This is a genomic window from Arthrobacter sp. NPDC090010, from assembly GCF_044748305.1.
GTDB lineage: Bacteria > Actinomycetota > Actinomycetes > Actinomycetales > Micrococcaceae > Arthrobacter_E.
Map to the genome: position 1 here is coordinate 1 of NZ_JBIVFT010000006.1, position 56,177 is coordinate 56,177.

The window sequence follows — 56,177 nt, forward strand, 5'->3', positions numbered from 1 at the left end:
TGCACTCGAGAGGGTGTGGGAGAGTAGGACACCGCCGGACACAACCACCAGTGATGGCCCCGAGCAACGACGCCCGGGGCCACCACCATTTAAAACAACACAACAAACACACGGCATGGCACCATCAACACCATGACCACCACATCACCCAACGAGTTCATCACCGCACACGCACGCATCCTCGACAGGCACCGGCACGCGGCTCTGACGGACCCGTCACATCGGAACGGGCAGGCCGTCATCCAGGGTCTGGAAGCTTATGGAAACCCGGACGGCGGATACGGCTGGGGTCTGGAACCAGACCTTCGCTCGGGGGAAAGCCAGGTGGTCGGCGCGCTGCACGCGTTCGAGACACTTGCCGATGCCTGGCCTGCGGTGTCGCCCGCCTTGCCTGGCCTGCTCCACTGGCTTGAGGTGAACACTCTGCCGGACGGTGGTCTGCCGTTCGCACTGCCCGTGGGTGATGGAACCGCCTGCGCCCCGTTCTGGGTATCGGCAGACCCGGCGCAGTCGTCCTTGCAACTCACCGCTGCTGTTGCGGCGCAGGCTCATAGGCTCGCCAGGCACGATCAGCGGCTGTCAGGACATCCCTGGCTGGCGATGGCGACGGAATACTGTCTGGAACGGATCGAGAGCCTTCCCGAACGGCCCTTCGCCTACGTGCTCTCCTTCTCCTTGCAGCTCCTGGATCGCCTTGCCGACCACGATGCTCGTGCGGCTGCGCTTTTACAACGATTGGGCGGGCAGATCCCCGCGGACGGCCGGATCGCCGTCGAGGGTGGAGCCGTCGGCGAGTGTCTTCACCTCCTGGATTACGCTCCGGAACCGGGACGTCCCATCCGCAGACTGTTCAGCCCGGAGGCCGTGGCCGAGGACCTGGCCAGACTGCGCGCCGCACAGCGGGAGGACGGTGGTTGGGTCGGGGACTTCCAGAGTTACTCGGAAGCGGCGGTGCTTGAGTGGCGCGGCTACCTGAGCGTCAAAGCTGCCGCGGTGTTGCGCGCCAACGCGGAATGACCGCAGCGCCGGAACTCAGCGGCGCAGGACGTCAGCCGCGCCGGGTCTCTGCCAGAGCCACCAGACCGAAGGCGCCCAGAGCCGTGCCCGTCACGCGGTCGATGACTTTGCGGAAACGCGGACCATCCAGCCAACGACGGAAGTAATGAGCGGCTGTGATGATCAGGGTGAACCAGAGGGCGGCCTCAAGATTGCTGATCAGGGCGAGCATGATGCCCATGCCCAGGGGCGCGATCCCCGGTACCAGGAACTGCGGGATGACGGCCAGGCAGAACATGCCGTACTTGGGGTTGAGGATGTTGGACAGGAAACCCTTGCCCCAGGTCTTGCCGAAATGCTCCGGAGCGACGACGGCGTCACCTCCCGGCGTGGTCACGGTGCCAGGGGCGCTCCGGAAGGAGGCCCTCCAGAAGCTGTACGCCAGCCACAGCATGTAGCCGGCCCCGATGATGCGCAGGATGTCGTACGCGACCGTGGAGACGGCGAGCAACGCGGAGACCCCGGTGGCCGCGGCGATGCCCCAGACGAACGCAGCCGAGATCATGCCGAGCGCGGCCATGTAGGCGTGCCGCCGGCTTTGTCCCAGCGCATAGCGCAGCACCAGCGCGGTGTCGGTGCCCGGCAGAATGGTGATCAGGACGGAGAGGGCGGCGAAACCCAGCAGGGACTGTTCAAGGCTCACCGACCCAGTTTAAGACAGCGCGGCGCCGATTCGACCCGTTGCAGCCCGCGCGGGACAATGGAAGCATGCCAGCAAGCACCAGGAACCAGGCCCCCTCACGCCCAGGAAAGTCCCCTCGCGGGGCCGGGCGGAACGGACGGCCCCAACCCACCGCGGTTCCGGTGCTCGGCCTCGGGCCCGCCTGGCAGTTCGCCGCCATCGCGGTGGCCGTGGTGGTCCTGGTGCTCGGACTGCTTTTCACCGGTGCGGCAGGGGTGCGCGAACTCTCAGATCCCGGCGCCCTGGTGCGCTGGGGGCTTCCACTGGCCAAGACGGTCCACAATCTCAGCCTCTCCGTGACCGTCGCCGCGCTGGCCTTCGCCGTCGTCGTCCTCCCCAAGGGAGTCAGGGCGCCACGCCGCCTCGATAAGGACGAAGAGATACCGGAACACCCGGCCTTCACCCGGACCATGCTGCTGGCAGGCGTGGCGGGAAGTGTCTGGACGGTGTCCGCGATCGCCGTGCTGGTGCTCACCTACGCCAACGTCTCAGGACAGCAGCTGAGCGGGGACGCCGACTACACCAAGGCCCTGGTGTTCTTCATGACCGACTTCCCGTTGGGCCGCGGCTGGCTCTTCGTGGTGATCGTGGCGGCCTTGGTGGCCACGGCCAGCTTCGGCCTGCGGAACACGACCGTGCTGGCCTTCACCCTGCTGCTGGCGATCCTCGGCATGGTTCCTCCGGCGCTCAACGGACATGCGGCAAGCTCCAACGACCACGCCGGCGCGGTCAACTCCATTGGACTCCACGTGCTCGGCGCATCGTTCTGGGTGGGCGGCATCGCGGTCCTGGCACTCATCTCCACTCTGCTCGGCAGGGGAACCACGGGTGTGGCGCGCCGCGACGTGACCGCCGCCGTGCTCAAACGCTTCTCCGCGCTGGCGCTCTTCTGTTTCTTCCTGGTCAGTGCCTCCGGCGTCATCAGCGCCTCGATCCGCATCACGAGCTGGCACAACCTCTTCTACTCGCCGTACGGGCAGCTGGTGCTCGTCAAGGCGTTCTGCGCGCTGGTGCTCGGCGCCATCGGTTACATGCACCGGGCGTGGATCATCCCCCGGCTCGGTGATGAAAGCGGCCAGAGCAGCGCCGGCAAATCCGGCCCTGCCGTACCCAACTCCGCTGCACGGACGCTGAGTGCACGCCGCGTCCTCTGGCAGGTGATCGGCGTCGAACTGCTGGTGATGGCCGCGACGAGTGCCGTCGCCGTCGCGCTCTCCTCATCCGCCCCGCCCACTGAGACCAAGTACTCCGAGGACGCCACCCCCGCCTTCATCCTCAGTGGCTACGAACTGCCACCGGAGCTGACCCCGGAACGCTGGTTCAGCGAGTGGCGACTCGACTGGCTCTGGGTGGCGGTGGCCGTCTTCGCCGCCGTCGCGTACACGCTGGGGCTGATCAAGATTCTGCGCCGAGGCGACCGCTGGCCCGTCATGCGCGCCGTGTCCTGGTACATCGGCCTGCTGGCCCTGACCTACATCATCTCCGGCGCTCCAGGGGTCTACGGGCACGTGATGTTCTCCATCCACATGGTGGAGCACATGGCCTTGACCATGGTCGCGCCGATCTTCCTGGTCATCGGCTCTCCCGTGACGCTCGCCCTCCGGGCTCTGAGCGCGCGCACGGACGGCAGCCGCGGACTGCGGGAGTGGCTGCTGGCCTTCGTCCACTCGCGGTTCTCCAAGGTGGTCACACACCCGCTTTTCGCGGCGGCCAACTTCGCCGGATCCATCATCATCTTCTACTACTCGGACCTCTTCGGCTTCGCGATGAAGGACCACGTGGGTCATGAACTGATGAACCTGCATTTCCTGCTGACCGGCTACATCTTCGCGCTCACCATGATCGGCGAGGACCCCTTGCCACGGAGAGCTCCGTTCCCGATGCGTCTGCTCCTGCTGCTCGCCACGATGGCGTTCCACGCCTTCTTCGGCGTCTCGATCATGGGCGGCACCGGTCTGCTGGCGGCGGACTACTTCGGCAACCTTGGACGCGCGTGGGGCCCCAGCGCGCTGGTCGACCAGCAGCACGGCGGTGCGATCGCCTGGGGAATCGGCGAAGTGCCCACCGTCCTGCTCGCGATCGGGGTGGCGGTCATGTGGTCCCGTTCCGACGAACGGGAGACCCGGCGTACGGATCGCGCGGCGGACAGGAATAATGACGCCGAGCTGACCGCTTACAACGACATGTTCTCCCGCCTCGCGGCGCGGGACAATTCATCCACCGCGGCTCCCGAAACCAGGGCCCCGGAATCGAAGGAGAAGGAATGACCACCGAGAACGCGTCCTCCGTGCGCACCGCCACCCGGGTGCGCGCGTCGGAGCTGGTCGGCCGCAACTGGCTGAACACCGGCGGGGAACAGCTCTCCTTGGAGAAGCTGCGCGGCAAGATCGTGCTCCTGGACTTCTGGACCTTCTGCTGCATCAACTGCCTGCACGTGCTGGATGAGCTGCGTCCTCTCGAAGAGCAGTACGGCGACGTGCTCGTCACGGTGGGCGTGCACTCACCCAAGTTCGAGCACGAGGCCGATCCTGTGGCCATCGCGGCCGCCGTGGAGCGCTACGAGATCCACCACCCCGTCCTGGACGATCCGGAACTGGACACCTGGAAGGCGTACACGGCACGAGCCTGGCCGACCCTCGTGGTGGTCGATCCGGAGGGCTACGTCGTGGCGCACCTCTCCGGAGAGGGCCACGCCGACGGGCTCGCCGTTCTGATCCCTGAGCTGATCGCCGAGCACGAGGCCAAGGGCACCTTGCACCGCGGCAGCGGCCCGTACGTGGCTCCCGAAGCGACATCCGGCACCTTGCGTTTCCCGGGCAAGGCCGTGTTCCTGCCGGCCGGCCGCGGTTCCTCCGAGAACGGCTCCTGGCTCGTCTCCGACACCGGCCACCACCGCGTGGTGGAACTCGCCGACGACTTCGACACCGTGCTGGCCGCCTATGGTGACGGGACCAAGGGGTACCACGACGGCGCAGGCGTGGCTGCCCGCTTCAATGAGCCGCAGGGCGTCACCCTCCTCCCGGCCGAGCTGGCTGCGCGCGTCGGGTACGACGTCGTCGTCGCCGACTCCGTGAACCACCGCCTGCGGGGCATCAGCCTCGCCACCGGTGCGGTGAGCACGCTGGCCGGCAGCGGTGTGCAGCGTCTGCTCGAAGCGGGCCCTGCACGTGTCGACGAGGACGGTGCGGCCTACGGTGGCCCGCTCGGCGAGGACCCCCTGCTGGTGGCCTTCAGCTCGCCGTGGGATGTTCTGTGGTCCGAGTCCTTGCAGACCGTCGTGATCGCCATGGCCGGTGTGCATCAGATCTTCGCTTTCTCCCCGGAGACGGGCGAGGTGTCCATCCTGGCCGGGAACGGTCTGGAGGGGCTGCTGGACGGCGCCGCCGATTCGGCGTGGTTCGCACAGTCCTCCGGCCTCTCCGAAGGGCCCGACGGATCCATCTGGGTCGCGGACTCGGAGACCTCGTCGCTGCGCCGTCTGGTGCCCACCGGCGATTCCGCTCGGGTGACCGTGGAGACCGCCATCGGCAAGGGGCTCTTCGACTTCGGATTCCGTGACGGTGCCGCTGCGGAGGCACGCCTGCAGCACCCGCTCGGTGTCGCCGTCCTCCCGGACGGATCGGTGGCCATTGCGGACACCTACAACGGCGCGGTGCGGCGCTACGATCCCGCGTCCGGCACCGTGTCCACGCTGACGCGCGGTCTGGCCGAGCCGAGCGACGTCCTCCTGGACACCCGCGGCTCAGAGCCGCTGCTGGTGGTCGTCGAGGCGAACAAGCACCAGCTCGTGTACGTGCCGATCCCCGCTGAAGCACAGCAGGTGGACGAAGGCGCCTCGCAGACCCAGCGTCCGACGTCGCCCGTGGCGCCGGGTGACTTCGAACTCGCAGTGCGTTTCACCGCGCCCACCGGCCAGAAGCTCGACTACCGCTGGGGTGACCCGACGCAGCTGAAGATCTCCTCCACCCCACCGGAACTGCTGGTCTCCGGCGGCGGCACGGGGGAGGGGCTCACCCGGACCCTGGAGCTCTCCTCGGAGGTCCCGGAAGGCATCCTGCACATCACGGCCCGGGCCGCAGCCTGCGACGGCGCTGAAGGGCCCGACGGAGAGATCCCGGACCACGCCGCCTGCCATCTGTACCAGCAGGACTGGGGAATCCCCGTGGTCCTTCGCAACGACGGCGACACCGGGCTGTTGCTGGACCTGCGCGGCATGGACTGAGCCGCGAGAGTGCAGTTGACGCCCCTATCCAGCCTGGATAGGGGCGTCAACTGTAACTTCGCGGTGGTGGTGGGAGAGGCCTGTGGGCTCAGTAGTCCACGATGGGGGTCACCGTGACCTTGTCCTTGGTGAAACTCAGGGTGACGTTGAAGCTGAAGGGGTGGACCTGGTCCAGCGGCGCGATCAGGCCCGTGAACAGATCCTGCGCCTGGGCCTCCAGCTTCGCCTTGCCGCCGAGTGGTGACACCATCCAGTGCCCGTTGTAGGGCTGGATCTCCACTTTCGGATAGTTCGCGATGCTCCACTTCACCGTGCCCTGCTGCACCCGTTCCAGACCCGCATGGTAGAACGGGCAGTCCGGCTGAAGGCGTTGCTCCTGATTGGCCTTGACCGCGCAAGCGTCCAGGTAGTGATTCACCTGGGTGGAGACCGCGTCCACCAGGGACTTCGTGGCAGCCGTACTCAGATTCACGGTCTGATGGGCTGAGCTGTTCTGGAGCGTGACGTTCTGGGCCGGTGCCGCGAAGTACGGCGAGGTGTAGGAGGCCTCGTAGACACCTGGGAAGAAGGCCTGGAATTCGCCGTGGCCCTGTGGTGTGTTGACCGGGACGCCGTTGATGCTGGCCTGATTGGAGTTGACCACATTGACCGTCATGGACGCCAGAGGGGTCTGGACCAATTGCCAGCGTGTGAAGAAGAGCCACTCGGTCCCGGCCGGCTCCACGAGGAAGTCCGTGTTCCCGGGGACGCCCTTCAGGGTGTAGCTCACCGGGATCGACCGGCGGCCATCGGCTTGACGCACCGGATCCCCGATCGTGACGTCCTTCAGATCGGCCACGGATGCTTTCAGCGCGGCACCGTCCAGGAGGCTCGGATTGCCGGCCGGTACGGGTGAGCGCAGCAATCCGAGAGCCTTGCCGCCGTCGCCGTCGTGCAGCGCGTCAAGGTAGGCGCGGACCGGTTCCTGAGCGCCGTCGGGTCCGGAGTTGACCACGGAGATCGTGACGATGCCTGCGATCACGGCCAGCATGATGCCGGCCAGCCAGCCCGCCGCCACCTTGATGGTGGTCTGTGTCCACGTCACGCTGCGTCTTTCCTCACTTTCCGCGCACTGCGCCTGGGGCCCGACGGAGGCGCTCAGCGACGACGGCGCGATGACGTCCCGAAGATGCTCCGGCTCAGTTCCCGGCCCAGCTGGGTTCCCATGGAACGCACCATGGACTTCATGCCGCCGCCCAGGACCGAGCCCAGGCCTTCCATGATGTCACCCATCGGATTGCTCTGCTGCGGAGCCGGAGGCGCAGGAGCCTGCGGAGCGGGAGCCGGTGGGGCGCTTGGCGCGGGGGCCTGAGGGGCTCCATCGGCAGTGTGGCCGAGGATTTCGGCCTCGATCCGGCGGGCTTCGGCGTCGACCGAGGCCTGGTCCGGACCCGGGGCGGTCCCGGGCGTGGCGTCCGCCGTTCCGGGGGCCGCGGCGCCGCCGCGCTGAAGCTTCTCGAAGGCGGAGTCCCGGTCTGTCGCCTGGGAGTACTTCGCCGCGAGCGGGGAAGCCTGGATGACCTGGTCCAGGGTGGCGGCGTCCGCGGGACCCATGAGGGACTCCGGGGCACGCAGCCGGGTCAGGGCCACGGGCGTCGGCGCGCCCTTCTCGTTCATCACCGTGATGACCGCCTCGCCGATCCCTGCGGAGGTGAGCACCTTGTCCAGTTCGTAGTCGCTCACCGGGAAGGTGGAGACAGTGGCCTTGAGCGCTTTGGCATCGTCCGGGGTGAAGGCGCGCAGAGCATGCTGGACGCGGTTGGCCAGCTGGCCGAGGACGTCGGAGGGGACGTCTTTGGGGGTCTGGGTCACGAAGAAGATGCCGACTCCCTTGGAGCGGATCAGACGCACGGTCTGCGTGATGGCCTGCAGGAACGCCTTGGACGCGCCGTTGAAGAGCAGGTGGGCCTCGTCGAAGAAGAACACCAGCTTCGGCTTGTCCAGATCGCCGGCCTCCGGGAGCGTTTCGAAGAGCTCGGAGAGCAGCCACATGAGGAAGGTGGAGAAGAGCGCCGGCTTGTCCTGGAGCGTGGGGAGCTCCAAAGCGCTGATGATGCCGCGGCCATCCGGGGAGGTTCGCAGCAGCTCGGCCGGATCGAACTCCGGAAGGCCGAAGAACTGTTCCATGCCCTGGGCTTCGAGGGCCACGAGCTCGCGGAGGATGACTCCGGCGGTCGCTTTGGACAGCCCGCCGAGCTGGGCCAGGGCTTCCTTGCCCTCATCCGAGGTGAGGTGCTGGATGACGGCGCGGAGGTCCTTCAGGTCGTCAAGTTCCAGCCCCTGCTGGTCTGCGAAGTGGAAGATGAGCTGGAGACTGGACTCCTGGGTGTCGTTGAGGTCCATGACACGGGAGAGCAGGATGGGGCCGAAGCTGGTGATGGATGCCCGGACCGGGACCCCCTTGCCGTTGCCGCCGAGGGCCAGATACTCCACGGGGAAGGTCTTGGCGGACCAGTCCTGTCCGAGTTCCTTGGTACGGGCCAGCAGCTTATCGCCACCCGCTCCGGGAGTGGCCAAGCCGGAGAGATCGCCCTTGATGTCGGCGAGGAAGACCGGGACACCCGCAGCGGAGAGCTGTTCCGCCATCATGTGCAGGGTGACCGTCTTGCCGGTTCCGGTGGCACCGGCCACCAGCCCGTGACGGTTCATCATGCCCAGTGGCAGACGTACCGGGGCGTCGGTGTGGACCGCATCGTCCACGATCGCCGCGCCCAGCTCGATGACGGATCCGGTGAAGGTGTAGCCGTCACGGATGGTCTGGACTTTTTCCTCAGTGCTCTTGGAGGCCATGGGCACAGCTTAGCGTGAGCATGCAGGAGTCTCCGGGCAGGCTGCCAGGCGCTTCAAACACGGGAGGGCGATCGTGTCAGCCCACTCCCGTAATCTGGTGACATGACTCACACCCCAGAGGAACACAAGGTGACCCTGCACTGGTATCTCAAGGCGCGCAGGGCCGGACTGCTGGCCAAGCTGGAAGGGCTCGGCGAGTATGACCTCCGCCGTCCCATGACCCGGACCGGGACCAATCTGCTCGGCCTGGTGAAGCACGTCGCCACCATGGAGGCCGAGTACTTCGGTCTCGTGTTCGGGCGTCCCTTCGAACACCCGATGCCATGGGCCGCGGAGGACGCCGAGGACAACGCGGACATGTGGGTGCCGGCGGAAGAATCCGTACAGAGCATCCTGGACTTGCACCATGCCGCTGCCGCACACAGCGATGCGACGATCGAGGCGCTGGAACTGGATGCTCCCGGCATGGTGCCGTGGTGGAAGCCGGAGTCGCGTGACGTGACTCTGCATCAGATCCTGGTCCACGTGGACCTGGAGACGGCGCACCACGCCGGGCATGCGGACATCGTCCGGGAGCTGATCGACGGAAGCGTCGGTTACACCGCGGGCCACCCGAATCTGCCACCTTTCGACGACGCCCGGTGGTCCTCTTACTGTGAACAGATCGAACAATCGGCCCGGACCGCCGCAGCGGCTGCGGGGGAGGAGATTCATGACTGAACCGGCACAGTTGCTGGCCGCCTACGACGCACAGCTCAGGCTCGACGCCGAGGCGCAGGGTGCTTTGAACAGCCGCCGCATCCGTTGGGAGAGTGGAGAGGGCGGGCTGGAGATCACGGTGGCGCTCTTTGAGGGACGTGCTGGTTTCATCAGCACCGGGCCGCTGGGCGGCGAAGCGGCAGGCGTCCGTGAGGCTCTCACCCAGCCGGGCCGCTTGGCGGAACTGGTGCAGAGTGCCTTGGCGGCGGCGCGGGAGATCGCCGGAGACGACGGGCTGTCCACGCTGGAATGGAAGACGCGCAGCCATGACGACCTGCCTGGCCTGTCTGCGGCGCTCCTGGCCGAGGGGTTCGACGCCGGCGAGGAGGAATCCGTCATGATCGGCGAGGCCGCAGCGCTCGCCGTCGAGGTGCCCCTCCCGGCCGGTGTGGAACTCCGCCGTGTGACCACCGAGGAGGAGGCACTCGCGCTCTGCCTCGCCGCCGAGGAGGCGTTCACAGGGGACGCCGCCGACGCCCCACGCAGGGCGGCCGACCTCATGGGGAGGCTCGGAAACGGCACGGGTGTGGAAGCCTGGATGGCGCTCGCCGACGGCGCGGTGGTGTCCGGAGGCCGCTTGGAGCCGGTGCCCGGCACCACGTTCGCCGGGATCTGGGGTGGCTTCACGCTGCTGCCGTGGCGCGGTCAGGGCATTTACCGGGCCCTGACCGCCCGGCGTGCGCAGACGGCCCTGGCTCGTGGGATCACCTGGATCAACAGCGATTCCACGGACTACTCGCGGCCCATCCTGGAACGCTACGGCTTCACCCGGGTCACGGGAACCACACCCTATGAACTGACATTCTGAGTGCGCCGACGTCGCATCAGCGCCCCCGGGGCCGGGTCTCAGGACATCACACCGACCCCGGGGGTGCCCTCCACGAGTTCGTAGCACTGCATCACGACGCCTTTCGGCGACGACACCGCCGGTTCCACGAGACGAAGATTGCTCGGTACGGCACCGCCTGCGAACACCTTCTTCCCTTGTCCCAGGAGGATCGGATAGATCCAGAGGTTCAGACGGTCGAAGAGTTTCTCCCCGAGCAAGGTCTGCACGAAATCCAGGCTGCCGATGACGTGGACGTTCTCATGCCGCGCCTTCAGATCCCGGACGGCGGCGGGGACATCGGCACCCAGCCAGGAGGTTCCCGCCCAGTGCGGTTCCGGGTCCTGATGCGAGGCGACGTACTTCGGGATGTGGTTGAAGAGCTCCGCGATGTACCCGTCCTGATGTGGCCAGTAGCCGGCGAAGATGTCGTAGGTCCGGTGGCCCAGGAGGAGGGCGTCCATTCCGTCCATGCCGCCGACGATCCACTGCCCGCTCTCCTCATCCGTGAGCGGCGCCTGCCAGCCGCCGAAAGCGAAGCTGTCCGCCGGGTCCTCCTCCGGACCGCCCGGCGCCTGCGCGACGCCGTCGAGCGTGCTGAAGAGGTCGATGTGAATGAGTCCCATGCCATGCTCCTTCGCGGTGGCCCGTCAGCATTTCCGGCGGGATCACTTCGAGCGTGGCACAGCACGGCGCCCGGGACAATGGCGGGCTAGCCCAGATCCTTGCTGAAGGCGAGATGCCGGAGCTGCTCAGGATCGGCGTCCAGATCGAAGAGCGGCGCGTAGCCTGTGGCCAGGTACAGTCCCTTCGCCTCCGGCTGGCGTGGACCCGTGGTGAGGTAGATGCGTCGATAGCCGCGCTCCTGGGCGCTCCGTTCCAGTTCCAGGAGGACCCTGCGGGCCAGGCCCTTGCGGCGATGCGCCGAATGAGTCCAGATGCGTTTGAACTCCGCGGTGTTCTCGTCGTAGCGGCGGTACGCGCCGCCGGCGATGGTCTCCCCGCCTCGTTGCAGCACCAGGAGCGCCCCGTCCGGTGCCTCGAACTCGCTGGCGGGGTACCGTGCAAGCTCCTCCTGGGCTCCTCCGGCGGAGAAGAAGTCGCCGTATCGCGCGGTGTATTCCACGGCGAGTTCGTCCAGGAGCGGCTTCACCCGAGGGTCATCGAGGGTCAGGTGTACGACGTCGAGGGCCGGGCTCGTGAGGGTCATGGCTGTCCTTCCGTGGTGCGGGCGACGGGGCGGTGCCCTGCCAGGGTCATGGGTTCGCCGGCCCGGGGCGCCGGTCCGGCCGTTGCACGCGCCGCTGCCCGTGACCCCGAAAGGATCCTCAGCAGCTCGCGGGCCAGGGCATCGTTCTCCCGGAACGGTGCGGCGTTGCTGCGGGGCCGGGCGAACGCCGCGGAACCCCAGGCGGAGGTCCACGGCCCGACCGCGAACACGCGGTCCCTGGCCTCGCCGTCGGCGGTGAGAACCCGCTGCCGGGAGTCGACGGCCACCTTCCCCAGTGTGCTTCCGGCCAATTGCCAGAGGGCGGGATTGCGCGAACCGGTCACCGTCGCTTCGGGAAGCCGGGCTTCCACGAACACCCGGGCGTGGACGCTCTCCCCGGCACCGGGGACCGTGCCGGAGAAGAGCCCTGCGGATTCGTCCGTCCGGACGTTCAGGCCCGGACCCAGGAAGCGGAGGAAACCGGCGCGGTGCAGAGCGAGCAGTTCGTGCAGGCGGTGAGGCGGCGGCCCAGAGTCCACGAAGGAGAAGAAACCGTGCCACCACGAGGTGATCTCCCGCTGGGCTCCGGCGTCAAGCCGTTCCACCGGGACCAGCGTCCCGAGCGCGAAGTAGGCCTGGAGGAAGCCGTTGAACAGTGCCGTCTGTTCACTGTGGGCCGTGGCGCTGCGCAGGAAGAGATCGTCCTCCAGATGCCTGAGCACGGCGGACTCCCGTTCTGACAGGCCCCCGGTCAGGCCGGTCAGCGGACGGTCCAGGAGTGCGAAGTCGAGCCGGTATGCAGGATCTGGGATGAAGTCGGCGAGCAGTTGCTCCTGCTCGGGGGTGCCCCAGCGGACGGTGTCCAGCCGGTGCTGGAACGCCTCCCATGGCCCGGACACGCGCTCAGGTGAGGCCGCGAACAACTCGGCGTAGTAGTGCCGGGCAACCTCCTGCGCCACCAGGGGCCAGAGGTCTTCGCGGAAGTCCAGCCGGCGGCCGTCGTCGGCCAGGAGCGCGGCGACGGCGTCCCCCGTGAGGTGGCGGAGTCCATCCAGCGCTGGGCCCCGCAGGGGGACCTGGGGTTTCGCGTGGTACGGGACGCCTCGTCGGGATCCGGCCCAGAGCCGGGGTTCCCGGCCGGACGCCAGATACTCGAGCGAACCGTCGGCGCGCGGCCGGAAACGACCGCCCCGGCCTTCGAAAAGCAGCACGACCAGATCAATGAACGCCAGACCCATGCCGGAGACGAGCACGTCCTCGCCGGGCGAGATCGCCGAATACTCGGCGTCGGCAGTGTAGGCGGGCGGGAAGTACAGGCCGCCTTGACGCTCCGCGAAGCCGCTGAGTTCCCGTTCCCTGGCGTCCGGCCGGGCGTCACTGTGTCCCAACGAGTAGAGCACGACGTCGGCGCTCAGCACCGTCCCGGAGGCCAGATGGACGAGCCGTCCGCCACCGTCGTCGTGGCCGGCCGGGTGGACGGACGTCACGGTGTCGCGGTGCAGCGTCACGCGGGCCCTGGGTGCGAGCCGCAGCACGGCCCGGCGCAGGAACCACCGTGCATAGGCGCCGAAAAGCCGTCGGCTGGGGAAGGACCCCGGACCCAGCGCCGCCGCCTCGTCCCGGAGCGGGACCTCCGCGAGGGCGGGATCGTCGGCCGGATCAGGGTCCAGCCCGCCGGCGGAGAGCAGCCCGGCCCACTCGAAGAGTGAAGGGCCCTCGACCCGTGGCCCGGCGCAGTGCACGGAGGCATCGGTGAAGAGCGTGATGTCCTGCGCCCGGGAGTTCAGGAGCAGACCCGGGTACTGCTCGTGACGCCAGACCCGGCCGGAGCCGGGCTCGTACGGGTCCACGAGATGCACGTCGATCGGGACGCGCAGCAGTTCCGGGGCGTTGGCGGCGAGCCGTTCGAGGACACCGGCCACTCGGGGACCGGCACCTGCCACGACGAGCGAGGCCCTGGTCTGTGTCATGTTCCCTCCTGAATCCGGCGGCTGTGGAACCCGACCCTAGGCGTCCCGGGACCCGCCGATCCAGCCGGTCCGTCACGCCCCGACACCCCGGTTCACGGCCTGTCACACGGCGTCGTCCGGGGCCTCATATGGCCTCGTGTGACCCGCGGCGTCGTGCCGTGAACGGGGGTTTCCGGATGTGAAAGACGGCCTTGAACAAGGTGCGGGATGCTCCCTAGATTTGCAGCCAATCCCCGAAACCAAGCGACCCCGAGGACATCCCATGAGCGTCATCACCAATGGCCCCGTGCTCGACGACGGCACCGAGCACCGCCATACTCTCGGCCCTGCCTTCGTCGCTCCGGCCGGAGACCCCCACAGTGCCGGGCCGGAGGAACCACCCCCGGCCGGTGAGCTCCGGGTCATCCGGGCCAAACACCCCGGCCGGTGGGTGGGGACCGTGCTCGTGGCGCTGCTCCTCGCCTCAGTGGCGTGGTCGCTGGCCACCAACCCTCGCTGGGAATGGGGTGTGGTGGCGCAGTGGTTCACCGCGCAATCCGTCATCACCGGCCTTGGGGAGACACTGAAGCTGACCGTGATCGCCGGGACCGTCGGCTTCCTGCTGGGCTTCGTGCTGGCCCTCATGCGGCTCTCCTCCTCACCACTGCTGGTGGGGGTCGCCTGGACCTTCTCCTGGATCTTCCGCTCCACGCCCCTCCTGGTGCAGCTGTTGCTCTGGTACAACCTGGGGTACCTCTACGAGAAGATCAGCCTCGGCATCCCGTTCACGGACGTGCGGTTCTTCGAGGCGTCGACCACCACGCTCATCAGCCAGTTCGCCGCCGCCGTGCTGGGGCTGAGCCTCAATCAAGCGGCCTACTCGGCGGAGATCATCCGCGGCGGAATCCTCTCAGTGGACTCCGGACAGCTCGAAGCCGCGGCGGCCCTGGGGCTCCCCGGCTGGCGACGCAACACCCGGATCGTGCTGCCGCAGGCCATGCGGGCCATCCTGCCCAACGCTTTCAACGAGATCATCGGCCTCGTCAAGGGAACCTCCGTGGTCTACGTCCTGGCCTACTCGGAGCTCTTCTACACCGTGCAGGTCATCTACAACCGCACGCAGCAGGTCCTGCCGCTGCTCCTGGTGGCCACGCTCTGGTACGTCGTCATCACCTCGGTGCTGAGCGTGGCCCAGTACTACATCGAGCGGTATTTCGCCCGCGGCTCCGTCCGCGCCCTCCCGCCGACACCATGGCAGCGGCTGCGCGCCAACCTCACGCCGGGACGCCGCCCTGCCGCCGTCGTGCCCGCCGAAAGGAACGACTCATGAGTCGCGCAACGTCACCGGCCCGCGCGGGCCGCGTGGACATCGTCAACGCCCACAAGAGCTTCGGCTCCCTCGAAGTCCTCAAGGGCGTCAACCTCACCGTGCGGCCCGGCGAGGTCACCGTGATCGTCGGACCGTCCGGCTCGGGCAAGTCCACGCTGCTGCGCACCATCAACCATCTGGAGGCGCTGAGCTCCGGCTACATCGCCGTCGACGGCGAACCCGTCGGCTACCAGCTCAAGGGCGGCGCCCTGCATGAACGCCGGGAGAAGGACATCCTGGCCACCCGCACCGGGATCGGTTTCGTCTTCCAGAACTTCAACCTCTTCCCGCACCTCACCGTGCTGGAGAACGTGGTGGAGGCCCCGCTCATCGCCCAGCGGCGCAAGCGGCAGGAGGTCACGGCCAAGGCGCTGGAACTTCTGGACCGGGTGGGCCTCGCGGACAAGGCCGCCGCGTATCCGCGGCAGCTTTCCGGAGGCCAGCAACAGCGGGTCGCCATCGCACGAGCCTTGGCCCTGGAGCCACGGATCGTGCTCTTTGACGAACCGACCTCCGCGCTGGACCCGGAACTGGTGGGCGAGGTCCTGGACGTCATCCGGGACCTTGCGAGCACCGGCACCACGCTCGTGGTGGTCACCCATGAAATGGGCTTCGCCCGGGACGTCGCGGACACCGTGGTCTTCATGGATCAGGGCCGGGTGGTCGAATCCGGCCCGCCCGCCCAGCTCTTCGGCAGCCCTCGGGAGGAACGCACCAAGGCCTTCCTCTCCAAAGTCATCGAACCCGCTTTCAACATCTGAGGAACACCATGCTTCACCGCACCCGCACGGCCCGCGCCCTCCCGGCGCTGCTGCTGACCGCCGTCGTCGTCCCGTCCCTTGCCGCCTGCTCCGACCCGGGAGCCAATGCGGCACCGGGTGCGAGCCCGAGCGCCGCCCGCAACGGCATCACGTACAACACCTCCCCGGAGCAGCATCGCATCCGGGACCAGAAGGACCCCGCCGCGGCGGCCAAGGTCCCGGCCGCCATCGCCCAGGACGGCAAGCTGACGGTTGCCACGAGCGCCGGTTCCATCCCGCTCTCCTTCCACGCCACGGACGACAAGACCCCCGTGGGAAGTGAGCTGGACATCGCTCAGCTGGTGGCGGACAAGCTCGGCCTGGAGCTGGACATCAAGGTCACGTCCTGGGAGAGCTGGCCACTGAAGACCCAGTCCGGCGAGGTGGAGACCGTCTTCTCCAATGTGGGCATCAACGCGGACCGGGTGAAGCTCTTCGACTTCTCCGGTTACCGGGCGGCCTTCATGGGCTTCGAGGCGAAGAAGGACTCCACCCTGACGGTCAACGGGGCGGACGACGTGTCCGGCCAGAAGATCTCCGTGGGCTCCGGGACCAACCAGGAGAAGATCCTGCTGGCGTGGAACAAGGAACTGGAAGCGAAGGGCAAGGCACCCGCCCAGCTGGAGTACTACGCCAACGAGGCGGACACCATCCTCGCCCTCTCCTCCGGCCGCACGGATCTGAACCTGGGCCCGTACCCCTCGGCCGTGTACCGTGCGAACACCCGGGACGACCTCAAAGTGGTGGGCAAGGTCAACGCCGGCTGGCCCAGCACCACCCTGGTGGCCGCGGTCTCCAAGCGCGGCAACGGGCTCGCCCCTGCGCTGACGGCGGCGCTCGAATCGGCCATCAAAGACGGCAGCTACGGCAAGGTGCTGGAACGCTGGGGGCTCTCGGAGGAGGCGGTCCCGTCCTCAGAGACCATCACCGCGGAGGACTTCGCCGCCACCGAGGGGGCGAAGAAGTGAAATTCCAGGTCCTGGACATCATCCCGCATCTGAAGAACCCGCTCACGGGCGAGATCGTGTCCACCGCGGACCGGCTCGCCCAGGTGGTGGAGACCGCACGCCGGGCCGAGGAACTCGGCTTCGACTCCTTCTCCGTGGGGGAGCGTCATGCCGGGGAGTTCGTCTCCTCCTCGCCGACCACCGTGCTGGCCGCGATCGCCGCCGTCACCGACCGCATCCGTCTCCAGAGCGGGGTCACGGTGCTCTCCGTGCTGGACCCGGTCCGGGTGGCGGAAGACTACGCCACCATCGACCAGCTCTCCCGCGGCCGTCTGGAACTCGTGATCGGCAAGGGCAACGAGGTGCTGCAGTACCCGCTCTTCGGACTCTCGCTGGACGATCAATGGGACCTGCTGGAGGAGAAGTACGGCCTGCTGCGCCGCCTCTGGCGGGAGGAGGGCGTCACTTGGGAGGGCCGCTTCCGGCCCGCTCTCACCGACCCGACCACGACGACGCCGCGCCCCTACGCGGGTGCCCCGCGCGTCTGGCACGGCTCGGCGACGTCGTTGACCAGTGCAGCGCTCGCCGCCCGGCACGGAGATCCGCTGTTCACCGCGAACGCCATCCAGCCCCGCGAGAACTACAAGGTCCTCATCGACCACTACCGGGAGGAGTACGCCCGCCACGGGCACGATCCGCGCCATGCGTACCTCGGATCCGGCAGCGGCGCGGGAGGCTTGTTCCTGGCCGACACCACGCAGGAGGCCAAGGCCCAGTACGGGCCCGTCTACGAGGCGTTGACCGCGGGCCGGAACGTCCCGGGCAACAATTCCCCCTACCGCGACATCGACCACGCGGTGGCCGAGGGGCCGGCGCTGGTGGGGAGCCCGGGACAGGTGGTGGACAAGATCCTCTCCTATCACGAGCTCTACCGGCACGATCTGCAATCCGTCTCGCTGCCCACCACCTTGCCGTTCGCCCAGCAGCTGGAACTGCTGGAGCGCTTCGCCACCGAGGTGATTCCCGCGGTGCGCGCCGCCGCACCCACCACGCTCTGGGAGGACGGCGACCCCTACGCCGGCCGGCCCGCGTTCACTCATGACAGGAGCCCCTATGTCCTCGCCCACTGAAACCGCATCCGATCTCCAGAACTCCTGGGACACCTGGCACGCCGCACACGAGGAGCAGCGCGCCTCGGAACACGGCTTCCTCGCGGTCACGGGGTTGCACTTCCTGGACGCCGAGGCGCGGCCCGTCGACGGGATTCCCGGCCTCTGGAACGCCGCGGATGACACCGTGACCATCACGCTCTCGGCGCTGGAACGGCTCTCGTGGGATGGCCGGGAACTCAACCCGGACGGCACCGGCAGCACCTCCGTGCTCGGACCGATCGAGGAGCGTGATGCGCTGTATCTGGAGCACGGCCCGGTGCTGATCGAGGTGGTCCGCCGCGGCGGCTTCCTGGTGGTCCGTCCCCGTGACCCCCGGCATGCGCTGCGTACCTCGTACCCCGGAACGCCCGCATTCCCCGCCTCGGAGGACTTCGTGGTCCCCGCCCGGGTGGAGTATTTCGCTGAGTCTCAGTCCGTGACGGTGGGAGCGGTGGTGGAAGGCATCGAGCACGTGTACGAGGCCCCTGCCCGGCTGCGCTTCGAGCTGGGTGGCGTGGAACATGTCCTCACGGCATTCAACGGCCACACGCCTGGCACGCTCAACGTGCTGTTCACTGATCTGACCAGCGGCGACACCACCTACCCGGCCAATCGCTCGCTGACGGTGACTCCGGCGGAGGACGGAACCGCCGTCGTCGACTTCAACCGGGCCGTCAACCTGCCGTGCGCCTACACGGACTTCGCCACCTGCCCGCTGCCGCCCGCCGGAAACCGATTGCCGGTGGCCGTGGAGGCGGGGGAGAAGCTTCCGGTGCAGCGGGAGGCGGCGGCATGAGCGGCTTCCTGATCCTCGAAGCGGGCGACCTTGACGGTTCACTCAAGGAAACGGCCCTCGCAGCGGAGTCGGCAGGCTTCCACGGTTTGTCCTTCACCGCCCATGGCGGCCTGGACGCGGTGCAGCGCGCCGCCTTCCTCGGCCCGTTGACCCATGCCATCGCCCTGCTGCCGCAGGTGGATTCCGTCTACACCGAGCCCTTTCACGTCGCCACCCAGCTGGCCAGTCTCGACTACGTCTCACAGGGCCGGGGCGGCTGGCTGCTCGCCGCGAGCGAGGACGCGCGGGACGCGGCCGCCGTCGGACGTTCCGTGGTGAGCGAGCGCCGTCGCCGGGCTGAAGCCGCCGCGTCCGTGGAAGCCGCCCGGCGTCTCTGGGACTCCTGGGAGGACGACGCCGTCGTGAAGGACATCGCGAGTGGGAGGTACCTGGACGCGGACCGCTTGCACTACGCGGACTTCCGCGCGGACTTCGGGGAAGGCGAGGGGTACTTCGTGAAGGGCCCCTCGATCATCCCGAGGCCGCTGCAGGGCCAGCTTCCCGTGTTCGCGCCGGCGGGGCTCGTCTCACTGGAGGGGCCGTTGTGGCCGGAGGAGATCGATGCGGTGCTGGTCCATGGTTCCTCCGTGGAACACCTGACCACTGAGCTGGGACGACTGCGGGAGGCTTACGGTTTCCGGCAGGACGGCGGGCCCGCCCTGGTGGCGGAACTGGAGGTGGCCCTCGACGCGCGGGGACTCCCGGCGGTCGCGACAGCCAGTGCCGGTGCCCGCTTCACGGGATCCGCTCAGGCGCTCGCCGACGTCGTCGCCGGCCTGCTGGAGCTGGCCGACGGCGTACGTCTGCACCCCTCGTCCTTGCGCACCGGGCTTCCCGAGCTGGCGGCGGTGACGCTGCCGGCGCTGCGCTCTCGGGGTGTCCTCAGACCGCTTCACGCGGGCGGGACGTTTCGGGACGTCCTGGGGCTGGAACGCCCCGTCAACCGTTACGCCACCACGGCAGGAGCACGAGCATGACATACGGCAGCGGCGATTTCCGGCCGAGTGGGCAGATCCAGTTCGGCGTCTTCTTCCAGGGGGTCAACTCCGGAACCATTTGGAAGGTCCCCGAGGCTGGTTCGCAGACGGACTTCGAGTCCTTCCGGCGGGTGGCGCAGACTGCCGAACGCGGCCTGTTCGCGGCCTTCTTCCTCGGGGAGGGGCTGCGACTGAGGGAACATCTGGGCCGGATCCACGAACTGGATGTCGCGGGACGCCCGGACGCCCAGACCATGCTGGCCGCGCTCGCCGGGGTGACGGAGAAGATCGGGCTGGTGGCCACGCAGAACACCACCTACAACGACCCCGCGGATCTGGCCCGCCGCCTGGCGTCCCTGGATCTACTGTCCGGCGGGCGGGCCGCATGGAACATCGTGACGACCGACAACGCCTGGACTGGAGAGAACTTCCGCCGCGGCGGCTATCTGGACCATGCCGACCGTTACACGCACGCCGAGGCCTTCGTGCGTTTGGCGAAGGAGATCTGGGCCTCGGGCCCGGACGGTGCTTCGCCGGCCCGGACGGTGCGTCACGAAGGCCGGCACTACACGGTGGAGGTGGCCCCGTCGTTGCCGCCCAGCGCCCAGCGCAGGCCCGTGCTGTTCCAGGCAGGGGACTCGGCGGAGGGCCGCGACTTCGCGGCCCGTCAGGCGGATGTCATCTTCTCCGCCCACCCCAAGCTGGAGGACGCCCGGACGTTCCGTGCGGACCTGGTGGACCGGACGGTGGCGGCCGGGCGTCACCCGAACGAACTGCTGATCTTCCCGGCCAGCGAGTTCATCCTGGGTGCCACGGAGGAGGAAGCGCGCGAGAAGAAGGCCTGGTTGCGGGAGCAGCAGATCGGCCCGCAGCAGGCGATCGCCTTCCTGGAGCAGTTCTGGGGCCGGAGTCTTGCGGAGTACGACCCGGACGGGCCGCTCCCCGAGGCCGATCCGGTGGTCGAGGAGACGAACGAGACGCGGGGCAGCGGGTTCCACGGTGCCCGCGCCCGGCAGCTGGCGGACCAGTGGCGGGCCGAGGCGAAGGACAAGGGCCTGTCGATCCGGCAATTCGTCACCTCGCAGTCCGCTCGGCGTGATGCGAGCTTCGTGGGGTCCTACGAGTCGGTGGCGGACCACCTGGCCGAGTACGCCCGCGACGGGGTGGTGGACGGCTTCAACATCTCGCCGTGGCTCATCCCGAGCGGTCTGGATGACGTGGTGAACCACCTGGTCCCCGCCCTTCAGGAACGGGGCGTGTACCCCGACGAGTACCGGGGGAGCACCTTGCGTGAGCACCTGGGGCTGAAGGAGCCGTCCCGGGCGTAGCCTGTCCCATAGACGCGCGGGCGCGCGACGATGGGAGCCACACAGGATGACGACCGGCCGGTACCTTGCGGATATGGGAGCGCCCGGACGACGTCGATCCGTGGCCGTGGCGCTCATCGTCCTCTCCCAGTGGCTCGGCACCTCCTTGTGGTTCAGTCCGAGCGGGGCGGCGGAGGATCTGTCCCGCTGGCTCGATCTCGACGCCGGAGGCTTCGGCTGGCTGCTCGCGGCGACCCAGCTCGGTTTCATCGCCGGCACCCTCGCCTCCACTGTGACCGGAGCGGCCGACCGCTTCCCGCCTGAGAGGATCTTCGCGCTGTGCAGTGTGGCCGGAGCCGCGCTGAACTGCTTCTGGACCCTCGGATCGCCGGGTTTCGGGGTCGCCTGGATCGCGCGGTTCGGCGTGGGTGTGGCCCTGGCCGGGATCTATCCGATGGGCATGAAGATGATCGTCCAGCGGGTGGGCGGCGGCTCTGGATCGGCGCTCGGCTGGCTCGTGGCGATGCTGACGCTCGGGACCGCCATGCCTCATATCCTGCGTTCGCTGGGGGCCTCGTTGCCGTGGCAGGCGGTCATCTGGGGTGCATCGATCCTGGCGACGGTCGGAGCGGTGGTGGTGCTGCTCATTCAAGAACGGGTGCCTGGAGCGTCCCGGGTCCTTCCGAAGAACTCCGGTTCCGTGCGTGGCTTGTTCGCTCTGAAGGACTTCCGGGCTTCCTGCGGGGGCTACCTCGGGCACATGTGGGAGCTGTACGCCTTCTGGAGCGTGGTTCCGCTCCTGTGTCTCCGGCTGCTGCCTCAGCATGTGGACCCGGTTTCGGTGGCGACGCTGAGCGCTGTGGTCATCGCTGCGGGCAGTGTCGGCTGTGTGGCCGGCGGGGCGCTCAGCCGGCGGGTGGGCAGCGAAGTCGTCGCGGCGTTCGCCCTGGCAGGTTCCGGGCTGTTGTGCCTGCTGTACCCGCTGATCCCGGCCTCCGCCGTCGTGCTCAAGATCGGCATTCTGGTGCTGTGGGGCGCATTGGTGATCGCGGATTCTCCGCAGTTCTCCGCCATGTCCGCGCGGTACGTCCCCGCTCAGCAAGTGGGGACGGCGCTGACGGCGCAGAACAGTGCGGGATTCCTGCTCACGGTGGTGAGCATCGTGGTGCTGCAAAGCGCCCTGGCGAGCTGGGGCGAGCCGGCCCTCTGGCTGCTGGTGCCCGGGCCCGTGCTGGGGCTCGTGGCGATGAGACGCCTTCTGCGGTCCGGGCCCCGGTGAATCAGGCGGAGAGATCGATGCGGGTTCCGAGCCCGCGTTCCAGGGCCGCGTCGTAGAGAATCCGGCCGATCGCAAGATCCTGCAGGCCCATGCCCACCGAGTTGAAGAGCGTCACCTGCTTTGCGCTTTCCCTGCCCCGTGCGTCGCCGGCCACGACTTGGCCGAGTTCGCCCGCGACGTCGTCGAGCGTGAGCGCACCTTCCTGGATGGCGAGCAGCAGGTCGCCCGATTTGGCGACCGCGGTGTCGAGGCTGTCGACGACGACGCGCGAGCGGCGCATCGCCTCGGAGTCGACCTCTCGGTGATCGGGGCGTGGACGGGCGCCGACGGCGTTCACGTGCTGACCGTCGCGGAACCAGCGTCCGGAGACCACTGGGACGATGGCCGGGGTGAGTGTGCAGACGACGTCGGAGGTGTCGAACACGTCGCGGATCTCCAGCGCACGGATCACCTCGAGGCCGGTGTGCTCGACGGCGCGGCGGAAGGCGTCCAGGGTGGCGTTGGTCCGGGACCAGACCACCACCGTGTCGATGGGGAGGACCGCGCGGAGGGCCTCGACATGGGCGATGGCGAGGGCCCCGGCCCCGACGAGGCCGAGGACGTGGCTTTCCGGGCGGGCAAGGTGCCGGGACGCGACGGCGGACATGGCTGCGGTGCGGGTCCGCGTGGGCACCCGGCCGTCCAGGAGTGCGAGTGTCTCGCCGGTGTTCTGGTCCGCCAGGATGATGGATGAACGCTGGGTGGGGAGGCCAGCTTCGGCGTTCGAGGGGATGTCGCTGAGGAGCTTGGAGGCCACGAGCCCGCGGGGGGCCGAGGCCGCGGCCATGACGAGGTAGCGCGATTCGATGCCGGGTAGGCCCATGGAGAGGGGGCCGGGTTGATTCGCAGACCCCTTCGCTTGGTCTACCAAACTTGCCTCGATGGCTTCGATGGTGGCGTTCATGTCCACCGTGGCCGCGAGGTCTGAGGCGGTCAGAATCAGTGTCATCGGATCTCCCTTGGTGAAGTGTGAGCTAAGACACTATCCCACTTTTGGAATACCAAATGTCAAATTTGATCCAAGGTGACTGTTCTGAACGGCGCCGGGTTGTGGCGATCCGGGTGGCGCGAAATTAATGTCTGACGGCTCTGGAAGGGTGGTGTCATGGAGGCGGAGAGCGGCGTTCGAGAGGGCGCTATTCGGGAGGGCTACGTTCGAGAGGGCCGTGCGGTGCCGGACCCGGAATCACTGCTGGCCGGGTTGGTGTCCTCGCTGGTGGGGATTGAGTCCGCTCTCGCGAGTCTTCAGGCCGTGCGGGAGTACACGCTGGCCATGGCATTCCGCCTTGCCGAGGTGATGACCGCTGAAGAGGATGGCGGTGCTCCGGGGCTGTGGGATTCGAGAGCCGCGGAGTTGGCGCAGCGTTCCGTTGCGGCGGAACTGGCGGTCGCCACGCGAGCGAGTGACCGGACTCTTCAGCGGCAGATGACGACGGCTGCGGAGCTGCTCGACGGGTTCCCGGCTCTGTTTCACGCCATGCTGGAGGGGAGGCTCGGCCGCGCGCAGGCGCGCGTGGTCCAGGAGAACGGCGCCGTCATCGTCGATCCGGCGGCGCGAGCCCGGTACGAGGAGGCCGTCCTGGCCTTGGCTGAGACCCAGACCCCTGGGAGGCTTCGCCGGCTCGCGGCGCGGGAAGCGGAGAAGGCCCAGCGGTTGCCTCTGTCGCAGCGGCACGAGCGCGCCCGTGCGGAGCGGCGGATCTGGCTGAACCCATTGCCCGATGGCATGGCCGAACTCGGCGCCCTCTTGCCCTCCGCGGTCGCTCATGGGGTGTTCGATCGCTTGACGCGCATGGCCGAGCGGTGCCCCGGAACCGGATCGGGGCCGGGAGCGGACGTGGGGTCTGACGCGAGTGACGACGCCGACGGTGGCGAGCCTTGCCCGCGCACGGAATTGCGGTCCCTGAACCAGTCGCGGTCCCGGGATCAACTCCGTGCGGATCTGTTCGCCGATCTGCTTCTCCGCGGCGCTCCGAGTGGTCACGACGCTCCGGAAGGACTCCTCGCCGGGATCGGTGCCCGGGTGGAGGTGACGGTTCCCGTGCTGACGTTGATCGATGCGGATGACTCGGTGACCGAGGGGAGCGCGATGTCCGGAGAGCCTGCCGAGCTGAATGGGCGTCACCCGATCGATCCGGACACTGCGAGGATCCTTGCGGGCCAGGAGGACGGGTGGAACAGGGTGCTCACGGACCCCATCACGGGTGCGGTGCTGGCAGTGGACCGATACCGGCCGGGTGAAGCGCTGCGCAGAATGCTTCGTGCACGTGATTCCCGCTGCCGCTTTCCAGGCTGTGCCGTGCGCGCCGCCCGACTGGACCTCGACCATACGCTCGACGCGGCCTTCGGTGGACCGACCGAGGTCGCAAACCTTGCGGGTCTCTGCCGCCGGCATCATGTGCTCAAGCATCACGGAGGCTGGAAGCTAGGGCAGTCCGGTGGCGGGGTTCTTGAATGGATGAGCCCATTGGGCCTCCGGTACACGGACCATCCGCCGGTCCCGGCGGGTTCGGTTGCGTGTCAGACCGGTCCGCATCCGCCGATCAGGTCGGGGTCTCGGAGTGATCCCGATCCGCCGCCGTTCTGAGACGGACAGTTTGGGGGTGTCTTGCTGGAGGATCTGCCCTGAAGCCCCTCACTCCTCCGCCGGATCCAGTTCCCCGGCCACCTCTTCCAGCGCAGTGCGGACGGCGGTGATGGCGGGGTGGCCCACGCTCGCGAGCCGTGCGGAGGTGAAGACCGTACGCAACGGGGCGCTTGGCAGATTGACCAGCCGCACCGTGGACTTCGCACGCCCCACCCAGATCAGATCCGGGAGCAGTGCCACGGCGTGCCCGGACTCCACGAGACTGATGTGTGCCTGCAGATCGGCCGTCTCGTAGCGGACATCCGGCTCGAAGCCCACGGAACGGCATGCCTGTTCCGCCCAATGCCGGGTGGCCGCGCCCCGGGGCTCCATGACCCAGGGCAACTCCGCCGCGTCCGTGAGCTTCTGCAGAGTGTTCTCCGGGGGCACTGCCAGCCGGATGGCATCCTGCACCAATCGCTTGCGGTCCAAGCCCGGAAGGTGCGGTGCGGCATGATTCGGGTACTGCTCCGCGACCACCAGATCGAAGCCGTGGGCCCAGGTCTCGTGCAGCGCGGTCTCCGGTTCGTACTGCACCATCTCGATGCGCAAGGCCGGATGCCGTTCGGACAATGCCTTCAACGTGGCAGGCAGGAGGGCCAGCATCGCGCTCTGGAACACCGCCATGCGCACCGTGCCCCGGATCTCGTCCTGGCTCGCGGCCACTGCTGCCTCGGCCCGTTCGAAGGCGTCCAGCAGCTCGCCCGTGTGCTCCACCAGGAGCTGCGCCTGCGGTGTCAGCAGGACGCGTCGGCCGGACTTCCGCATCAACTCCACGCCCACCTCCTTCTCCAGGAGCGCGAGCTGCTGCGACACCGACGACGGGCTGTAGGCCAGCGCTTCGGCGACCCCCGCAAGGGTGCCACGGATGCTCAGTTCGCGGAGCAATCTGAGCCTGCGGATCTCCAGCATGAGGGCCTCGATTCAGGGGTGCCGGCGGTGCCAGGAAGGCCCGCGCAGATAGTTCATTAAAGCTGATCAATATCCTACAGAAAACATCACTTTTCCTAATTTTCCTTAAGGCGCATACTGATGTTCAGATCGATCGAGTGACCCGGTTCATGGACGAGCCGGAACACACCGATCACCCCCTCCCCGCCCCCCGGTGACGCACCCCGGGAACGGCGTCATCATTGAAGTGCAAGGAGCGCCATGACCACCCCTGCCCACGTCGAATCACCGGCCGTCAAGCCACAGGACCTGGCCACGGAGGCCATTGCATTGGTGCGCCGCTGGCTCGAAGAGGGCGCGAAGGTTCCCGTCGACGCCTCCGCCGCGCAGCTGGCCGGCGTGCTGAAGGACCCCAACGGCCTGGCGTTCACCGTCGGCTTCGTGGACGGCGTCGTCCGCCCCGAGGATCTGAGCGTCGCGGCCCGCAACCTCAAGGCCTTGGCTCCCAAGGTCCCGGCCTTCCTGCCCTGGTACATGAAGTCCGCCGTCGCGCTCGGTGGTTCCCTCGCCCCCGTACTGCCCGGCGTCGTCATCCCCGTGGCCCGCCGCGTGCTGCGCGAGATGGTCGGTCACCTGATCGTGGACGCCACGGACGCCAAGCTCGGCGCCTCCATTCAGAAGATCAAGAAGGACGGCGTCCACCTCAACGTCAACCTCCTGGGCGAGGCCATCCTCGGCCAGAACGAGGCGTCCCGACGCCTCGAAGGCACCCGGAAGCTGCTGGCCCGTCCCGACGTCGACTACGTCTCCATCAAGGTCTCCTCCACCGTCGCCCCGCACAACCACTGGGCATTCGATGAGGCCGTGGAGCACATCATCGAAAAGCTGGCCCCGCTCTACCGGCTGGCGGCCTCCTCCAGCCCCCGCAAGTTCATCAACCTGGACATGGAGGAGTACAAGGACCTGGAGCTGACCATCGCGGTCTTCACCCAGCTCCTGGACCGCCCCGAGTTCAAGGACCTGGAAGCCGGCATCGTGCTCCAGGCCTATCTCCCGGACGCCCTGAGCGCCATGATCCGCCTCCAGGAATGGTCCGCCGCCCGCACCGCCCAGGGCGGCGCGCCCATCAAGGTGCGCGTGGTCAAGGGCGCCAACCTGCCCATGGAGCAGGTCGACGCCGATCTGCACGGCTGGCCGCTGGCCACCTGGGGCAGCAAGCAGGACTCGGACACCTCGTACAAGGCCGTCCTGGACTACGCCCTGACCCCCGAGCACATCGCCAACGTCCGCATCGGCGTCGCAGGCCACAACCTCTTCGACGTGGCGCTCGCGCATCTGCTGGCCGAGGCCCGGGGCGTGAAGCAGGGCCTTGAGTTCGAAATGCTGCTCGGCATGGCCACCGGCCAGGCCGAGGCCGTGAAGCGCACCGTCGGATCGCTGCTGCTCTACACCCCCGTGGTGCACCCGGGCGAGTTCGATGTGGCCATCGCCTACCTGATCCGCCGCCTGGAAGAAGGCGCGAGCCAGGAGAACTTCATGTCCGCCGTGTTCGAGCTGGACAAGAACGAGGGGCTCTTCGAGCGCGAGAAGAACCGCTTCCTCGCCTCCCTCGACGCCCTGACGGACACCGTCCCCGGCCCCAACCGTGTCCAGGACCGCGGCGCGTTCGACGACGCCGCTCTCACCCGGGAAGAGCTCTCCCGCGCCGCGCTCTCCACCGGTGACGCCGGCTTCGGCGGCCCCACCGCGAGTTTCGAGAACACCCCGGACACGGACCCTGACCTGCCGGCCAACCGCGCCTGGGGCCGCGCCATCCTCGAGCGGGTGCCCGGCACCGCACTCGGCCTCGCCACGGCGGACTCCCACGTGCTGAACACCGCGGAAGAGCTCGACGCCGTGATCGCCACCGCCGTCGCGCGCGGCACCGAATGGGGCGCCCTCACCGGCGCCCAGCGTGCGGACGTCCTGCACCGTGCCGGGGTCCGCCTGGAGGCCCGCCGCGCCGAGCTGCTCGAGGTCATGGCCGCGGAGTGCGGCAAGACCCTGGACCAGGGCGACCCCGAGGTCTCCGAGGCCATCGACTTCGCCCACTACTACGCGGAACTCGCCAAGGAACTCGACCACGTGGACGGCGCCACCTTCGTGCCGTCCAAGCTGACCGTCGTCACCCCGCCGTGGAACTTCCCGGTGGCCATCCCGGCCGGCTCCACCCTCGCCTCCCTCGCCGCCGGCTCCGCCGTCGTCATCAAGCCCGCCAAGCAGGCCCGCCGCTCCGGCGCCGTCATGGTCGAGGCTCTCTGGGAGGCCTTCGACGAGGCCGGGATCGACCGCAGCGTACTGCAGTACGTCCAGCTGGCCGACCGTGAGCTCGGCACGCAGCTGGTGTCCCACCCGGCCGTGGACCGCCTGATCCTGACCGGTGGTTACGAGACCGCCGAGCTGTTCCGCAGTTTCCGCAAGGACCTGCCGATGCTGGCCGAGACCAGTGGCAAGAACGCCATCATCGTCACCCCGTCCGCCGACCTGGACCTCGCCGCCAAGGACGTCGTCCAGTCCGCCTTCGGTCACGCCGGCCAGAAGTGCTCCGCCGCCTCCCTGGTGGTGCTGGTGGGCTCCGTGGCGACCTCCCGCCGCTTCAATCAGCAGCTGGAGGACGCCGCACGCTCCCTCAAGGTCGGCTACCCGGTGGACCCGCAGACCCAGATGGGCCCGGTCATCGAACCGGCTCAGGGTAAGCTCCTGCGCGGCCTGACCACCCTCGGCGAGGGTGAGAAGTGGGTGCTGGAGCCCCGGAAGCTGGACGAGTCCGGCAAGCTGTGGAGCCCGGGCGTCCGCACCGGTGTGAAGCGCGGCAGCGAGTACCACAAGACCGAATACTTCGGCCCGATCCTGGGCGTCATGACCGCTGAGACCCTGGAAGAGGCCGTGGCGATCGTCAACGAGATCGACTACGGCCTGACCTCCGGCCTGCACTCCCTGGACCCGGCCGAGCTGGACTACTGGCTGCAGAACATCCAGGCCGGCAACCTGTACGTGAACCGCGGGATCACCGGTGCGATCGTGCGCCGCCAGCCGTTCGGCGGCTGGAAGAAGTCCGCGGTGGGCGCTGGCACCAAGGCCGGCGGCCCCAACTACCTGGTGGGTCTCGGCTCCTGGAAGGACGCCGAGGTGTCCGCCTCCGGTGCGCCGACCACTGCCGCCCGCGGCCTCCTCACGGCCGCCCGCTCCGCCGGGCTGGCCGCCGAGGATCTCGCCTGGCTGGAAGGCGCCCTGGCGTCCGACGCCCTGGCCTGGGGCTCCGAGTTCGGCGCCGCCCGCGACGCCTCCGGCCTGACCGCCGAGCGCAATGTGTTCCGCTACCACGCCGTCCCGGCGACCATCCGTTTCAGCGGTGAGGCTTCCGGTCACGGCCTTGCCGAGGTGCTGCGTGTCGCGGCCGCTGCGGCCACCGCCTGGGGCGGACGCACCCCGGAGGGCACCGTGGTGAGCACCGCGGAGACGCTGCCCGCCGCCGTCGTGCAGGCGCTGAGCGCTGCCGGTATGCCGGCCATCGTGGAGGACGACGCCGCGTGGGCCGCCCGGGTGGGCCGTCTCGCCGCGAAGAACGGCCCGGAGTCCTCGGCGCGCATCCGACTGATCGGCGCACCGGTCCTGCCGACGGCTGAGGCGGCCGACGGCAAGCCGGACGTGGCGATCTACGCGAACGACGTCGTCGCCGCGGGTCGCGTGGAGCTGCTCACCTTCCTCAAGGAACAGGCCGTCTCGATCACCGCGCACCGCTTCGGCACGCCGAACCACCTCTCGGATGCGCTGATCTAGCAGCACCTCCCCTCACGGCCGCGAGCCGCCAATAGATGCCCTTATCCGTGCAGGATTCGGGCATCTATTGGCGGCTCGCGTCGTCGGGGGAGGGCTACTTCTTCGGCAGGCCCGGCGGGTTCAGTTCGGAATGCGGGATGGCCTCCTCGGACAGGCCCCAGCGGTCCAGGATCTTGCCGTAGGTGCCGTCCTGGATGAGGTCGTTGAGCGCGGTCTGAGCGGCCTTCGCGAAGCCGTTGCCCTTCTGGGTGCCCAGGGCGATGTTCGCCTTGAGCGGCCAGCCGCCGTCGAGCAGTCCCACCAGCTTCGTCTGCCCGGTTTTCGCCGCCTTGTATGCGGACGTCGCGTTCGGGCCGAGAGTGAGGTCCGCGCGCCCGGACTGGAGGGCCAGCGACGAGGCCGAGTCGTCGTCGTAGTACTGGAACTGGACGGGGGCGAGGCCGTTCTTCTTGTTCTCCGCGTCCCAGGCCAGCAGGATCGACTCCTGATTGGTTCCCGAGCCGACGATGATCTTCTTGCCGGCCACATCCGCAGGCTTGCTGATGGAGGTCACCGGACTGTCGCTCTTGGCGTAGAAGCCCAGCTTGTCGCTGCGGTAGCTGGCGAAGTCGAACTTCTCCTTGCGTTCCTCGGTGACGGTCACGTTGGAGACCACCGCCTCGTACTTCCCGGAGGCGACGCCCAGAGGCCAGTTCTCCCAGGTGGTGGGGACGATCTGTGCCTTGAGGCCCAGCTTCTCGGCGACCGCGACGGCGATGTCCACCTCGTTGCCGACCGGCGTCTTGCTGTCACTGGCGTAGACGGCGAGGGGCGCGGCGTATGGGCTGACGGCGACGGTGAGGGTGCCGTCGGCCTTGATGGCCGCAGGGACCAGCGCGGCCGCCGCGGGATCGGCGGTGACGGGGAAGCGGTCCTGTTCTGGGCTGAGGTTGAAAACCTTGCCCGCGACAGTTGCTGAGGGTGACGGTTCCGTGCCGGGGGCGGCGTTCGCGCCGGGGTCCGAGCAGGCGCTGAGCCCTACGGAGACGCTGGCGAGGAGGACGACGGCGGCCGCGGTGGTTGATCGTGCAGAGCTCATGATGACCTTTCGAAAGTAGAGCTGGTGCAGCAACTTTCACGGTGGCCGGGGCGCCCGGTCAAAGCCGTTCGACATGGTGCGAGACGTGTGGAAACACGGGGAATCGCGGCGTCACGGCACGACGCCGGAGAGGTCATCGAAGGACTCAGAGGGTCACGGTCCGCCCGGCGCCGACCGGGCGGAACCGGCCGCCTGGTTCTCCCGGCCCAGGAAGGTGGACAGCTCGCCGATGGTACTCATCAGCGGCGCAGGGAACACCACCGTGGTGTTCTTGTCCACGCCGATCTCCACCAGGCTCTGCAGATTGCGGAGCTGCAGTGCCAGCGGGTGCGCCATCATGGTGTCCGAGGCGTCGCCCAGGGCGGCGGCGGAGATGGCCTCGCCTTCGGCAGCGATGATCTTGGCCCGCTTCTCCCGCTCGGCCTCGGCCTGCCGGGCCATCGCCCGTTTCATCGTCTCGGGAAGCTGGATGTCCTTCAGCTCCACCAGGGTCACTTCGATGCCCCAATCGGTGGTGAGCACGTCCAGGATCTGGCGGATGTCGTCATTGATACGTTCCGTCTCGGACAGGGTCTGATCCAGGGTGTGCCGTCCGACGACCTTCCGGAGCGTCGTCTGGGCGATCTGGTTGATGGCGGCGGCCACGTTCTCGATGGCGACGACCGACTTCACCGAGTCGACGACCCGGTAGTAGGCGACGGCGGAGATGTCGACGCTGACATTGTCCTGGGTGATGATGCCCTGAGACTGGATCGGCATGGTCACGATTCGCAGGCTCACGAGGTGCAGACGGTCGACCACGGGGATGATCAGCCGGAAACCGGGCAGCCGCACCCCCATCACCCGGCCCAGCCGGAAGAGGACGCCCTGCTCGTACTGCTGGACGATGCGGATCGACATCCTGGCGATGATGGCCAGGATCAGGACGATCACGACGGCGGTCACGATGCTTGCAATGATGGGGTCCACGGGGATCCCCTCCTTAGCTTGCGAAGCCGTCAGGAGGCGTTTGCGGCCTGTTCGGCTCCTCCTTCCATTGTCCCTCCGGTGACGGGAAAAGGCGCTGGGGAGCACCTGAGGAGAGCTGCCAGGAATGCCCGGCCGCCCGCCGTCGTTGTCTCTGAATGCGGCGTCAACGCCGCGCACTCCACGAAAGGCAGCCATGTCCCTGAAGCTCTCCATCCTCGACCTCGCGACCATCGGACCCGGGCAGAGCGTGAAGGAGAGTCTGGACGGCAGTGTGGAGCTGGCCCGCCTGGCCGAGCGTGCCGGGTACGAGCGCGTCTGGTATGCCGAGCACCACAACATGGCCAGCATCGCGTCCTCGGCGACGAGCGTGCTGATCGCGCACGTGGCGGCGCACACCGAGAGCATCCGTCTCGGCGCCGGGGGAGTCATGCTCCCGAATCACTCGCCGCTGACCATCGCGGAGCAGTTCGGAACCCTTGAGACGCTCCACCCGGGCCGCATCGACCTCGGATTGGGCCGTGCACCCGGCAGCGACCAGAACACCATGCGCGCCCTGCGCCGCGACCCGATGGCCGCCGACACCTTCCCCCAGGACGTTCAGGAACTTCAGGCCTTCCTCGGCGACAAGACCCTCATCCCCGGTGTCGAGGCGACCCCGGGCAAGGGCACCGAGGTGCCGCTGTACATCCTGGGGTCCTCCCTGTTCGGGGCGAAGCTCGCGGCCGCGCTCGGCCTGCCCTATGCCTTCGCCTCGCACTTCGCCCCGGCGGCCCTGCAGGACGCTGTGCGGATCTACCGGCAGCAGTTCAAGCCCTCAGCGCAGCTGGCCGAACCCTATGTGATCGCGGGCGTGAACGTCGTCGCGGCCGACTCCAATCAGACGGCTCAGGAGCTGCTGCGTGATGCACTCCGCCAGCGGGTCCAGACCTTCTTCGGCAAGGACCACGTGTTCACGGCGGACGAGGCGGACCTGGTGTTGGACTCCCCGCAGGGGCAGCATCTGCGCGAGATGGTCCGCTACTCCGCAGTCGGCGAGCCCGACGCCGTACTGGAGTATCTCGAAGGTTTTGCGAAGCACGCGGATGCCGACGAACTCATCGTGGCGCACCAGGCTCCGGGCACCGAGGCGAAGCTCCGCTCCGCCGAGCTGCTGGGCCAGGTGGCCCTGGTCTAGGGGTCAGACGGTGGTGGCCGCCACTGCCACCAGGATGAACGCGGCCACGATGACCGCTACGCGCAGATAGTGCAGTCGGTCCCAGCGCTGCTGGAGTTCCCGCCAGTCGGCCGGGTGGTTTTCCGCGGTCCAGTGCTTGCCGCGATTGTTGAGGGGGACCAGCAGGGCGATCGAGAGGACCACGCTGGCGGCCATCAGGACCACGGCGATCACCCCCGCCGTCGCCGCCGGACCGCCCCAGGTGAGGATCGCGAGGACGGCGATCAGTACCAGGGACCCGAAATACCAGAATGGCATCACGCGCCCCAGCATGCGGCCGCCGTGGGCTCGCGCTTCGATGCACGCCTCCAGCGGCAGAGCGCGCAGGATCGGGTTGATGACGAAGGCGACGGAGAATTCCACGCCTACCATGAGGCCGACGACGGTCACGGCCAGGACTGCGAACACGGTTTCCATGGACATCTCCAATATCTAGCAGTGCTATATATTCTAGCAATGCTAGAGTAGGTCTCGTCGGCACGGATGGCAAGGGGTTCTCAGGGTGGATTCAAAGATGCGGCAGCAGCGTGGCGAGGAGCGCCGTCGTCGCATTCTCGACGCGGCCAGGGAGCGTGCCGACGCGAACGGATGGACCGCCGTGACCACGCGTCATCTTGCCGACGCGATCGGTTACACCCAGCCGGTGCTCTACGGGCACTTCCCCGGCGGCAAGGCGGAGATCATGCTGACGCTGGCCTTTGAAGGCTTCGTTGAGCTGATGGACCGTTGCCGTCGGGCCCTGGGTGATCGGCTGGGGCGGGACGCCGCAGAGGCGGTGGCGCTCGCATATCTCGAGTTCGGCGCAGAGCATCCGGCCGTCTATGAGGCCATGTTCCAGCAGCCCCTGGACACGCCGTTCGCCAGTGAGGACACGCGCGCGGAACTGCGCGCGGCGTACCAAGTGCTCGCTGATGCGATCGGGGACGACGGCGACGGCGCTGCCACCGAGGCGTTTTGGGGCGCCCTGCACGGGATCAGTCTGCTCGAACGGGCAGGGCGCATGCGTTTGGAGCATCGCGCCGCGCGCATCGCAGAGTTGGCTGCGCGCTTCGCGAACTGACTTCAGTCCGCCTGGAACTCCTTCACCAAGTCCAGGAACGCCCGCGCAGCCGGGCTGGGGTGGAGCCGGTCCCAGGCGAGGTACTCGTGGCGCACTGTCTGCTCACGCAGCGGGACGGCGACAACGCCCGGAAGCGCCGCCGCATAGCGCCCCGGCAGGAGCATGACGGCCAGGCCGTTCGCCACGAGTTCGCACATCAGCTCCATGGACCCCAGCTCGTACGCGACCCTGCGTTCGATGCCGGCCCGAGCGAAGGCGGCGTCACTCTGTTTGCGCCCGGCCGAGGTGTAGGGGAAATCGGCGAACGGTTCCCCGCTCAGTTCTTCCAGGGAGAGCTGCGCCTGCCGGGCCAGTGGATGCCCGGGCGCGAGTACCGCGACCAGGCTGTCCCGGGTCAGTTCCCGGGAGTCGACGCCTTCCACTCGTGTGCCGTCCAGGAGTCCGAGGAAACCGAGGTCGAGTGTCCCGGTGCGGATCTCCTGGATCATCTCCTCGCTATTGGAGACGCGGGCGGCGAGGGTCAGCTCGGGAAAGCGCTCGCGGCACTCCCGGAGCAGTCGCGGGAGTTCGACGGCGGTCAGCGTGGGGATGAACCCGATCCGCAAGGTGCCGCGGACCACGCCCTGTGCGGCGGCAGCCTCGTTCTTCGCCCGCTCGGCGGATTCCAGGCAGGCTCTGGCGTGCGGGAGGAATGCATCGCCGGCTTCCGTGAGCCTCACCTGGCGACTGGAACGGACGAAGAGGGGTGTCCCGAGTTCGCGCTCAAGGGCGGCGATCTGGTGGCTCAGGGCGGACTGGACCACGAAATGCCGTGCCGCGGCGCGGGTGAAACTCCCGGTTTCCGCGATGGCGACGACGTATCGCATCTGTTGCAGTTCCATCCATCTAAAGTACTCATGATTTCGATGAAATCTATGTGTTGGACTCATTGATCCTGCCTGAGTCACAGTGGATGCATGACCACCGAAGTCCTCGAGGCGAGCTCCGCCCCTCAATCACCGGTACCCGCCGACCGCCGTCGTACGCTGCCGTTGGCTCTGGTGACGGTTCTCGCGGCTCTTGCCCCGCTCTCCTGGGGCACCACCTATCTCGTCACCACGGACTTCCTGCCTGCGGGGCATCCGCTGTTCGCCGGGCTGGCCCGGGCTCTGCCCGCCGGACTCGTGGCGTTGGCGCTGGGCAGAGCTCTGCCGCGCGGCATCTGGTGGTTCCGGGCGGCGGTCCTCGGCCTGCTGAACATCGGTTTCTTCTTCCCGCTCCTCTTCATTTCAGCGGGTCATCTGCCGGGCGGGGTGGCCGCCACGCTCGGTGCCGCGCAGCCGTTGGTCGTCGTGTTCCTGGCCGTCGCCGTACTGAAGGAGAAACTCGCATTCTGGCGGCTTGCCTGGGCTGTGGTGGGAGCTGTCGGAGTGGCCTTCGTCGTACTCGGACGTTCGGCGGCGCTCGACGCCGTCGGTGTCGTGGCGGGCTTGGCAGGCACGGCGTCGATGGCGCTCGGCATCGTCCTGACCAAGAAGTGGGGCAAGCCCGACGGCGTCCGGCCGATCGCCGTCGTCGGCTGGCAGCTCACGGCAGGAGGGCTCTTCCTGCTGCCGCTGACGCTGCTGGTGGAGGGGCTCCCGGAAGTCGTCGACGCGCGCGGCCTGGCGGGATATCTGTGGCTCGGCTTGGTGGGCGGCCTGCTGGCCTACGCGCTGTGGTTCTGGGCCATCGGAAAACTGCCCGTGACCAGGGCTTCTCTTCTCGGCTTCCTGTCACCGCTGATGGCGGCCACACTGGGGGTGCTCGTCAAGGGTGAGACGTTCGGTCCTCTGCAATTGCTGGGACTGGTGCTCGCGTTCGGGGCGATGCTCCTGGGACAGCTCAGAGGGCCGCGCCGGGTGGAACGCCGTCCGGGAGTTCGTACACCGCGCTGAAGGCTCCCTGGATAGCGGCGACCATGTCCACCGATTCATCAGCGAGCCATTGCAGTTGAAGACCGTCCATGGTGGCGAGAGCGATCGTTGCGGCCGTCTCGTGACTCAGCCCGTTCCGCGGGTGGACGTCGAATCCTTTGAGGTATTCGACGATCGATGCACGCATGCGGTCATAACGATCGCGGAAGAAGGGGGCGGCCGGATGCCCCGCGGCACGCGCCCGGCTGCCCATGGCGACGAATAGGGCGACGAGCCCAGGATTCTCCGTGTTGTGCCGAATCTGCTGCTCGAGAATACTGAAGTCCTCATGCAGGTCGCCATCGGACATGAAGGAATCGACTGTCGCAGGGCCGCCGTCCTTGTAGAAATCCCGCGAGCGCAGCACCTCGACGAGCAGGTCTTCCTTGGACTCGAAATAGTAGAGGATGCCCCCGGTGGTGGTGCCGCAGCGGCGGGCGATCTCGCGCAGGCTCGCCTGTTCCTCCCCGCCATCGCCGAACACTTCGAGCGCCACCCGGAGTATCTCTTCCCGCTTGGCTGCGCCCTTCCGCGACTTGGCATTCTCCATAGTTCTCGATCATAGGGTCACTGCGGCCGGATCATTCTTGTCAAGCCGGAACCTCTAGCCAAAGTGTGATGCACGTCATAGCATCCTCGTGATTCCTTAACCGGTATAGAAAGCAGGTTCAAGCATGAACGCGGCGGAAAAACCAGGGAAGATGAAACGAAGGACCGGCCGCAGACACCGTTCCGGGGCGGCATTGATCGCCGTGGCGGTCTCGCTCGGGGGCCTGGGGATGGGAGCGGTACCCGCTTTTGCCAAGGCTGCACCGGCCGGAGATCCGGTGGCTCAGAGTCCCACCGCGGTGCCGGCGCTGTACCCGACCCCACAATCGCTCCGCCAAGGCGGTGACCCGGTGCCGTTGTCCGGCAAGGTCACCATCGTCACCGGTCAGAACCCGGACCAGGCGACGGTTGAACTGGTCAAGCGGATCGTCCAGGAGGCCGGCGGCAAGGCCGAGGTTTCGGCGACACCACGCTCCGCGGGCAAGGAGATCTACCTCGGAACGGTCCAGGACAACCCCGCCATCGCCCGGGTGGTGGCCGGCATGGGCGCGCATGATGCGAGCGATCTGCGCGCCGACGGCTATGTCCTGACTTCCGGGCGCTACGACGGCCGCCCGGTCATCGCTCTCAATGGCTTCGACGCCCGAGGCGCCTTCTACGCCGCCCAATCCCTGCGGCAGCTCGTCACGGGCAAGTCCGCGCCCGGCGTCGTCATCCGCGACTGGCCACTCATGTCCATCCGCGGTGCGATCGAAGGCTTCTACGGGATCCCCTGGTCTCAGCAGGCGCGTCTGGACCAATTCGCCTTCTACGGCGAACACAAGCTGAACACCTACATCTACACCCCGAAGGACGACGCCCTCCTGCGCGCGCAATGGCGCACGCTCTACAGTGGCACCGATCTGGAACGGATGGACCAGCTCGTCAAGGGGGCGAACGCCAACCACGTCGACTTCACCTTCGCGCTCTCGCCCGGCAATGACGTCTGCTATTCCTCAGATGCGGACTTCCAGGCCACGGTGGCCAAGTTCGAGCAGCTCAGGACACTCGGGGTGCGGTCCTTCTACGTCGCCCTCGATGACATTCCGCTCTCCTTCCACTGTGCGGCGGACAAGGCCAAGTACCCCGATCAGGGGAACTGGCACTGGCTGGCCGACGCTCAGGCCGACTACCTGAACCGCCTGGAGAACGAGTACATCAAGCCCCACGGGTTGCCTCCATTGCAGACCGTCCCCACGAACTACAACGGTTCCGGCCCGGACCCGTACAAAGGGGAGTTCGGGGCCCGGCTGAATCCCGATATCCGCGTCCAGTGGACCGGTGAGGGAGTCTTCTCCGACACCATCACCGCGGCATCGGTGCAGCGGGCCGGCACCTCCTACGCCACGAAGCACCTGTACATCTGGGACAACTTCCCGGTCAACGACGGGCAGCGTGGACGCCTCTTCCTCAACCCGCTCACGGGCCGCGATCCGGACCTCTACAAGTACATCGACGGCATCACGTCGAACCCGATGATCGAGCCCTATGCCTCGTTGCCGTCCCTCGCGGGCTACGGTGACTACACCTGGAACGGACCCGCCTACGATCCGGCCGCGTCCATGGCCTCCGCGCTCCGTGAACTGGCAGGACCCGACGCCGGGACCCGGGCCGCACTGAACACCTTCGTCGATCTGAACCAGAACTGGCCCTACCGTCCGGGCACGGAGAACGCGCCGGTCCTGAACAAGGACATCCAGGACTTCTGGGCGGCCCGGGACCGTAAGGACCCGGGCGCGGGCAGCGCGCTTCTGGCTCGTCTGAAGACCATCGAACAGCTCCCTCAGACACTGACGCGCATGGCGCAGCCCGGCTTCGCGCGGGATGCCGAACCCTGGGTCGACGCCGCAGCGCTCTGGGCCTCAGCACTCCGGCATCAGCTGGCGATGCTGAAGGCGCTCGACGCCGGCGATGGGGCCACCGCCACCAAGGAGTACTTCGCGGCGTCCTCGGCCATCGAGCAGGCGAAGAAACCCACCGTCCCGGACCTCGGGGAGAACGGGGCCGTCACCCAGAACGTGATCACACCGTCTGTCGGGGACGGTGCCTTCGAAGCGTTCAGCACCAAGGCCACAGCCCTCTACCGGGACTGGCTCGGCGCTGAAGCGATGGTGGCCCCGGTTTATCCCGGGACCGCGTCCAGCACCATGGGCACCTACTCCGGCAACGTGACCGGCAAGATGACGGACGGCGACCCGCAGAGCTTCTACTGGTCGAATCAGGCGCCCGTCGCGGGCAGCGCTGTGCAGCTCGATCTCGGTGCCGTGAAGCCGGTGGGATCCATCCTCGTGCGGCAGTCGGACAGCGATACCCAGACCGGCGACATGATCTACAACGCCGCACTGGACTATTCGGCCGACGGCGTCACCTGGACCACCGCGGGAACGTTCACGGCCCGGCCGCTGGTTCAGTACACCTTCGATGCGCCGGTGCAGGCCCGGTACGTCCGCTGGCGGGCGACCGCCCCGAACTCCGGAGGGCAGTGGGTGAAGATCCGCGAGTTGCAGGCGGCGGCGCCGTCGTCGGCCACGAGCAATCTGGCCTCGGTCTCGGGCCAGGGCGCGCCAGCGGCGTTCGACGCCGATCCCGGGACCGCTTATCAGGCCGCCTCCTCGCCGGTGACCGGTTCCTTCCTGCAACGGACCTTGGATGCACCGGTGAACGCGCGGCAGGTCGAGGTGGTCGGAGCCGTGTCCGGTACGGTCCAGGTCCTCCGTGACGGTGCATGGGTGGACCTCGGAGCTGTGCGGTCGGGGACGCCGTACACGGCCTTCGCCGTGGATCCATCGTGGGCGGTGTCCGGAGTCCGGATCCTGTTCGCGCCCGCCTCCCAGGCCCCGGGAGTCAACGAACTCGTCCTGCGCTGAGGCAGCCGATCCGCATTGTGAATATCGAAATGAAGGAGCATGAGATGACATCCACCCGTCGGCTCAGAGGTCTGGCGGCGTCCGCCGTCGCCCTCGCCACCATGTTCGGCACGTTCTGCGGTGTACCGGCCAACGCCGCGCCGGCCTCTCCAGGGTCGCAGATCCCCCTTGGAGAGACCGCCGCGGGCGGCTCGACCGGAGCCCGGACATGTTCGGCACCACCGGTATCGCTCGGTTATTACCGGATGTGGCGCGATGTCGCGACCACGAAGGCTGCTGACCGTGCGCCGAACTCCCAGCGCATGGACGACATCCCGGAGGAGGTCGACATCGTCTCGATGTTCGCGACGTCGCCGGCGGACGACCCGGACATGTGGGCCGCTGCGCGGGACAGCTATATCCCGAAGCTGCACGCCCAGGGCACCGATGTCATCTTCACGCTGTTCGTGGACAAGATCGCGGATGCGTCGATACCGCTCACGGAGGCCTCCTACGAGGCCTATGCCGAGCAACTGCTGGACACCTATGTCCGGCCGTACGGTCTGGACGGTCTGGACATCGATCTCGAGCGGAATCTGACCGCGGACGAGCTGACGCGTGCCAGCGGCGTGATCCGGGCGCTGAGCAAGTCTCTGGGCCCGAAGTCCGGCACCGGCAAGTACCTCATCCTCGATACGAATGACGACGGCACTCACCCGCTCGTGCGCCAGGCGGCCCCGTACATCGACTACCTCCTGCTTCAGGCCTATGGCCGCAGTGCGGCATCGCTGGAGTCGAGCTGGAAGACCTTCGCCCCGTACATCTCGTCCTGCCAATTCCTGCCGGGATTCTCCTTCTACGAAGAGCGGGGAGCTCGCTGGGGTGACGTCAACGCCCCCTTCGACACCAGCAGGGCCGCGGCCTATGCGCGGTGGCAGCCTCAGGGCGGAGAGAAAGGCGGAGTCTTCGGCTACGCCGTCGATCGGGACGGCAAGGAGGAGGGCGACGACACCATCACGCGGTCCACGTTCGACTGGATGAAGAAACTTGACGGTCTCATCGCGGATGTCGCGATCGGCTGAGGCCGACTGACGCAATATGTGTCGATTAAGTCAACATGGCGTTGACTTAATCGGTTTAGTTTGCCAGTCTCTGAGGCAAGCCATGGCTGGCGCACCCGTGGGCATCACGGTGACGCCACCGCGGGTCCGGGATCCCCCGCTCCGGACCTGAGCGGGATGACCGTGGCAGCGTCCGTGGTCGGCGGCCTGCTGAGTGACCCTCAGCAGGCCGCCGACCGCTGTGACCCACGACGCCGGCCGGCTGGCCGTTTGAACAGAGATTGCCGAACAGAGATTGCGAGGATGCCCTTGAGAAAGTCAACGACTGAGTTCTCCGAGGCTCTCGCCGCGGCCCTGCGTGAGGCCGGAGTGTCGCTGAGTTCTCTTCAAGGGCGTCTGGCGAAGCGGGGTGAATGGGTGTCGATCGGGGCTCTGAGCCACTGGCGTTCCGGCGTGAGAAAGCCTCAGGGCGCCAAATCCCTGTCGATGGTGTCCGTAATCGAGGAGATCCTGGGCCTGGCTGCAGGGGAGCTGACTTCGCTGATCCCGGATGGCACGAAGCCGGAGCCGTCACGTCACCCGGGGCGGCCGCCGATCCTCAGTGAACATTTCGAGACCGTCTATGCGCGCACGGTCGCGAATGTGGGGGAAGTCGGCCTCCAGGAACAGTCCGCACATCTGGTCGCGGACGTGGATGCTCAGGGGCTGATCGAGCGTCTCCGAGTACGCATGCGGGTTCAAGCGGTCGACGGTCCGGCCACGGAATTCAGCTGGTCCCATCACACGGAGGCGCCGACGGATGTCATGCCGGTCTTCACGGCCCTGCAAGGCTGCCGGTTCATCGCGGCTGAAACGGGGTCCTGGGGTGTCGGATCGATAGGGCGTTTCGCAATCGACCACACGGTGCCCGAGGGGGAGACCACGGTCTTCGAGTTCGAGGTGAGGTTCCCTTCGGGGTATCCCCGGCGGAACCAGTGCGGTCACATCTCCCTGCGGTCCATGCAGGAAGTGCTGCTCTGGGTCAGGTTCCCCGCCGCAGCCCTCCCGTCGTGGATCGAGGAGGTCGTCGTGACCTCGGACGGCATCGAGAAGTACCAGAAGAAGTACCTCGACGGCAGTCAGGTCGAGGCGACGCGAAGCAATGAAGGTCCCGGCCTGCTCATGATCCGCTGGGGATCGGCGCTGAGCGGCTGTGATCCTGACCGTGCCGCCCGCATTTCGCCGTGGGTCCTGAGCTGACGGCCTGTCGTGTGGTTCCGTCCAGGGGGGCTGCGTCGCCCACTTGGGCGCGCGCCGTCGTCGTCGGTGCAGAAGGGAGTCAGTGCAGGAAGGACGCGATGACGATCATGGCCGGTACGGCGATGACCGTTGTGATGAGAACGGTGTCCTTCGCCACGGTCACGCCCTGCTGGTAGCGGCTGGCGGCGACGAAGACGTTCTGCGCCGTGGGCAGTGCCCCGGCGATGGTGGCGGCGAAGAGTGCGTGGCCCTCGAGGCCGAGCAGGAAGTGCGCCGCCAGAAAAGCCAGAACCGGGTGCAGGATCAGCTTGAAGGACGACGCCACCAGAATGTCGACGCGACGGCCGCTGGCCGCGGCGAGCGGGCGGTTGCCGTTCAGGGACATGCCGAAGGACATGAGCATGGCCGGGACGGCCGCGCCGCCGATGAAGTGGATCGGCTGGAGCACGAGATCGGGCAGTTTCAGGTGCAGGGCCGAGAGGATGAGCGCCAGCGCCGAGGCCATGATCACGGGGTTGCGCACGATGATCAGCAGGAATTTCAGCACGGGGTTCTGCCGGGTGCTCCGGGTGCCGAGGGTGGCGTCCAGAAGCATGAGGTTGATCGGGTTGTAGAACGCCAGCTGGAAGATCAGCAGGGGAGCCACATAGCTCGCGTCGCCGAGGACGTACACGGCGATGGGGATGCCCAGATTGGCACTGTTCGCCTGGCTGGCGCTCATGGCGCCGATGATGCTCTCCGGCGTCTCACGTTTGAGCAGCAGCTTGCTGACCAGGTGATAGGCGACGCCGACGGCGGTTCCGCCGATGGCGGCCACCGCGAGCTGGGGCCCGAGGACGTCTTCGAGGCGAGCCTTGGAGAGTGTCTCGAAGAGGAGTGCGGGGCTGGCGACGAAGAAGGCCAGGCGGCTGAGGGTGGGCCCTGCGTTCTCCCCGAGGATCTTGCGACGCCCCACGAACCAGCCCACCCCGATGATGGACCAGACCACGAAGAAACCGGCGAGAACTCCCAACACGGTCTCACCCTACTTCCGCGTCCGCACTGTGGACTATTTTGTCTCATTTATTGGGCGCAAGGGGACTGCCGCCCGCCATGATCCGCCGCATAGGATGAGGTGGAACATCTGATGGGGGTCACATGAATCGTTTGCGGCGCCGCCTGCCAGTCCCTGATGTCTTGCGCGGGGTGGCGATCATCGCCATGCTCGTCGCCCACGCGGCGGGATTCTTCCTCAGCGCGCCCCGGGTGGTGCAGCTCGTGGTGGGCAATGTCAACGACGTCGCCTCGCCCCTGTTCGCGCTCGTCATGGGAATGTCCGCGCAACTGAGCTGGAATGCTTCCTCGGGCACTGGCCGGATGTTCCTGCAGCAGGCGCTGCGTGGGCTCATCCTGATCGGGCTCGGGCTCTGGATGGCGACGTGGGGCACCTGGGTGGCGGTCATACTCGCCTACCTTGGACTGCTTCTGATCATCGGAGTCCCGCTCCTGCGGCTCCGGACCCCGTGGCTGGCCGCCGTCACCTTGTTCGTCGCCCTGGCGAGCGACCCGTTCAATGCCTTCGTGCGGTCGCAGGCGTGGATCGCGACCGCGGATCCTGTGACGCGTTTCCTGGCCGACCTGGTGGCGCTCGGGCCGTCGTACCGGCTGAGCAATCTCTTGCCGTTCTTCCTGCTGGGCGGGCTGCTCATCCGGCACGGTCTGCGTCGCGACCGCGTGCTGTGGACGATGGCGGTGATCGCGCCTCTGGCCTACGCCGTCCGCCCGCTCGCTGAGCGGGTCACGGGCCGCCACTTCGGCGTCTCGGGCAGCTACGTCGATACGCTGCACGACGTCGGGCTGGTCTTCGCGGTGTATGTGGTCGTGGTCCTGCTCGCGACGGTGCGGGAACGAGGGGCCGCCGCGGTGATCCGCCGGATTTTCGCGCCACTGCGGATCTGGGGCCGGCATGCCCTGAGTCTCTATCTGCTCCACGTCGGGCTCATCGCGCTCTGGCTCCTCGTTCATGGCCGGGTCCTCTCCGGACCCGAACCGTTCGGCTGGGCGCTCGTGGTGCTACTGCCGCTGTTGTTGTCCTGGTGCTGGGATCGCTGGGTCGGTACCGGCCCCGTCGAGTGGCTGATGGGCCGGGCCACGCTGCGGCCCAAGCCGTTCCGGGTGAGAGACGAACGACTGGCCGTCGGCAAATAGTTCCCCGCAGGACCCGGAGAGCGCGCTCAGCCGCCGTGGTGCTGCCGGTGCCACCCCACGAGGGCGTTCGCGTGACCGTGGCCCATGCCGAACGTCTCTTTGAGATAGGCCACCTGTTCCATGTGCTTCCGGTCCGCCACAGCATCCAGTTCGGCCATCCAATGGCTGATCGGTTGTCCGTACTTCTTCTCGATCGACGGGAAATACGACGCCGGTCCGGTTACCTTTTCCTCGGGCATACGGCCATCATCCCACCGCGCGTGAATACCTGCCGGCACATCTCGCGACAAGCTGCCGGGTTCGACGAGCGTGCCCGCACTCAGTGCGTGTACACCGCCGTCGGGTGGCAACCGATGGTGTGGACGGTGACGGGGGTGTCGAAGACGCTGCTCAGGACCTCTGCGGTCATGGTCTCCTCGACGGTGCCCTCGTGCACCAGGACGCCGTTGCGCAGAGCCAGGATGCGGTCCGAGTAGGCGGCCGCGAAGTTCACATCGTGGATCACGAGCACCACCGTCTTGCCCAGTTCGTCTGCCGCCCGGCGCAACTGCTTCATCATGAGCACGGCGTGCTTCATGTCGAGGTTGTTCAGCGGCTCGTCGAGCAGGATGTAGTCCGTGTCCTGCGCCAGCACCATGGCCACGAAAGCCCGTTGCCGCTGTCCGCCGGAGAGCTGGTCCAGGAAGCGCCCCTGGAGTTCCGTCAGGTTCAGGAACGTCAGCGCCGCATCCACCGCTTCGACGCATGCAGCGGTCAGCCGGCCTCGCGAATGCGGGAACCGGCCGAGAGCCACGAGATCCCGGACGGTCAGCCGCGCCGCCAGATGGTTCTCCTGGCGCAGAATCGCCACGGTCCGGGCCAGCTCGGAGCTCTTGACGCCCTTTCCATCCGCCCGGCGCACCTCCAGCCCACCCACCGACACCGTCCCCGAGTCGGCCTCGGCGAGCCGGCCCAGAATGGTCAGCAGGGTCGACTTTCCCGCACCATTGGGTCCGATCAGGCTCGTCACACCACCCTGCGGGATGGTCGCGGAGACCGGTCCGAGGACCCTCGTCTCGCCGTAGTTCTTGGTCACATCAGAAAAAGAGATCACACCCGCCCCTTCCGCAGGAGCAGCACCAGGAACACGATGCCGCCCAGGAATTCGATGATCACGGTCAGGAAACCCGCCGCGTAGAACACGTGCTGCATGATGAACTGCCCCGCCACCAGCGTGAACAGTCCCAGCAGGAAGGCCATCGGCATCACGAAGCGGTGTTCGTGACTGCCTGCCACTTGGTAGGCCAAGGTCGCCACGACGAAGCCGAAGAACGTCATGGGCCCCACCAGGGCCGTGGAGAACGCCACCATGACGGAGACGAGGACCAGCATGAGCGTGAGTTCACGCCGGTGGTCCACGCCCAGCCCCTGGGCCGTATCCCGGCCGAGCAGCAGCACGTCCAGCCGGTAGCGCCGCAGCCACAGGATCGCGCCGACCACCGCGCAGACCCCGAAGGCCACCGGGAGGTGCGAGGCGTTGACGTCGCCCATCCGGCCGAACAATTTGGCGGAGAGCAGATCGTGGTCCGTCGGGTTCAGCATGCGCTGCACGAACACGGCGATCGAATCGAAAGCCAGGCCGAACACCACGCCCACCAGCAGCAGGATGTACAGGCTGCCGTTCTTTCCGGAGAACAGCCAGCGGTACAGGACGGTCGCGAAGACCACCATGAGCGCCGTCTGTGCCAGGACCTTCCCGATGCCTTCCTGCTGGGCCACCGCGGCCCCGCCGAAGACGAACACCATGAGCGTCTGGGACAGCGTATAGAGGGAATCCAAGCCCATGATCGACGGTGTCAGGATGCGGTTTCCCGTGATCGTGTGGAACACCACGGTGCCCACACCCTGCGTGAACGCCGCGATGACCATGGCCGCCAGCATCGACAGCCGCGCATCCAGCGCGAACCAGAACGAACCGCGGATGAACAGGAAGAGGAAGGCGACGACGGCGAGCAGCACCGCGGCGGCCATCAGCGCCAGGCGGGTGCCCGGACGCAGGGGCGTGCGCCGTCGTCGTCCGGCGGCGGCGAGGGGAGCCTCGACCGGTGCGAGTGTCGTGCTCATGCGCGCTCCCGTTCCAGAGCCGGGGCCGCCGCCGAGCGCTGGCTGCGCAGCAGCAGGATGATGAAGACGACGGCGCCGAGCGCCCCGAGGACCACGGAGGCGGGAATCTCCATCGGGGCGACGACGACTCGGCCGATGAGATCGCAGGCGAGCAGGAGCGCGACGCCGGCGGCCACCACCCACGGAAGATTCCGGCGGAGGTCATCGCCGAGGATCATCGAGACCATGTTCGGCACGATCAGGCCGAGGAACGGGATGAAGCCGACCACGACGCTCGTCACCCCGGTGGCCAGCGCCACCATGATGACGCCGAGGAACACGACACGGCGGTAGTTGAGGCCGAGACCCGTGGCCATGTCCTGGCCGAGCCCGGTGACGGTGAACCGGTCCGCCACCAGGAACGCCGCCACGGCGATGCCGGCCACGATCCAGAGTGGTTCGTAGAAGCCCTGCACGATGCCGCTGAAACCACCCGAACGCCAGGAAGTCAGGGCCTGCATGAGATTGAAGGTCCCGGCCAGGTACGTGGTGGCAGCGCCGACCACGGCCCCGAGCATGATCCCCACCAGGGGGACCACCACGGAGGAACGCAGCCGGATGCGGTCCAGGATGGCCAGGAAGAGCCAGGTCCCCAGGAAGGCGAGGCCCGTGGCGACCGCCATCTTGACCAGGGGAGTGGCCTCCGGGGCGATCAGCAGCACCACGAGCATGCCGAGCCCGGCCCACTGACTGGTGCCTGCGGTGCTCGGCTCGACGAACTTGTTCTGGGTGACCATCTGCATGATCACGCCGGAGATGCTCATGGCGGCCGCGGCGAAGACCAAGGCCAGGGTGCGCGGCACCCGGGACAGCCAGAACATCTCCTGCGCGGCGGGGTCGCTGAAGAGCTTCGGGAGGGAGATGTCATAGCCGCCCACCAGAAGCGAAACGAACAGCAGGATGGCGACGGCGGCCGCCGTCGCCATCCTGAAGAGGCGTGAAGTCACTGCGTTACGCGATTACTTGGCGGCGCCGTTGAACGCCGTGGCGATGCCCTTGAAGACGTCGGTGTACGCCTGGATGCCCTCGGTCAGGTAGAAGTCGGCGGGCAGGTAGACGATCTGGTTCTTGGCGAAGAACGGGGTGTCCTTCCAGACGCTGCCGAGGCCTTCGATGACCGACTTCGCAGGCTTGAAGTCCTTGCCTGCCTCGGTGACGGCGGCATCGCGGTCCATCACGATCATCCACTCGGGCTTGGCAGCGGCGACGGTCTCGGGGGAGAGACCGGAGTTGTTGTGCACGGAGTCGGACTTGAGCTTGCCGTCGTCCTTGGAGAAGACGTCCTTGAGGTTCACACCCTCCATCACGCGGCCGATCCGGCCCGCACCGTTGTCGATCTTGCCACCGGAGGAGTTGGCGAGGAAGACGGTCTGGCCGTTGGTGGCCTTCTTGGAGTCGGCGACGGCGGCGTCGAGATCCGCGACGATCTTCTTCGCCTCCTCCTTCTTGTCCAGGATGTCGCCCAGGGTGAGGGTCTGTTTCTTCAGGCCGTCCAGGTAGGAGGCGCCTTCCTTGTCGGAGGGTGCGATGTCGACCACGGGCGCGATCTTGCTGAGCTTCTCCGTGTGGCTCGAGAAGCGGTAGCCGCCGATGATCAGATCCGGCTGCGCCTCGCTGATGTTCTCGAACTTGGGCTCGCGGTGGCTGCCGGCGTCCTTGATGGCGTCGTTGGAGGCCCAGTCCTGGTAGCCGTCCTTCGGAAGGAGGGTCTTGGGAACGGCGACCGGCTCGACACCCAAGGCCTTGATCGTGGCCATGGAGGTGTTGTCGAGGGCGGCGATGCGGGCCGGTTTGGTCTTGACGTCCATGGACCCGGTGTTCGTCTGGATGGTGATGGTGGCGTTGCCGGCGTCGGCGGCCTTGGTGTCGCCGGCGTTGCCGCAGGCGGAAAGTCCGATAAGTGCTGCGACCAGGGCCGTTCCCGTGGCGAGGGTCTTGAAGCGTGACAAAGCTGTCCTCCAACGATGCGAATGATTAGGCAACAAAATTGTTCCTTTATTTGCCAAAAACACACGCTATAGGAAGGTAAGGCTTACCTCAACTTAAGTGACGGGGGTCATGGGTGCTGGGAGCGGTCGAATTCGCTACTTCCAGCCGGGGGTTCCCGCCGAGTCCGCTACCCAGGGCGCAATTCCACGCGAACTCGCTATGTGGTTGCGAATTCGCTCATTGTTTGAGCGGTTTGGCATGGAACTAGCGAGGTCGGTGGGTGGAACCGGTGGGTCAGGCCGTCCCCGTCGAGTAGGCACTAAATCGCAGTCGCGGTGCGGAACACTGTGATTTAGTGCCCAGTCGCGAGGGCGAGCGGAGCGCTTCAGAGTGCGTGCGGGGGGCGGACGGAACCTGCCGTCACGGCCTCGGCCGGGTCGGAGCCCAGCTGGATGATGCGGTTCATGCCGTCGACGTGCACCACGCTCGGCACGAACTCGCGTGCCTCCTCGGTGGTCATCTGGCCGTAGCTCATGAGGATCACGGTGTCGCCCACGTGCACCAGGTGCGCGGCCGCTCCGTTGATACCGATCACTCCGGAGCCGCGCTCGCCGGCGATCGTGTAGGTCTCCAGACGGGAACCGTTCGTCACATCCACGATCGAGACCAATTCGCCGGGCAGGATGTCAGAGGCCTCGAGGAGGTCGAGGTCGACCGTCACCGATCCCACGTAGTGGAGATCGGCGTGTGTCACCGTGGCCCGGTGGATCTTGGACTTGAACATCGTGCGCAACATAGCGCCTCAAGTCTACGCCGGACTCGCGGACGCGGCGCCGGGCGCGGAGTCAGCCCAGCACGCCCCGTAACCATTCGGCGTCGCGGACCAGAGCCTCGGAGGCGTCGTCCGGCACGAACTCGAACATCACATCGACCGGCACCCCGGAACCGCCCAGTATGTCCATCGCCCCGCGCCACAGTCCCTCCCGTGCGGCGAGCGGAAGCCGGGTATCGAACGGCCACCAGGAGAAGCAGTGCGCGCCGCGCAGCCACGGCAGGAGCGCCCGCAGATGCCGCAGCGCGTCGTCGTCGGGCTGATCCACATTCGGCTGCCAGTACACCCCGAGATTCTCCCGCCCCACCTCTTCCAGCAGCGCGTGCGTTCCGTCGAGGGTGTCGGTGAGGGTGTTGCGGTGATACTCCAGGGCGACGACGACGCCGGCCTCCGCCGCCGCATCGGCGGCGTTCCGCAGCTGCCGGACCACTGTGTTGCGGTGGGCGGTATCGGACTCGGCGCTGCCGCGGCTGCCCGCCCAGACCCGCACCCGCGGAGCGCCGAGCGCCACCGCGGTCTCCAGGGTTTCAGTGAAATCCTCGCCTTCAGCCCGGAAATAGGAGCCCAGGGAGAAAACACGCCTCCCCGCCTCGGCCGTGGCCGACCGGACGGAACGCGCCGTCGCCGGGTCCGGGCAGTGCACGTCCGCACCCCATTCGACCCCGTCCAGCCCTGCATGTCCGACGGCGGCCAGCACCGCGGGCACGTCGAGCCGCCGGAAGGTCACGGAGCAGAGGCCCAGGGAGATGTTCATGCGCCCAGCCTAGGGATGCGGAGGGTGACGCCGTGGCAAGCGATCACACGTGCACACGGCGCCGCCCGGTCCCCGAAAGAGGCTCAGCGCAGCGCGAAGATCGTGCGGTGCCAGTCCTTCTCGACCACGCCGCCGAGCTCGAACATGACGTGTTTGACCTGCGTGTACTCCTCGAAGGAGTAGGCGGACATGTCTTTGCCGAAGCCGGACTGCTTGAAGCCGCCGTGCGGCATCTCGGAGATGATCGGGATGTGGTCGTTGACCCAGACACAACCGGCCTTGATCTCTCTCGTCGCGCGCAGAGCCCGGGTCAGGCTGCGCGTCCAGGCGGAGGCGGCGAGCCCGTACACGGTGTCATTGGCGAGGGCGATGGCCTCCTCGTCGGAGTCGAAGGGCAACACCGTCAGCACGGGTCCGAACACCTCGTTCTTCACGATCTCCGAGTCCGGTGCAGCGTCGACCACCACGGTCGGGCGATAGAACGCCCCCTTGGCGAGTGCGCCCTCCGTGGGGGCAAGACCTCCGGCGGTGATGCGAGCATATCCGCGTGCCCGCTCGACCATGCCGGACACGTGATCGCGGTGTTTGAAGGACGACAGCGCACCGATGTCCGCGCTCTCGTCCTCCGGCACGCCCAGCACGATCGCATCGAAGCGGGCGGAGACCTTTGCGACGAACTCCTCGTACAGGCTCCGATGCACGATCGCGCGGGTGGCCGCCGTGCAGTCCTGGCCCGAGTTGATCAGCGCTCCCGCGACCGCGCCGTGCACGGCGGCGTCCACATCGGCGTCGTCGAACACCACGAAAGGCGCCTTGCCGCCCAGCTCCAGGTGCACGCGCTTGGCGTTGACCGCCGCGGCTTCGAGCACCGTGCGCCCCACTCCGGTGGACCCGGTGAAGGAGACCATGTCGACGCCGGGATGCTGCATGAGCGCCGCGCCGACGGTGGGTCCGCGGCCCACCACCACGTTCACGACGCCGTCTGGCAGCCCCGCCTCGCTGAGCGCCTGGGCGAAGAGAATCGAGGTCAGCGGTGTGATCTCGGCAGGCTTGAGCACCACGGTGTTGCCCGCGGCGATGGCGGGGAGGATTTTCCAGGCCGCCATCTGGAGCGGGTAGTTCCACGGCGCGATGGAACCCACGACGCCGATCGCCTCACGGCGGATCGCGGAGCTGTGCTCGCCGGAGTACTCGGCCATGGCCTTGCCCTCCAGATTGCGTGCCGCGCCCGCGAAGAAGTCCACATTGTCGATGGTGCCGGGGACGTCGAACTCCCGGCACAGCCGCAGGGGTTTGCCGGTCTGGGAGCTCTCCGCCTGGGCGAATTCCTCGGCCCGGGACTCCAGGATCCGGGCGAAGCGTTGGAGGATGGCGGACCGGGCCCCGGGGGTGGTGGTGGACCAGCCAGGGAAGGCGGCGCGGGCGGCTGCGACCGCTGCTTCGAGGTCCTCCAGCCCGGCGAGCTCCACGGTGGCCGTGACCTGGCCGGTGGCGGGGTTGATGACGTCGGCGGTCTCGCCGGAGGAGCCGGCGCGGAGTGCGCCGTCGATGAACTGGTGCATGGAAGAGCCTTTCTGGCGTTGAGTGCTCACATGTGGTGGGTCAGGAAGCCCGAAACCCGCCACCACTGAGCACTCAAGAGGCGGAGGGGGCGCTTTCGCGTTCGGCGCTGTCCAGGATGGCCGAGAGCCCGGCCTGGAAGGTGCTCAGTGAATCCAGTCGGGCCAGGCCCGTGTGGTGTTTCTCCAGCAAGGGGTGTCCGCCCAGCCGGGTGAAGACCCTGGGGTTCAGCCAGGGATCGTGGCCGGCCGAGTCCGGCAGCCGCTGGATCTCCAGAGCGATGCCTGCGCCGAGTGCCAGGGTGTAGCCCTCCAGCGCCGCGTAGTAGTGGACCACGCGTTCTTCGGGCAGGCCTGCGTCGGTGAGGCATCCCAGGACGAATTCGATGGCTTGCAGTTCTCCGGGACCGTAGGTGTCCGTGGCGAAGGCCTCGCTGCCGAGGGAGGGGTGTTGCATGAAGACCCTCAGGAGCTCGTCCAGGTACGCTTCGAGCCGGGAGCGCCATCCGTGATGCGCCCCGGCGTCCAGGGTGCGTTTCACGGAGAGTGCGAACAGGCGGTCGAGTGCGGCCCGGATGATCGCGTCCCGGTTGCGGAAGTGGCGGTAGACGGCGGTGGCGTCCACTCCGAGTTCCTCGCCGAGACGGCGGAAGGTGAGGCGTTCGTTGGGTTCCTGGCGTGCGATCCGGAGCACTGCATCGATGATGGTGTCCGCGTCCAGGCGTGCGCGGCGTTCAGACTGCTGCGCGGCCCGCGCCATCTATCCACCCCGCTTCCGTCTGCTTGCTTTCTGGACCCTCACGCTACACGATGCCCAAGGTGGGGCAAAGAGTCTGTCAGGGCGAATGTCATTAACAATGTCAACACCGTTGACTTAACTGTGACCCGCGTCATAGTGTCGTGTCCAATCCAGCCCCACAGACAGATTTGAGGAGCTCATGGCAGCAGCCCAGACCATCCTGGAGAACGGATGGGTCTACACCGGCCACTCGCCCGCGCCGCGGCGGGCGGACATCGCCGTCGACGGCGGTCGCATCCTGGCCGTCGGGGACCCTGGGACACTCTCCGCCCTGGTGGATGAGCAGACCCGGCGGCACGACCTCACAGGGCGGCTCGTGGTCCCCGGTTTCCAGGACGCCCACATGCACCCCGTCTTCGCGGGTGTGGAACTGCTGCAATGTGATCTGACCACCGTGGAGAACGCCGAGGAGGCCGTGGAGGCCGTCCGCCGCTACGCCGAAGAGAACCCGGACGAGCCCTGGATCCTGGGCGCAGGCTGGTCCATGGACCAGTTCCCCGGCGGAACCCCGGTCCGCGCGCTCCTGGACGCGGTGGTCCCGGACCGCCCGGTGTTCCTGCAGAACCGGGACCATCACGGGGCCTGGGCCAACACCAAGGCGTTCGAGTCGGCCGGCATCGACGCCGCCACCCCGGACCCGGACAGTGGACGCTTCGAGCGGGAGCCGGACGGATTCCCCGCGGGCACCGTGCATGAAGGCGCCATGGACCTCTTCAACGGTGTGAAACCGGGAACCTCCCGCGACCTCGCCTACGCCGGTCTGCTCAAGGCCCAGGAGCTGATGCTCTCCCAGGGCATCACCGCCTGGCAGGACGCCTGGGTCGCCGTGCCGGAGGACGGGCAGACGGACACCCTGGAGCTCTACCTCGACGCGGTCCAAGCGGGTGAGCTGAAAGTACGCGTGCGGATCTGCCAGTGGTGGGACCGTACGGCCGGGCGCGCCCAATTGCAGCCCATCCTCGAGCGGCGTGAGCGCGTGGCGCAGGCGGCCACCCCGGAACGGCTCACCGCGAGCACCGTCAAGGTCATGGTGGACGGCGTCGCGGAGAACTTCACCGCCGCCATGCACCACCCGTACCGGGACCACCACGGCCACCACACCGACAACCGGGGGATCGAATTCTTCGACACGGAGGATCTCAAGGGCTTCGTCACGGAGCTGGACGGCCACGGCTTCCAGGTGCATTTCCACGCGCTCGGCGACCGTGCGGTCACGGACGCGCTCGACGCTCTGGAACATGCCCGTTCGGTCAACGGGGTGACCGGTAACCGGCACCATCTCGCACACCTCCAGCTGGTCCGGGCGGAGGACACCCCGCGCTTCGCGGAGCTGGACGCAACCGCCAACCTCCAGGCGCTCTGGGCCTGCCACGAGGAGCAGATGGACGAGCTCACCCTGCCCTTCCTGGAACCGGACGCCGAGGAACGGCACTATCCGTTCGGGGAGCTGGCCCGGCACGGAGCACGCCTGGCGGCGGGCAGCGACTGGCCGGTGTCCACCGCCGACCCCCTGGCCGCCATCCATGTCGCCGTGAACCGGGTGGGGCCGGGCGAACGCCGCGAACCGCTCGGCCCGGACCACCAGAAGCTGAGCCTGAAGCAGATCCTGGACGCCTACACCCAGGGAACCGCCTGGCTGAACCGGCTGGATCATCTCACCGGCACCCTGTCCGAGGGGGCGCTGGCCGATTTCGCGGTGCTGGACCGCAACATCTTCGAACTCCCGGCCGAGCAGCTCCACAGCGCACGGGTGCTTCAGACCTGGATCGACGGCGAACAGGTCTTCGAGCGCGCCGCGGACGACGCCGAGGCGACGGCATGAGGGCCGGCCGCTGGACCGCGCTGGTGGCCACCGCCGTCGTCGGTGCGCTGGCACTCTCCGGCTGCGGACGCATCGGCAACGCAGCGGGGGACGGCGACGGCGGGGCGAAGTTCACCCTGAGTGAGACCTCGCCCGCGCCCAGCAAGGAGATCGACAGCTTCAGCTGGGCCATGTACGCGGAGCCGTTCTCGCTGGACTACGCCTACGCCTTCGACTACCCGGACAACACCATCCTCTCCAACATCTGCGACTCCCTGTTCCGCTGGAACAAGGACCTGACGGTCTCCCCGGGCCTGGCCACCAAGGTGGACAATCCCGACCCCCTGCACTGGGTCTACACCATCCGTCAGGGCGTCAAGTTCCACGATGAGACCGTCATGACCGCCGACGACGTCGTGGCCTCCCTCCGCCGGCACCTGGACGAGAAGGTGGGCTCGTTCTGGGCATCCGCCTTCCAGAACGTGGAGAGCATCGACAAGACCGGCCCGTACCAGGTGACCATCACCATGGCCAAGCCGGACTACACCCTCAACTCGGCCCTCGTCGGCGCACCGGGCGTCGTGGAATCCGCCAAGACCCTCGCGAAGGACGGCAAGGACTACGGCAACTCCGCTGCGGGTGTGAACTGCACTGGCCCATTCAAATTCGACTCCTGGGATGCCGGGGAGAGCGTGAATCTCAGCCGATTCGACGACTACTGGGACCCGAAACTCAAGGCCAAGGCGAAGCACGTCAGCTTCAAGATCCTCAGTGACGCGAGCGCCCGGATCAACGCCCTGCAGACCGGCGAGATCGACGGCGCGTTCATGATCCCGTCCAATGCGGCGGACATCCTGAAGGCCAACACGGACGCCGGCACTCTCTACTTCGGACGGGACACCACCGTCCAGAGCCTCGTTTTCACGGACCTCGCCGGCACGTTCAAGGACGTCCGGGTGCGCAAGGCCCTCATGATGGCCATCAACCGTCCCGCCTTGATCAAGGCCGCGGAGCAGGGCTATGCCAAGCCCACCGACGCCCTGACCACACGCAATGTGTGGGGCGCGGCGAAGCCGTCCACCGTCGACGAGGCCTTCAAGGGACTGGCCCCGCTGGACTACAACCTGGACGAGGCCCGCAAGCTGGTCAAGGAGGCCGGCGCCAGCGGGAAGAAGGTGGTGTTCTCCACCGCCTCGCTGAGTGCGGCCTTCGACATCGAGACCCGGGCCATCGCCTCGGCCGCCAAGGACATCGGCCTGGTGCCGGAGATCAGGACCATGTCCAATGACAAATACACCACGCTGTTCTCCGACCCGGAGGCTCGCAAGGGCACGGATCTGGTGCTGACATCCTGGTACCTCTCCAGCACCGAACCGCTGGAGATGTACAGCGTGCTCCGCACCGGGGACTTCAGCAACTATGGAGGCTGGTCCAGCCCGAAGTACGACGCGCTGGTCAACCAGGCCATCGGCACCAAGGACCCGGACCAGCGGGCCAAGCTGACGGCGCAGGCCGCGAAGATCGCCAGCGACGAGGTCGTCTGGGGTCCGCTCTACGAAACCGTCACCTCTATGTGGCTGGGCAAGCGCATCACCGGCGCCGACCCGTCCATCAACTACATGTACTACCCCTGGGCCGCACAGATCGGAGGCCGCTGACCATGAGCGCACAGGCAACCGCCGTGCAGGAACCGCGGACCACGGCGCCCGCCCGCAAGGCGCGCCCCCGCTACCTGCGCTTCGCACTGGGCAAGGTCTTCTCGCTGCTCGTGACACTCTTCATCGCGTCCCTCGCGGTGTTCTTCTCCCGCTTCCTGGTTCCGGGCGACCCGGCCCGCTTCCTGCTGCGCGGCCGCAGCCCGAAGCCGGAGGCCCTGGCGGAGATCACCCACCAGTTCGGCCTCGACAAGCCGGCCTGGGAGCAGTACCTGAACTGGCTCGGTGGCATCCTGCACGGAGACTGGGGACGTTCCCTCACGTACCGCCAGGACGTCTCGGATGTCCTGCTCAACCGGCTTCCGACCACGCTGCAGCTCGTGGCCCTGGCAGCCGTGTTCATCACCCTGCTCGGTTTGCTGGCGGGCATCATCGCCAGCCTGAACAAGGGCTTCGGAGACCGCTTCATCCTGGTCACGCTCACTGCGGCCGGTGCCGTGCCGCCGTTCGTGGCGGCTATCGCCCTCGTGGCGCTGTTCGCCGTGCAATTGGGCTGGTTCCCGTCCTTCGGCAGCGGCGACGGTTTCCTGGACCGGGTCTGGCATCTGACGCTGCCGGCCCTGGCCCTCGGCATCACCTACATCGCCTTCGTGGCCAGGGTGACCAGATCGTCCATGAACGAGCAATTGGTCCGCGAACACGTCGAGGTCGCCACGAGTCGCGGTCTGACCCGCTCCTCCGTGGTGTTCCGGCACGTACTGCGCAACGCCCTCGGCCCCATCCTCACGGTCAGTGGCGTCATGATCGCCGGCCTCCTGGTCTCCAGCGCCATCATCGAGCAGACCTTCGGGCTCACCGGGATCGGGCAGCTGCTGGTCCAGTCCATCGACCGGCTCGACTTCGGCGTCGTCCAGGCCATCGTCATGGTGGTGGTCACCGCCTTCGTGGTGGTCAACAC

The 56,177-nt window shown here is 67.5% G+C and carries 48 protein-coding genes (1 of these 48 running past the window's edge); 25 read left to right on the plus strand and 23 right to left on the minus strand.

The features are described from left to right. Positions 1 to 132: 132 nt before the first annotated feature. Positions 133 to 1,017, plus strand: a complete 885-nt coding sequence (locus ACIPXZ_RS10220) for a hypothetical protein (protein ID WP_400593360.1) — start codon at positions 133 to 135, stop codon at positions 1,015 to 1,017. A gap of 31 nt (positions 1,018 to 1,048) precedes the next feature. Here the strand turns inward: ACIPXZ_RS10220 and ACIPXZ_RS10225 are convergent, their stop codons facing one another. Continuing rightward, positions 1,049 to 1,699 carry a LysE family translocator gene (locus ACIPXZ_RS10225; protein WP_400593363.1) on the minus strand — a complete coding sequence of 217 codons (651 nt, stop codon included), beginning with the start codon at positions 1,697 to 1,699 and terminating at the stop codon, positions 1,049 to 1,051. Between the two features lie 65 nt (positions 1,700 to 1,764). On the opposite strand from ACIPXZ_RS10225, the gene ACIPXZ_RS10230 reads away from it, so the two are divergent. Continuing rightward, entirely contained in the window at positions 1,765 to 4,005 is a 2,241-nt protein-coding gene (locus tag ACIPXZ_RS10230) for a cytochrome c oxidase assembly protein (protein ID WP_400593366.1), read from the plus strand. Then, a complete protein-coding gene (locus tag ACIPXZ_RS10235; protein ID WP_400593369.1) occupies positions 4,002 to 5,960 on the plus strand; it encodes an NHL domain-containing thioredoxin family protein in 1,959 nt (652 codons plus the stop codon). The genes ACIPXZ_RS10230 and ACIPXZ_RS10235 overlap by 4 nt, the downstream gene beginning before the upstream one ends. 88 nt (positions 5,961 to 6,048) lie before the next feature. Here the strand turns inward: ACIPXZ_RS10235 and ACIPXZ_RS10240 are convergent, their stop codons facing one another. Together ACIPXZ_RS10240 and ACIPXZ_RS10245 are read right to left on the minus strand one after the other, a co-directional pair. Next, complete coding sequence (locus ACIPXZ_RS10240) at positions 6,049 to 7,044, minus strand: hypothetical protein (protein ID WP_400593372.1); 996 nt, start codon at positions 7,042 to 7,044, stop codon at positions 6,049 to 6,051. 53 nt (positions 7,045 to 7,097) lie between these two features. Next, positions 7,098 to 8,789, minus strand: coding sequence for a helicase HerA-like domain-containing protein (locus ACIPXZ_RS10245; protein WP_400593375.1), 1,692 nt, complete (start codon positions 8,787 to 8,789; stop codon positions 7,098 to 7,100). Between the two features lie 102 nt (positions 8,790 to 8,891). Between ACIPXZ_RS10245 and ACIPXZ_RS10250 the strand changes: the two genes are divergently transcribed. Together ACIPXZ_RS10250 and ACIPXZ_RS10255 are read left to right on the plus strand one after the other, a co-directional pair. Next, a complete protein-coding gene (locus ACIPXZ_RS10250; RefSeq protein ID WP_400593378.1) occupies positions 8,892 to 9,509 on the plus strand; it encodes a DinB family protein in 618 nt (205 codons plus the stop codon). After that, positions 9,502 to 10,356: a GNAT family N-acetyltransferase gene (locus tag ACIPXZ_RS10255; protein WP_400593381.1), complete on the plus strand. Its 855-nt coding sequence runs from the start codon at positions 9,502 to 9,504 to the stop codon at positions 10,354 to 10,356. Before ACIPXZ_RS10250 ends, ACIPXZ_RS10255 begins: the two co-directional genes overlap by 8 nt. Before the next feature lie 38 nt (positions 10,357 to 10,394). Here the strand turns inward: ACIPXZ_RS10255 and ACIPXZ_RS10260 are convergent, their stop codons facing one another. The 3 genes from ACIPXZ_RS10260 to ACIPXZ_RS10270 all read right to left on the minus strand — a co-directional run bounded on the left by ACIPXZ_RS10260 (position 10,395) and on the right by ACIPXZ_RS10270 (position 13,554). Beyond that, on the minus strand, positions 10,395 to 11,000 hold the full coding sequence (locus tag ACIPXZ_RS10260; RefSeq protein WP_400593384.1) for a dihydrofolate reductase family protein: 606 nt from the start codon (positions 10,998 to 11,000) through the stop codon (positions 10,395 to 10,397). 86 nt (positions 11,001 to 11,086) lie between these two features. Continuing rightward, positions 11,087 to 11,584: a GNAT family N-acetyltransferase gene (locus ACIPXZ_RS10265; RefSeq protein WP_400593387.1), complete on the minus strand. Its 498-nt coding sequence runs from the start codon at positions 11,582 to 11,584 to the stop codon at positions 11,087 to 11,089. Further along, entirely contained in the window at positions 11,581 to 13,554 is a 1,974-nt protein-coding gene (locus ACIPXZ_RS10270) for an FAD/NAD(P)-binding protein (RefSeq protein WP_400593390.1), read from the minus strand. Before ACIPXZ_RS10270 ends, ACIPXZ_RS10265 begins: the two co-directional genes overlap by 4 nt. 262 nt (positions 13,555 to 13,816) lie before the next feature. Between ACIPXZ_RS10270 and ACIPXZ_RS10275 the strand changes: the two genes are divergently transcribed. The 8 genes from ACIPXZ_RS10275 to ACIPXZ_RS10310 all read left to right on the plus strand — a co-directional run bounded on the left by ACIPXZ_RS10275 (position 13,817) and on the right by ACIPXZ_RS10310 (position 22,198). Beyond that, a complete protein-coding gene (locus tag ACIPXZ_RS10275) occupies positions 13,817 to 14,863 on the plus strand; it encodes an amino acid ABC transporter permease (RefSeq protein WP_400593393.1) in 1,047 nt (348 codons plus the stop codon). Next, positions 14,860 to 15,663 carry an amino acid ABC transporter ATP-binding protein gene (locus ACIPXZ_RS10280; RefSeq protein ID WP_400593396.1) on the plus strand — a complete coding sequence of 268 codons (804 nt, stop codon included), beginning with the start codon at positions 14,860 to 14,862 and terminating at the stop codon, positions 15,661 to 15,663. The genes ACIPXZ_RS10275 and ACIPXZ_RS10280 overlap by 4 nt, the downstream gene beginning before the upstream one ends. An 8-nt stretch (positions 15,664 to 15,671) precedes the next feature. Continuing rightward, on the plus strand, positions 15,672 to 16,670 hold the full coding sequence (locus ACIPXZ_RS10285) for an ABC transporter substrate-binding protein (RefSeq protein ID WP_400593399.1): 999 nt from the start codon (positions 15,672 to 15,674) through the stop codon (positions 16,668 to 16,670). Beyond that, positions 16,667 to 17,779 (plus strand): LLM class flavin-dependent oxidoreductase, encoded by a 1,113-nt coding sequence (locus ACIPXZ_RS10290; protein WP_400593402.1) that lies wholly within the window; start codon positions 16,667 to 16,669, stop codon positions 17,777 to 17,779. The genes ACIPXZ_RS10285 and ACIPXZ_RS10290 overlap by 4 nt, the downstream gene beginning before the upstream one ends. Next, positions 17,763 to 18,596, plus strand: a complete 834-nt coding sequence (locus ACIPXZ_RS10295) for a DUF1684 domain-containing protein (protein ID WP_400593405.1) — start codon at positions 17,763 to 17,765, stop codon at positions 18,594 to 18,596. The genes ACIPXZ_RS10290 and ACIPXZ_RS10295 overlap by 17 nt, the downstream gene beginning before the upstream one ends. Further along, positions 18,593 to 19,612, plus strand: coding sequence for an LLM class flavin-dependent oxidoreductase (locus ACIPXZ_RS10300; RefSeq protein WP_400593408.1), 1,020 nt, complete (start codon positions 18,593 to 18,595; stop codon positions 19,610 to 19,612). Before ACIPXZ_RS10295 ends, ACIPXZ_RS10300 begins: the two co-directional genes overlap by 4 nt. After that, positions 19,609 to 20,940 carry an NtaA/DmoA family FMN-dependent monooxygenase gene (locus tag ACIPXZ_RS10305; RefSeq protein WP_400593411.1) on the plus strand — a complete coding sequence of 444 codons (1,332 nt, stop codon included), beginning with the start codon at positions 19,609 to 19,611 and terminating at the stop codon, positions 20,938 to 20,940. Before ACIPXZ_RS10300 ends, ACIPXZ_RS10305 begins: the two co-directional genes overlap by 4 nt. A gap of 73 nt (positions 20,941 to 21,013) precedes the next feature. Next, positions 21,014 to 22,198 (plus strand): nitrate/nitrite transporter, encoded by a 1,185-nt coding sequence (locus tag ACIPXZ_RS10310; RefSeq protein WP_400593414.1) that lies wholly within the window; start codon positions 21,014 to 21,016, stop codon positions 22,196 to 22,198. 1 nt (position 22,199) lies between these two features. On the opposite strand, the gene ACIPXZ_RS10315 is transcribed toward ACIPXZ_RS10310, so the two are convergent. Then, the gene (locus ACIPXZ_RS10315; RefSeq protein WP_400593417.1) at positions 22,200 to 23,186 is read right to left on the minus strand and encodes an ornithine cyclodeaminase family protein; all 987 of its coding nucleotides are present in this window, start codon (positions 23,184 to 23,186) and stop codon (positions 22,200 to 22,202) included. 156 nt (positions 23,187 to 23,342) lie between these two features. Between ACIPXZ_RS10315 and ACIPXZ_RS10320 the strand changes: the two genes are divergently transcribed. Continuing rightward, the gene (locus ACIPXZ_RS10320) at positions 23,343 to 24,824 is read left to right on the plus strand and encodes a DUF222 domain-containing protein (RefSeq protein WP_400593420.1); all 1,482 of its coding nucleotides are present in this window, start codon (positions 23,343 to 23,345) and stop codon (positions 24,822 to 24,824) included. 48 nt (positions 24,825 to 24,872) lie between these two features. Here the strand turns inward: ACIPXZ_RS10320 and ACIPXZ_RS10325 are convergent, their stop codons facing one another. Beyond that, positions 24,873 to 25,775, minus strand: a complete 903-nt coding sequence (locus ACIPXZ_RS10325; protein WP_400593423.1) for a LysR substrate-binding domain-containing protein — start codon at positions 25,773 to 25,775, stop codon at positions 24,873 to 24,875. A 240-nt stretch (positions 25,776 to 26,015) separates the two neighbouring features. On the opposite strand from ACIPXZ_RS10325, the gene ACIPXZ_RS10330 reads away from it, so the two are divergent. Next, positions 26,016 to 29,573: a bifunctional proline dehydrogenase/L-glutamate gamma-semialdehyde dehydrogenase gene (locus ACIPXZ_RS10330; RefSeq protein WP_400593426.1), complete on the plus strand. Its 3,558-nt coding sequence runs from the start codon at positions 26,016 to 26,018 to the stop codon at positions 29,571 to 29,573. Between the two features lie 94 nt (positions 29,574 to 29,667). Here the strand turns inward: ACIPXZ_RS10330 and ACIPXZ_RS10335 are convergent, their stop codons facing one another. Both ACIPXZ_RS10335 and ACIPXZ_RS10340 read right to left on the minus strand, forming a co-directional pair. Then, entirely contained in the window at positions 29,668 to 30,651 is a 984-nt protein-coding gene (locus tag ACIPXZ_RS10335; protein ID WP_400593429.1) for an ABC transporter substrate-binding protein, read from the minus strand. A 153-nt stretch (positions 30,652 to 30,804) separates the two neighbouring features. Next, complete coding sequence (locus tag ACIPXZ_RS10340) at positions 30,805 to 31,551, minus strand: slipin family protein (protein WP_400593960.1); 747 nt, start codon at positions 31,549 to 31,551, stop codon at positions 30,805 to 30,807. A 262-nt stretch (positions 31,552 to 31,813) separates the two neighbouring features. Between ACIPXZ_RS10340 and ACIPXZ_RS10345 the strand changes: the two genes are divergently transcribed. Beyond that, entirely contained in the window at positions 31,814 to 32,794 is a 981-nt protein-coding gene (locus tag ACIPXZ_RS10345; protein ID WP_400593431.1) for an LLM class flavin-dependent oxidoreductase, read from the plus strand. A 3-nt stretch (positions 32,795 to 32,797) separates the two neighbouring features. Here the strand turns inward: ACIPXZ_RS10345 and ACIPXZ_RS10350 are convergent, their stop codons facing one another. Next, positions 32,798 to 33,256, minus strand: coding sequence for an anthrone oxygenase family protein (locus ACIPXZ_RS10350; RefSeq protein ID WP_400593434.1), 459 nt, complete (start codon positions 33,254 to 33,256; stop codon positions 32,798 to 32,800). Positions 33,257 to 33,335: 79 nt separating this feature from the next. Between ACIPXZ_RS10350 and ACIPXZ_RS10355 the strand changes: the two genes are divergently transcribed. Beyond that, positions 33,336 to 33,893 carry a TetR/AcrR family transcriptional regulator gene (locus ACIPXZ_RS10355; protein WP_400593437.1) on the plus strand — a complete coding sequence of 186 codons (558 nt, stop codon included), beginning with the start codon at positions 33,336 to 33,338 and terminating at the stop codon, positions 33,891 to 33,893. 2 nt (positions 33,894 to 33,895) lie between these two features. Here the strand turns inward: ACIPXZ_RS10355 and ACIPXZ_RS10360 are convergent, their stop codons facing one another. Continuing rightward, positions 33,896 to 34,774, minus strand: coding sequence for a LysR family transcriptional regulator (locus ACIPXZ_RS10360; RefSeq protein ID WP_400593440.1), 879 nt, complete (start codon positions 34,772 to 34,774; stop codon positions 33,896 to 33,898). A 75-nt stretch (positions 34,775 to 34,849) separates the two neighbouring features. Here ACIPXZ_RS10360 and ACIPXZ_RS10365 point away from each other — a divergent pair, with 75 nt between their 5' ends. Next, entirely contained in the window at positions 34,850 to 35,809 is a 960-nt protein-coding gene (locus ACIPXZ_RS10365) for an EamA family transporter (protein ID WP_400593443.1), read from the plus strand. On the opposite strand, the gene ACIPXZ_RS10370 is transcribed toward ACIPXZ_RS10365, so the two are convergent. After that, positions 35,757 to 36,377 (minus strand): TetR/AcrR family transcriptional regulator, encoded by a 621-nt coding sequence (locus tag ACIPXZ_RS10370; RefSeq protein WP_400593445.1) that lies wholly within the window; start codon positions 36,375 to 36,377, stop codon positions 35,757 to 35,759. The two genes, ACIPXZ_RS10365 and ACIPXZ_RS10370, sit on opposite strands and share 53 nt — an antisense overlap. Before the next feature lie 151 nt (positions 36,378 to 36,528). On the opposite strand from ACIPXZ_RS10370, the gene ACIPXZ_RS10375 reads away from it, so the two are divergent. The 3 genes from ACIPXZ_RS10375 to ACIPXZ_RS10385 all read left to right on the plus strand — a co-directional run bounded on the left by ACIPXZ_RS10375 (position 36,529) and on the right by ACIPXZ_RS10385 (position 41,561). Next, a complete protein-coding gene (locus ACIPXZ_RS10375; protein WP_400593448.1) occupies positions 36,529 to 39,282 on the plus strand; it encodes a beta-N-acetylglucosaminidase domain-containing protein in 2,754 nt (917 codons plus the stop codon). Between the two features lie 44 nt (positions 39,283 to 39,326). After that, positions 39,327 to 40,343, plus strand: a complete 1,017-nt coding sequence (locus tag ACIPXZ_RS10380; RefSeq protein WP_400593451.1) for a hypothetical protein — start codon at positions 39,327 to 39,329, stop codon at positions 40,341 to 40,343. A 288-nt stretch (positions 40,344 to 40,631) separates the two neighbouring features. Then, positions 40,632 to 41,561 carry a hypothetical protein gene (locus tag ACIPXZ_RS10385; protein ID WP_400593454.1) on the plus strand — a complete coding sequence of 310 codons (930 nt, stop codon included), beginning with the start codon at positions 40,632 to 40,634 and terminating at the stop codon, positions 41,559 to 41,561. Positions 41,562 to 41,640: 79 nt separating this feature from the next. Here the strand turns inward: ACIPXZ_RS10385 and ACIPXZ_RS10390 are convergent, their stop codons facing one another. Then, entirely contained in the window at positions 41,641 to 42,576 is a 936-nt protein-coding gene (locus tag ACIPXZ_RS10390; protein WP_400593457.1) for an AEC family transporter, read from the minus strand. A 122-nt stretch (positions 42,577 to 42,698) separates the two neighbouring features. Between ACIPXZ_RS10390 and ACIPXZ_RS10395 the strand changes: the two genes are divergently transcribed. Then, positions 42,699 to 43,748 carry a heparan-alpha-glucosaminide N-acetyltransferase domain-containing protein gene (locus ACIPXZ_RS10395; protein WP_400593460.1) on the plus strand — a complete coding sequence of 350 codons (1,050 nt, stop codon included), beginning with the start codon at positions 42,699 to 42,701 and terminating at the stop codon, positions 43,746 to 43,748. A 26-nt stretch (positions 43,749 to 43,774) separates the two neighbouring features. Here ACIPXZ_RS10395 and ACIPXZ_RS10400 read toward each other — a convergent pair whose 3' ends face one another. From ACIPXZ_RS10400 to ACIPXZ_RS10440, 9 genes are all read right to left on the minus strand, one after another. Then, positions 43,775 to 43,987, minus strand: coding sequence for a DUF4287 domain-containing protein (locus ACIPXZ_RS10400; RefSeq protein ID WP_400593463.1), 213 nt, complete (start codon positions 43,985 to 43,987; stop codon positions 43,775 to 43,777). Positions 43,988 to 44,067: 80 nt separating this feature from the next. Further along, positions 44,068 to 44,841: an ABC transporter ATP-binding protein gene (locus ACIPXZ_RS10405; RefSeq protein ID WP_400593466.1), complete on the minus strand. Its 774-nt coding sequence runs from the start codon at positions 44,839 to 44,841 to the stop codon at positions 44,068 to 44,070. Then, positions 44,838 to 45,851 (minus strand): iron chelate uptake ABC transporter family permease subunit, encoded by a 1,014-nt coding sequence (locus tag ACIPXZ_RS10410; RefSeq protein WP_400593469.1) that lies wholly within the window; start codon positions 45,849 to 45,851, stop codon positions 44,838 to 44,840. The genes ACIPXZ_RS10405 and ACIPXZ_RS10410 overlap by 4 nt, the downstream gene beginning before the upstream one ends. Continuing rightward, positions 45,848 to 46,837, minus strand: a complete 990-nt coding sequence (locus ACIPXZ_RS10415) for an ABC transporter permease (RefSeq protein WP_400593472.1) — start codon at positions 46,835 to 46,837, stop codon at positions 45,848 to 45,850. The genes ACIPXZ_RS10410 and ACIPXZ_RS10415 overlap by 4 nt, the downstream gene beginning before the upstream one ends. A 12-nt stretch (positions 46,838 to 46,849) precedes the next feature. Continuing rightward, positions 46,850 to 47,839, minus strand: coding sequence for a siderophore ABC transporter substrate-binding protein (locus ACIPXZ_RS10420; RefSeq protein ID WP_400593475.1), 990 nt, complete (start codon positions 47,837 to 47,839; stop codon positions 46,850 to 46,852). Between the two features lie 365 nt (positions 47,840 to 48,204). Next, on the minus strand, positions 48,205 to 48,615 hold the full coding sequence (gene panD, locus ACIPXZ_RS10425) for an aspartate 1-decarboxylase (RefSeq protein WP_400593478.1): 411 nt from the start codon (positions 48,613 to 48,615) through the stop codon (positions 48,205 to 48,207). Positions 48,616 to 48,664: 49 nt separating this feature from the next. Further along, positions 48,665 to 49,405: a sugar phosphate isomerase/epimerase family protein gene (locus ACIPXZ_RS10430; RefSeq protein WP_400593481.1), complete on the minus strand. Its 741-nt coding sequence runs from the start codon at positions 49,403 to 49,405 to the stop codon at positions 48,665 to 48,667. A gap of 83 nt (positions 49,406 to 49,488) precedes the next feature. Next, on the minus strand, positions 49,489 to 50,967 hold the full coding sequence (locus ACIPXZ_RS10435) for a gamma-aminobutyraldehyde dehydrogenase (protein ID WP_400593483.1): 1,479 nt from the start codon (positions 50,965 to 50,967) through the stop codon (positions 49,489 to 49,491). Between the two features lie 73 nt (positions 50,968 to 51,040). Continuing rightward, positions 51,041 to 51,724 carry a TetR/AcrR family transcriptional regulator gene (locus ACIPXZ_RS10440; RefSeq protein WP_400593486.1) on the minus strand — a complete coding sequence of 228 codons (684 nt, stop codon included), beginning with the start codon at positions 51,722 to 51,724 and terminating at the stop codon, positions 51,041 to 51,043. 178 nt (positions 51,725 to 51,902) lie between these two features. On the opposite strand from ACIPXZ_RS10440, the gene ACIPXZ_RS10445 reads away from it, so the two are divergent. The 3 genes in view from ACIPXZ_RS10445 to ACIPXZ_RS10455 are tightly spaced (at most 2 nt apart) and all read left to right on the plus strand, a layout consistent with a single transcriptional unit that may run on beyond the window. Further along, on the plus strand, positions 51,903 to 53,585 hold the full coding sequence (locus ACIPXZ_RS10445) for an amidohydrolase (RefSeq protein ID WP_400593488.1): 1,683 nt from the start codon (positions 51,903 to 51,905) through the stop codon (positions 53,583 to 53,585). Continuing rightward, positions 53,582 to 55,222, plus strand: coding sequence for an ABC transporter substrate-binding protein (locus ACIPXZ_RS10450; protein WP_400593491.1), 1,641 nt, complete (start codon positions 53,582 to 53,584; stop codon positions 55,220 to 55,222). The genes ACIPXZ_RS10445 and ACIPXZ_RS10450 overlap by 4 nt, the downstream gene beginning before the upstream one ends. 2 nt (positions 55,223 to 55,224) lie before the next feature. After that, on the plus strand, positions 55,225 to 56,177 hold the 5' portion of the coding sequence (locus ACIPXZ_RS10455; protein ID WP_400593494.1) for an ABC transporter permease. Its footprint extends 64 nt past the window's final position; the window shows 953 of its 1,017 coding nt (coding positions 1-953); it begins with the start codon at positions 55,225 to 55,227; the stop codon falls past the right edge of the window.

Bases quoted from the DNA above. Each gene is read 5' to 3' on its own strand.
- ACIPXZ_RS10360 (WP_400593440.1), bottom strand. From the start codon at position 34,774: ATGGAACTGCAACAGATGCGATACGTCGTCGCCATCGCGGAAACCGGG.
- ACIPXZ_RS10250 (WP_400593378.1), top strand. From the start codon at position 8,892: ATGACTCACACCCCAGAGGAACACAAGGTGACCCTGCACTGGTATCTC.
- ACIPXZ_RS10435 (WP_400593483.1), bottom strand. From the start codon at position 50,967: ATGCACCAGTTCATCGACGGCGCACTCCGCGCCGGCTCCTCCGGCGAG.
- ACIPXZ_RS10325 (WP_400593423.1), bottom strand. From the start codon at position 25,775: ATGCTGGAGATCCGCAGGCTCAGATTGCTCCGCGAACTGAGCATCCGT.
- ACIPXZ_RS10365 (WP_400593443.1), top strand. From the start codon at position 34,850: ATGACCACCGAAGTCCTCGAGGCGAGCTCCGCCCCTCAATCACCGGTA.
- ACIPXZ_RS10220 (WP_400593360.1), top strand. From the start codon at position 133: ATGACCACCACATCACCCAACGAGTTCATCACCGCACACGCACGCATC.
- ACIPXZ_RS10305 (WP_400593411.1), top strand. From the start codon at position 19,609: ATGACATACGGCAGCGGCGATTTCCGGCCGAGTGGGCAGATCCAGTTC.
- ACIPXZ_RS10335 (WP_400593429.1), bottom strand. From the start codon at position 30,651: ATGAGCTCTGCACGATCAACCACCGCGGCCGCCGTCGTCCTCCTCGCC.
- ACIPXZ_RS10380 (WP_400593451.1), top strand. From the start codon at position 39,327: ATGACATCCACCCGTCGGCTCAGAGGTCTGGCGGCGTCCGCCGTCGCC.
- ACIPXZ_RS10410 (WP_400593469.1), bottom strand. From the start codon at position 45,851: ATGAGCACGACACTCGCACCGGTCGAGGCTCCCCTCGCCGCCGCCGGA.
- ACIPXZ_RS10315 (WP_400593417.1), bottom strand. From the start codon at position 23,186: ATGACACTGATTCTGACCGCCTCAGACCTCGCGGCCACGGTGGACATG.
- ACIPXZ_RS10375 (WP_400593448.1), top strand. From the start codon at position 36,529: ATGAAACGAAGGACCGGCCGCAGACACCGTTCCGGGGCGGCATTGATC.
- ACIPXZ_RS10270 (WP_400593390.1), bottom strand. From the start codon at position 13,554: ATGACACAGACCAGGGCCTCGCTCGTCGTGGCAGGTGCCGGTCCCCGA.
- ACIPXZ_RS10440 (WP_400593486.1), bottom strand. From the start codon at position 51,724: ATGGCGCGGGCCGCGCAGCAGTCTGAACGCCGCGCACGCCTGGACGCG.
- ACIPXZ_RS10345 (WP_400593431.1), top strand. From the start codon at position 31,814: ATGTCCCTGAAGCTCTCCATCCTCGACCTCGCGACCATCGGACCCGGG.
- ACIPXZ_RS10265 (WP_400593387.1), bottom strand. From the start codon at position 11,584: ATGACCCTCACGAGCCCGGCCCTCGACGTCGTACACCTGACCCTCGAT.
- ACIPXZ_RS10450 (WP_400593491.1), top strand. From the start codon at position 53,582: ATGAGGGCCGGCCGCTGGACCGCGCTGGTGGCCACCGCCGTCGTCGGT.
- ACIPXZ_RS10350 (WP_400593434.1), bottom strand. From the start codon at position 33,256: ATGTCCATGGAAACCGTGTTCGCAGTCCTGGCCGTGACCGTCGTCGGC.
- ACIPXZ_RS10275 (WP_400593393.1), top strand. From the start codon at position 13,817: ATGAGCGTCATCACCAATGGCCCCGTGCTCGACGACGGCACCGAGCAC.
- ACIPXZ_RS10395 (WP_400593460.1), top strand. From the start codon at position 42,699: ATGAATCGTTTGCGGCGCCGCCTGCCAGTCCCTGATGTCTTGCGCGGG.
- ACIPXZ_RS10310 (WP_400593414.1), top strand. From the start codon at position 21,014: ATGGGAGCGCCCGGACGACGTCGATCCGTGGCCGTGGCGCTCATCGTC.
- ACIPXZ_RS10300 (WP_400593408.1), top strand. From the start codon at position 18,593: ATGAGCGGCTTCCTGATCCTCGAAGCGGGCGACCTTGACGGTTCACTC.
- ACIPXZ_RS10230 (WP_400593366.1), top strand. From the start codon at position 1,765: ATGCCAGCAAGCACCAGGAACCAGGCCCCCTCACGCCCAGGAAAGTCC.
- ACIPXZ_RS10260 (WP_400593384.1), bottom strand. From the start codon at position 11,000: ATGGGACTCATTCACATCGACCTCTTCAGCACGCTCGACGGCGTCGCG.
- ACIPXZ_RS10330 (WP_400593426.1), top strand. From the start codon at position 26,016: ATGACCACCCCTGCCCACGTCGAATCACCGGCCGTCAAGCCACAGGAC.
- ACIPXZ_RS10295 (WP_400593405.1), top strand. From the start codon at position 17,763: ATGTCCTCGCCCACTGAAACCGCATCCGATCTCCAGAACTCCTGGGAC.
- ACIPXZ_RS10370 (WP_400593445.1), bottom strand. From the start codon at position 36,377: ATGGAGAATGCCAAGTCGCGGAAGGGCGCAGCCAAGCGGGAAGAGATA.
- ACIPXZ_RS10235 (WP_400593369.1), top strand. From the start codon at position 4,002: ATGACCACCGAGAACGCGTCCTCCGTGCGCACCGCCACCCGGGTGCGC.
- ACIPXZ_RS10340 (WP_400593960.1), bottom strand. From the start codon at position 31,551: ATGTCGATCCGCATCGTCCAGCAGTACGAGCAGGGCGTCCTCTTCCGG.
- ACIPXZ_RS10285 (WP_400593399.1), top strand. From the start codon at position 15,672: ATGCTTCACCGCACCCGCACGGCCCGCGCCCTCCCGGCGCTGCTGCTG.
- panD (WP_400593478.1), bottom strand. From the start codon at position 48,615: ATGTTGCGCACGATGTTCAAGTCCAAGATCCACCGGGCCACGGTGACA.
- ACIPXZ_RS10255 (WP_400593381.1), top strand. From the start codon at position 9,502: ATGACTGAACCGGCACAGTTGCTGGCCGCCTACGACGCACAGCTCAGG.
- ACIPXZ_RS10400 (WP_400593463.1), bottom strand. From the start codon at position 43,987: ATGCCCGAGGAAAAGGTAACCGGACCGGCGTCGTATTTCCCGTCGATC.
- ACIPXZ_RS10320 (WP_400593420.1), top strand. From the start codon at position 23,343: ATGGAGGCGGAGAGCGGCGTTCGAGAGGGCGCTATTCGGGAGGGCTAC.
- ACIPXZ_RS10445 (WP_400593488.1), top strand. From the start codon at position 51,903: ATGGCAGCAGCCCAGACCATCCTGGAGAACGGATGGGTCTACACCGGC.
- ACIPXZ_RS10280 (WP_400593396.1), top strand. From the start codon at position 14,860: ATGAGTCGCGCAACGTCACCGGCCCGCGCGGGCCGCGTGGACATCGTC.
- ACIPXZ_RS10245 (WP_400593375.1), bottom strand. From the start codon at position 8,789: ATGGCCTCCAAGAGCACTGAGGAAAAAGTCCAGACCATCCGTGACGGC.
- ACIPXZ_RS10430 (WP_400593481.1), bottom strand. From the start codon at position 49,405: ATGAACATCTCCCTGGGCCTCTGCTCCGTGACCTTCCGGCGGCTCGAC.